Genomic DNA, 54,670 nt, shown 5'->3' with positions numbered 1-54,670 from the left:
CACATATTTTTTGAACGCGCCAGTTTATAGAGTATATCACGAGGCTTGTCGTATAAATAGCCGCCCACTACATAAGGAGCAGAGCGATCCACCAGGTCCCAGTTATTGATCCGATCATGGCGTTTTATATATAGGTCGAATAACGCTTTTCGTTTCTCTTCCGGTAATTTTTTCTGACGTGCCTGAAAGTCTAATATACTTACACCGCCTACGCGCACTTCATGTATAGCGTTCTCCAGGAGTTTTTCTACTTCGGTCAATTCCATTGCCATAAACTCCTTTGCCAAGGCAAACACCTCGCCCATACGGACACCCATAAATTTATCACCCTTGCTATACTCATCTTCCGATTTAAAGTACTTCAGTATTTTTCTCAACTCGTCATCAGACTGATGTTCCTTGAGACGCTCAATAAATTCTTTAGCAGTAACTTTGCGAGATGCAGTTTTTTTAGCAGTAACTTTTTTTGCTGTCTTAGCCATAGGCGTGGGGTTGGGTAAATATACTACCAGAAGACGGAAGTAAGAAGAGTCCGGAAGTTGGAAAGTCCGGAAGCAATGACACTAGGATATACATTTATTGGTACTTGGCGTAGCCTTACTCTTTCTTGTAACCAGAAGCTTGAAGCCAGCGGCCCTTCCTTTTTCGAAGCTCGAGATCAGCAGTCCATCCTCTCGCAGCTCGAGGCTCACTACTCATAGCCAATTTTGTTCTGTGGATTTTTTTTCGTAACTACAATATACTTTTCCTACCTCGCCATGCGCATAATAGACCTAAAAACTTCCGCTTATTTCTCGGGCATGATCATGATTGCAGGTGCTGCCCTGGTGCTGATGTCTGTAATTGTATTTTTTGTAAAGATGTGGCTGGCTGTTTTTCTTTTTGTGTGTGGTATAGTAATCTTCACAACTCACTACAGGCTTCGCGTAGATCTTGATAAGAAAGTATTCTTCGACTACGTATGGATATTGGGAATGAAAAGTGGCGAACGCGGAACGTTTGATACGATCGAATATATCTTCATCAAGAAAAGTAATGTGTCTCAAACCATGAATCACAGAGCCGGGACAACCGTACTTCGCAAGGAAGTTTTCGATGGCTATCTCAAATTCTCAGACGTAAACAAAATACACCTGGCTTCCCGCGACAGCAAGAAAGACCTTGTAAAACAACTACAACCACTCGCCATGCAACTCAACGTCCGCGTGATAGACCACACCGAAGGACAGCCGTTTGAAATACGTATGGTGTGAATGGAAATAGCTGCGAGCCATGAGCCTCGAGCTGCGAGAAAGGAAGAAGAGCGGCTGCTGGCCTCAGGCTGCTGGCTGCAGGAAAGAGTGCAGCAACGATATATATACCAACAAACGGACCTTCTACCTTCATTGCTTCCGGACTTTCCCACTTTTCTTATTCCTTACTCTTGTTCTCTTTCACCCTCTCCTTTACAATCTTCTTCACCAACGGTGTGGGTATTGGTTTCTCCGGGGTGAAGTGAATGGTGCGGCCTGAACTTTTGAATGGGGCTAATTCTTTGGCGAAAGTTTCTGCTATAGATTTACTCACAACTACCAGCGAAAGATGATTTTTAAACGCTGCGAAATGTACCAGCGGACCATTCTGTTTATAGGTTGGTATCTGGTAACTGATTACTTCTTCAGCGTTGGGGGCTGCTGCTTTAATAGCTTCGCGGATTTTTTCGAGTGCTTGCTGCTGATCTTCGGGAAGCGCCATCAGGTACTCGTCAACCGTTTTAGGTGTGGCAATGGAGGTGTCTTTTTTCATAGGTGAAGTGCGTTTAATCCTTTAGACAACAGACTATATATATACTTACCCGTTGTAAACAGCCTCCATGGTTTTTATATCCAGCTTTACCATTTTCATAACAGCATCCATAACACGTTTTGCGCGGGCAGGATTTTTAGCATCGAGAAGTTTGTCGAGATTGGCCGGAACGATCTGCCAGGATACACCGTATCTATCTTTCAACCAGCCGCATTGTTGTATAGTGCCACCAGCAGAAAGTTTGTCCCACATAGTGTCGAGCTCTGCCTGGTCATCGCATTGTACTACAAAAGATATAGCTTCGGTAAATTTAAAATGCGGTCCGCCATTCAGGGCAGTAAATTCTTCACCGTTCAACTCGAACGCAACGGTCATTACCGTACCGGCCGGTTGCATGCCGCCTTCGGGATAATAGGTGGTGCTGTTGATCTTCGAGTTCTTGAAGATCGAAGTATAATAGCGTGCTGCTTCTTCAGCCTCGCTGTTGAACCAGAGGAAGGGAACTATCTTTTTCATGTCGTTATAGTTTAGCTGTGAGTTTTGAGCCTCGCGTTACGAGAGAAAGCTACTGACTTCAAGCTGCTGGCTTCCGGACTTTTCCAGCTTTCGGACTTCCGGACTCTTTTACTCCGCTTGCAGTACAGTATGTATACTCTGTCCCTCTGTGATTTCTTCTTTGCGGACCTTTGTGTTTCTGGATTTTGTCTACACGAAGATACAGCTACCACCCTGAAGCCAGCAGGTGCAATAACGACATACTAAGGGTGAACTACGACAATCAGAAACGAATACCGGCATTGACACCGGCTACAACCTGGAAGGAACGAATAGCTTCCTGACTCACATAACCACCTTTAACAGATGTCTCTACGTATACGCCACCCAGGAAACAGTCAATCGTAATTTTATCGGCAATTACCCATTGATATCCACCGTGGAGACCGCCACCCAACTGATCGATGTGCGCACCAATCATCTGGTTGTTGTCGTATACTTTGTAATCGGAGTAGATCAGAAACGGTTCGGCATAAAGTCCGGCAGGAGGTACGCGTTTCTTTAAAATATAGTAGCGTAAGGCAGGCATAAACGATATACCCTTGAAATCGAATTCTTCATATTTAAAATTCGCATACTCAATGGTTCCGAGTATACTGCGCGGTGCCGTGCGGGCAAGCCGTTCGAAAGTAACGTTGTAGTAGCCTGCCATAAATCCGAGTACATCGGTTTTTACAACATTGCGCTTGCGTTCAACGTTAAGGCTATCCGCCTCACGAAGTTTAGCTTTATACTTATCTACACGGGGGCGTTCTCGCGGCTGGTCTTGTCCGTTAGCATGGTAACAGGTAAAGCCAGTGCACATCAAAACAACAAGCGTTGCACGAAGCAGTACAACGGAAACATAACTTTTGAAAACAGGCATACGTGGGGTAGTATCGCGCAATATAAGGAAATAGCTGCGAGCTTTGAGCTGCGAGTTGCGAAAAAGGCTGCAAGAGGAAAGGCTGCGAGCCATGAGCTGTGAGCTGCGAGAAAGGAAGAAGAGTGGCTGCTGGCCTCAGGCTACTGGTTACGGGAAAGAGTATAGCTACGATACCGCACCAATAAACGTAAATACTACCTTCATGCTTCCAGACTTCCCGGCTTTCAGACTTCCGGACTCTTGCTTCTTCCTACTGCGTTGCTAACTTGTATATACATTACAACCAACCAACTACAGTTACTCATGCTGAAGCACTACTGGATAACCGCCATCCGCAACCTGATGCGCAGTAAATTATTCACATCTATAAACGTTGTCGGACTCTCTGTAAGCATTGCACTTTTTATGGCGCTTACCGGGTACGTTGCGTATCAGTTCAGTTACGATACATTTTATAAGGATGCTGAACGTATTTACCGCATCGACTATTACGAGTACCAGCAGGGACAACCTGTATTGCAAAGCTCACGCACGCACGATCGCGCGGCACTGCTGGCGGGAGAATATTTACCACAGATCGAAGCGGTTACCAGGGTATATAATGAAAAGGCCTATGTGTTTACGGAAGATGTACGCATTGTAGACCAGGACATGCTTTTTGTAGACAGCTCGTTCTTTAAAGTGTTTGATGTAAAGATCATCAGCGGGTCGGCTGATAATTCGTTGATACCGCCCAAAGCGGTTATGATATCGCAGTCGCAGGCGAAAGTATATTTTGGTGATGCTGATCCGGTAGGTAAAACAATATATTTCAACGAACGACTGCCCTTTACCATTACCGGTGTGTTTGAAGATATACCCGCCAACAGTTCTATCGACTATGATTTCTTATTGTCATGGTCAACGATGCCATTCTACGGATGGGTATCAAAAGATGGCGACTTCAGTTTCCCGTGGACATTCACCTTCGTAAAACTTCGTGAGCATGCTACGGATATAGCAGCCATTAACAACGAGCTGAGTCGCATGGCTGCCGAACATATTCGTAGTTTAAAAGATCGGGGTCACACAGGCCGCTATGAGCTGCGTCCGTATCTTGATCTGCATACTTCTACAACACTGGCCGGAGAGATCAAGCCGGGTATAAATAAAACCGTGCTATATGCTTTGATCTCGCTGGCGGTATTTATACTCGTAGCGGCCTGGATCAACTATATCAATCTGTCGCTGGCACGATCGCTGGAGCGTGCGGATGAAATTGGTGTGCGAAAAGTTTTTGGTGCTTCCCGTCTCACCATCAGCGGACAATTTGTGCTGGAAGCGTGTATCCTATCCGTGGTAACATTTTGTATTGGCTTCGGGTTGTATCATTTGTTTACCGGTCCGCTCTCCCAACTGCTGTTTACGAATATAACCTTTGCATCCATCAGCGTTACTTCATGGTTGCTTTATGCCGCTGCATTTGTAGCCGGTACTACACTTATCGCTTTTTACCCCGCCAACTTTATTTCAAAGTATAAACCGGTTATGATTCTCAAGAACAAACTTGGCACTGGTAAAGGCAAGGCCAATGTACTTCACCAGGGGCTTATGGTGTTCCAGATGTTTCTGGCCGTAGCCATTGTAGGAATTACATTTATAGCCGGCAGACAAATTAAATTCATGCACGAGTTTGATTCCGGTTTCAGTGCCGGGCAAACCATCAGTCTGCGTGCACCGGCCTCTACTAATTCTGATTCATTACGCTATACACGCTTTACTTCGTTCCGAGAAGAAGTGCTGCAACTTGCAGCGTTCAAGTCGGGCAGTGCATCGATGAATATACCGGGGCAGGAGATCCGTTTTCACGATGAAGGTATACATGCCGTTGGTTCCGAGAATGAAAAGAAGCAATCGTTCTGGATCATGTGGGTGGATGAAGGGTACCAGGAAACATTCGGCATGACGTTGCTCGGTGGTCGTAACTTTAACAGCCAGGAATCCGGCAAAGGCAATGCATGTGTTATTAATGAGACAGCCGCACGGGCGTTGGGCTATAAAACACCAACCGATGCCGTGAACACAACTATACTCACCAGCGATAATAAACCTGTAACGATAGTAGGTGTATGGAAAGATTATCATCATGAATCCGTACGCAAGCCGGTGGAGCCTGTTATATTCTATCACCGACATCCGCATGAGTATGGATATTATTCATTCAATGTCCAATCGCGCGAAGGAAATTACCTGGCAGCGCTTGAAGAGATCTGGCGCAGGCATTATCCCAACGATCAGTTTATATACCACTTCATGGATCGCTTCTTCGAAGAGCAATACCGTGCTGATGAGCTGTTCGGAAAATTACTCAGCGTGTTCAGTATCATTTCCATTAGCGTGGCCAGTCTCGGGTTGTTTGGTATGGCATCGCTCGCCATGGTAAAGCGCACGAAAGAGATCGGAGTACGCAAAGTACTGGGAGCATCGGTAGTAAACATCGTTCTGTTGCTTTGCAAAAACTACATCAGGCTTATTGCTATAAGCTGCGTGTTTGCATTCCCGGTTATATATTATTTAACCAACCGCTGGCTGCAGGATTTTGCATATAAAATAACAATAAGCTGGTGGATGATTGTGCTGCCCGGTGCTATCGTGCTCACTGCAGCACTCCTTACCATCGCTACACAAACCATTCGCGCAGCTACGGCAAACCCGACACGCAGTTTAAAGGAGCAATAAGTTTTTCAGAGTATTAACAACTAAAAACATACTTGTACGTATGGGGTATGCCTGGCGGTGCAACGTGGCACGTCAGGCATATATATTTATACCGGGCTGGTACTCTATAGAAAGGTGCTTCGCTTTATTTCAATGTAATGACTGGGGATGCGCAGCAGATCACTTTTTTCCACCACCAGTGTCTCTATACCTAAATCAAATTGGCGGGCGTATGCATTGGTATTTGCTTCGGCCAGCAGGATGTTGTCCTCAAGCACTTCGTTGTCGTCATCAATCTCGGCCCAGACCATAATGGTTGCGGGAGCAAGCGCGAACGCGAGCGTATCCGGCAGCGCATTGCGTTCCATCACTTCGTGCAGGTATTTCAGGATAACATTTTTGATCAGCACCTGTGTGGCTTCCCTTCGTATATTCTTGAAGATCGTTCCATCATCAGCTGCAATTATATGTTGGTAAAGGGCCCTGGTATTTTCATCTTCCATAACCGACTGAAACTTCGGTTGATCTGTTCTCATACCCGAAATCAGATTTTCAAACCATGGCTCCTGTGCGGCAGGCAGGATGCTTCGGAATGTCTTTTCAATCATTTTCTGCATACACGGTGCTTTCTGTGTTTTCCCTTACATCACTGCCCCGGATAATTCTCATCATTTGAAGATGAGAAGTGCGCAGTAGCGATGGAGTTGTATTTTTTCCCGATGAACAAGTATACATCTAATTTCTGCGGATGAACCCGCGCTGTATTATTTTTGGCAAGGTTACAGTTTTATGCAGCAACAGGTTTATCATAACGAACGGGGTATGTCTTAACCTATAATTTTCAATACAGATGCCTGTTGCGTAGTAATCGCTGCAAACACATCAATAATCATACATCGTAAGGAGAGGCCGTTGGGTGTTACGGAAAATGTTAAGAAACTTGCATCCGATTCTAATCTACCTATGAGACGCTATCTGGCAGTTGCCCTCGTGGCAGCATGTTGTGTACTAACCAACGCGCAGGATTTTAACCATTATAAAACCCTGCTTCCGCAAGGACTCGTTCCCAAAGACTTCACTGAACTATCCGCAAGCAAGTTTGCTACAGAAGTTACAAACATGTCGGCCGCCAGGAACAAGCGCGACCGCAGAAACAAAAAGAAGTTTTACCTCGAAAGTACATTCAGCCTCGATGAGTTCCTCACCAGCGGTAACGTATTGTTCAACGATGACATAACACTATATACTGCCGATGTACTCGCAGAGATCCTTAAGCCCTATCCGGAATTACAAGGAAAGATTCGCGTATATACCGTGAAGTCTGCTATACCCAACGCCTTTACTACCAACAATGGAATTATATTCGTAAACCTCGGCCTGCTGGCGCGACTGGAGAGTGAAGCACAACTTGCCTTTGTACTGGCGCACGAAGTAGTGCACTACCAGAAGAAGCACGTTATTAACCGTTACGTTACCAATATAGATATAGACCGTTCCAAAGACTACCGTAAACTTTCGCGCGAAGCAAAAATGTTTGCCAAGAGTTCGTTCTCCAAAGAACTTGAAATGGAAGCCGACCTGGATGGAGCGGAGATCTACAACAAGTCGGTATATACCAAAGATTCTATCCAGAATGTATTTAACGTATTGAAGTATGCCGATCTGCCGTTGGGCTGGGTATATTTTAACAAGCGCTACTATGAATCCGGCAAGTATATATTTCCGGATACCCTTGTGGTGCGTAAGGTAGATCCGATACAAGCTATTGAAGATTACAACGACACGCTTTATTCGCACCCCAACATACGCAAGCGCAGAGAAGCCATAGCCGTAAAATTTCACAATGCCAAAGGCGGTAAACATTTCCGGTTGGCCAAGAGTATATTTGAGAAGAACCGCAAGCTGGCGCGTTTTGAACTCTGTCGTTTGTACCTGCTGGAGCATCGTTACCTTGATGCTATATTACTGGCCACCAGTTTGCAGGAAGAGGAGCCCACATCGGTATACCTGAAACAAATTATAGCCAAGGCATTGTACGGCCTGGCAAAAGATAAACTCAACGACCATTTTGATTTTAAAAAGAGCGAGTGGGCGGGCGACCCGCAGCGCCTCGGTATATTCTTCGAACGCCAGTCGTCTTATGAAGTAAGTGTACTTGCCATACGCCATCTCTATAAATGTCTGGAAGAAGAACCCAACAACAAAGAGATTGCCGTGATGCTGAACGATGTGATCCGCTCGCTCGATAAAGATGCGTACGACCTCGAAAAGAAATTCCTGCGCAATGCATCCGACAAGGAAATAGCAGACTTACGGTACCCCTACACGCAGCACGCCTTTACCGGATTTAAAAACAACGCTGCATTTTTTGAGATCCTCGACAAGCAGATAGCGCTTGCCGACAAAGAAGATAACGGAAATTCTTTCCGTAAGAAAAAGAAGCGGGCAAAAGACAAGAAGTTGCTGAATGTAGACAAGGTGGTAGTGGTAAACCCGATGTATAAAAAGATCGACACCCGCAAGCGCCAGAAGATGCGCCACATCGAGTCTGAAAAAGTGCTTACGCAGATCGATCAGAAAATATGGGATGCAGCCGGCAGACTGAATATGAAAGCCGACATCATCAACCCCAACAACCTTTCATCAGCCCGGGTAAATGTGATGCAAAGCAACAGCATCCTTAACGACTGGATCGATGAACAGATGCGTTTCGAAGACGCCCGCGTGAGTCCTATATATAACGAGATTATAGCATTGGCCGACACCTATAAAACCGATCACTTCGTATGGATGGGCGAATTTACCATGACGCGCAAGCGAAGAGGAAAAGGTTTCTTAATAGCAGGCGCGATCATTACTCCGGCCATGGCTCCGTTGTTTGCCACCATGGTAGCAACCCCGAAAGGTGCAACGCTATATTTCGCACTCACCTTTAATGTTCGCACGCAGGCGCTGGAGCTTGTTGACGTGCGCACCATGAACATGCGCGACACGAAGTCGCTGTTGCAATCGAATATATACTATACACTCTTTCAACTGAAAAAAGTAAAGCAATGAGAATTAGATATACCCTCGTGCTGCTGATCAACGTGTTTGCCGCTACAGCACAAGTACCCGGCTATATGGGTAAACGCTTTACGATCTTTGCCGATGCAAACCCGACACCGGCATTTTTTGTGATGAACATGAACAACACCGTGTTGGTAAACCCGGGTGGTGACGATGCGCGAACACAAAAAGTAAACCGCTTTGCATTCAATGTGCGGCCACAGGTTACGCTGGAGTATCTTATACACAAACGCGTTAGTCTGGGAGTGTCTTATAGCATGCCGATTGTAGGTACCACACGCGCATACTATACCAGTGCACCATCTGAATTTGATGACGTAGATTATAACACCGATGAGTATGATGTAGTAAAAGGACAAGCCCTCGGCCTGCACCTCAAGTTCTACGACTTCGCAGGATCAGCATCCGTACCGCCCATCGGCTACTACAGAACCATCAACATCTTTGTAACAAGAACAAATACGTACGACAACAAGAAATCAACAACCAAACAATTTCGTGATGATTTTATATATCCGGCTGTCTCATTCGGTGTTGGCAGACAAAGCATGCTTGCTAAAAACCTGCTGCTAAAAACCGGAGTGGAATTCGGATGGGCCTTTGTGCCAACAAACTTTCTGACGGAAGTGGAAGACGACTGGAACGTGCAGGAATACTCCGGCTATAGCGTACACCAGAGTCTGGCAGGGTATTACCTGTTCAACATCAATATTGGCCTGGGATATATACTCTTTTAATAACGACACATACGCATGAAGCGAAATATACTTTATACGTTTATAACAGCACTGTTGCTAACCTCGTGTTTAATGGAGCAGGAAAACCCCCTCATTGTTGCCACCTGCACAGACGGCATCCGCAACCAGGACGAAACCGACATCGACTGCGGTGGCCGCTGCCAGCAATGCGAGGTAAAGATACCCGTTGTGGCACCCTGCGCTACCTCTCTTTCCAAGAACATTGTGAGCCTGGATAATTCCAAAATTACGTTTACCAATGCAACCTTCAGCTGCTCCTCATATAGTAGTGAAAAATTTTTGATCGCCTACTATGCTAACTATAAAGAATTCAAGATTGAGCTTGAAGGTTCAATTCCCGACGAAGACAAAATATATAGCATTGGCCAATATATCGACTACGACAGTGACGCCACTGTAAAGTACTACGATGGCTGGACATACTATGTAGCAACAACCGGCGAACTCTACGTTACCATAGCAGAAAACGGAGATGTAAACATTGAGTTCTGTTCCGTAGGCCTGCGCGAAAATGCTTTCGGCTACGATGACATTATCACTTCGGGCAGAGTGGTCTGCGAATAACGTGCGCACGTGTTTAGGTGTTTCTTTGTGTTGAAGTGTTGACGTGTTGATGTGTTGAGGTACGTTGTGTATAGGTGTTTAGGTGTGTACGTGTTTAGGTTTCTTTGTGTTGATGTTGCAGGAATTGTTCTTCTGTATTTTATCTGCGTATATCTGCACAATCTGTGGGCTCCCAAATTCTGGCGTCAGCAAAACATCAACACCCCAACACATCAACACTTCAACACATAAAAAACTCTCACCCCCAGCAACGTAGCCCGCTCCTTAATACTCCCCGGAAAATCCTTCCGTACAACAGATATCCGTGGCTCGATCCACACCCGGCGGAAATATACACCGCTTACTATATCAAATGAATTAAACTGAAGTCTCAGTGTTTCGTCAGTGCCGTTGTTATGGTAGTGCAGCGACTTGCCAATATTATAAAACGTATACCCGCCACCGATATACACTATATCTCCAAACGTTTTGGTAATAAACACCGACTCATCCACATAAAACGTATGGTCGCGACTATCATCCGTATGGATCCTGTATACATCATACCGCAGCGTAGTGCCCGCGTGTAATCTTACAGACTTTGTTAACGCTATGCCCGGAGTAACCTGTATACCCGTGCCATTTACACCGGCACGATAATCATACGGGGCATTGGGGTGCAGCAGACTCGTGTGACGCTCCGCATCATGACGATAAAATATAGTGGTGCGCGCAGTTGCCCCGACTTCTATAAAGAAGCGACCCCTCGTTTCCTGTGCCTGTACAAGACTATGCGCACACAACGCTATATAAACAAACAACACGTGTTTCAAAATCGGTATATATTTACTCGGTACTAAATTGAACTTCAAAGCAATTATTCTGCACGCGATACCCACACGGATGCCGCTGATTATCGCATACCTTGCCATCACAACCATCCGTTGAATCCATAACGCCCGAGGCAAGTTCTGATTGTGACGACCTGTACATGATTGTTAATACGGTTTCCAGCATGCCCCAACTGCCATCGGCACGTATACCATACTGCGTATATACTACATCTTTAGCTTTCAGCCTGGCAGGCCAGTTGTCGAACTCGAAGAATACAAAGAACAACAGGTTGCCGCGTCTGCCCTGGTGGTTGGGTGGATTGGTGCCAGCCGTGCGCCACTCTTCAAAGAACATCTTGTTGAAATCGGCATAGCAATAGCCCGGGTTTGCTTTCTTGAGTAAACGATGGTCGCTGTTGCCGATCCACTGCGGATCAACACGCGAACCATTAAACGGATTGATCCTGCGTGGAAAGGTGCAATACGAGTTATCGGCTACATCGTTACTGCCCGAGAATATATTATCATAATCGCAGTTGAGTCTGAAGTTGCGCATCTTGCCATGCTCCCACGCTTGGTTGCTCGCACTGCAATACGGTAGCTGCAGGCAGGCAATGCGTTCAGCCGCGGGCGAGGGCTCCGGCTCCTGCGGCAGATATACTATATCGCCACCGTGATAACTCTCGCTGAGCGATACCACCCACACCTCGTTGTTGTGCGTATAGTCTTCATCTACACGAACGGTTTCGGGTTTGCCGAGTGAGTTAAGGCGCAAGCCGTCTTGCCACGTACGATTTTCATCTCCGTTATACCACACTATAGTAGGGTTACTGTTTAACAATCCTTTCGCTTTAAGTTCGGTATAGTTCGGTATATATAGCTGCGGGTATAAATTTACTTCGCCACTACTATCGGGTATACCCGTAAATGCTTCCAATGAAACGTTAAAAGCATCGGCATTCGTATAGGGCGATGCCGCTAATTGTTTATAGAGGCCGGGTATTTTTTCGTTCAGCGTGGTGAGCAGCGTGTTATAGTCGCCATCGAAACGTTTTTCCAGTTCACGGTATAGCTGCGTGCGGAAGGTACGATCGTCCGTTACACCGAGTATACCGTTGGCCAGCGTAGAGAGGTGGTTGTCCAGGTAAGCATACTGTTCGGCCAGTGTTATATGCTGCAGATTTTGCTTGTTAACGAGCAGTGCACGTTGCAGTGTGTTGTGCGTGAGTTCATCTTTACAGGCGCTGATAAAGATCAATAGCGTGCAGGCCAGTGTACACGCGCCCTTGCGAGTAAATTCCATGACTTAACAGGTTTAGTTGGTTTGGTAATAAATAAGTCGTGGAGGGTTTTTAAAGGCGAGGGACTTTTTTTGGCTTGGTTTAGGTATATAGGTATAGATTACGATGCCTGGGCATGCCACGAGTGGGCATGCTTGCCCGATGTTTCTAATAGTATAAAGAGGTTGTAAAGATCTTCGAGTGTGGCGTTGAAGTTCTCGGGGAGATCATCACACCGGGCTATCAGGTACTCGAAGAGAATACCCGTTAAATGTTGCCGCAGTTCGCTCGGGTTGGTTGCACCCAGAAATTGCAGAAACGCTTCTTCCAGCTCAGGTGGCAGGTGTTGAGGTGATTCGGTTTTTGTTTGCATATAACATATATAGGTTGAGATGAAAAATTACCAGCATCGTTCTGTTTACTCTTTACAAATGATTGAGTAATTTTAGATGCTTGCTGCACAAAGGTTGTTTTAGATATATAGGATAGCTACCACACGCAGCAATGAATAACCCGATAAACGGATAGTTTATCACCGAAAATGATAGAGGCGATGAATGAGAGCAAGATCATGCGAGTACTACGGGAGGTCAACGGCTATACACAGGAATATATAGCTTCCGAGCTGGGCATAAACCAGAACACCTACTCCAAGTTGGAATCCGGCCAAACACGACTCACGGTTGATCGCGTGAAGAAGTTGGCGGAGTTGTATAAGATCACCCCTGAATATTTTTTCTCGGACGAGTTACCGACTATAAACTATAACAGCGGCCCGAACAGCCATAGCAATAGCGGTGTTATTGGAAGCTACAATGATCGGGGAGATGATAAAGTCAAAGATCTGTTTCTACAACTATTGGGTGAGAAGGATAAAATTATTGAGGAGAAGAACGAAACGATATTGCTTCTTAAATCCGAATTATCCACCGCCCGAAAGGAACGCGACCGCCTGATAGAAATTTTGAATAAAATGCCGGAGAAGTTATAAATTGCAATACTTTATAAAGTCAGATATATGTCCAGAACCAAACTCAGTGCTTTACGAATTGCCAATAATTGGGAGATTGAAGATGTTGCCAACTCACTTGAAATTTCAGCCGATGAATATGCGAAAATTGAAAGTGGTAAGGCAAGACTCTCAATGGATATAGCGAGAAAGTTGTCCGAGTTATATAGAATTGATCCTGAGTATTTTTTCACTCATGAGGCTGTTGCTATACATAGGAATGAAGGACAGGGGAGCAATAGTAACAGCGGGTATATAAATACTTACAATAATAATGGCAATTTGACGGAGCTTTTTGAAAAACTCGTTCATGAACTCAAAAAGAGATAGTCAATCTTTAAATTGCCTATTTAGTAAGCACTTGCCAGCATAAAATTTTCGATGTCTGCGAATTCTTCGGTGCCACGATAAACTGTTATTTTGTTATTCGATGTAGGGACGAGTTTTTCTTTAAATAAATCCTCTTCGAGAAGAATAGAAGACGCCCCGCCGAAAGTGCTATTCACGAAAAGAGTGATCCCATTGTTGATACAAATTGTAGCTTCCTCAACAACTCCTGGCATTTTACCCAAGAAGTTGCTGATTTTACCTCCTAATACGATTCTTGCAGAAATATCATTGGCCATAGTTTCTCGCATTTTCGTTAGACTTCTAGACCAGATTTCTTTTGCCTCGGCATCTTTTGGGTCAAACAATTTATTTAGGTATTGGCGCTGTTCTTCACTTGCGCTTTCATATCGGACTTCGGTCCACTCGTCAAATTCGTTAGATGGATTGACTCGTATAATTTTTGCTACCCGTTTAATTTCAGCTTCTCTTGCTGCGGAGATTTTTGTATAAAGAGGAAAGGCAGAATAGTTAATTATTCGTGCACTAGGAGACCCTCCATATGTCATTGCCAATTGGAAAAGGATTTCAAGAAAATTGAATTGTGAATCATAATTGAGGTCTCCTCCATAGGCCAAGTTATATCCTTTACTAAGTAGATACCTTGCAATTTCCACCATTTCATTTTGTAAGTGAAGGCGACTCAATCCAAGCTTTTCCATTTCATCACTCTCTGAAATTGATATACCTATGGCTTTTCCATTTTCGACTATTTTTGCTCCCATTCTATACACATATAATTCTGATGGTGTAATGAATTTAATATCTGGATCCAATTCTTTTATTATTGATAATTCCTCTGTCCCAATGGGTGGATCGGGATATATAAAGAGATTGTTCAATCTATTTCTCTTTTTTAGTACGGTGACCAATTCAGGCGGATAAGCTGATATGGATGCTGATATATCAGCTATTCCAGCTTCTTTTGCAATGCATTCTATTAGTAGTTCTTGATATTTTAATCGAAGGGTTTCCTTCATTACTGCTGTGAGAAGAGTTGGTAGTACTGACTCATTAATGCAATCAAAGTGTATAGTTAATACATTTGCCATGTATGGGAAACTGCGTGATTCTCCATTTTTAAAGCAATTAAGCACAACTATTGGCCGGTTGTTTTCCTTAGCAAGTAGTATTTCACGTCTGCACCACTCGCGACTCGAGTAACTATCAGTATGGATTGCAATAAGAACAGTGTCTTGTATGTACTTTTCAATTTCTTTAGAAAAATCATATCCTATTGCTATATCATTTGCATCAAAAAAAGTCTGCAAAGACGAAGATAGATCAACGTAACTTTTAATTTGTTTCGCGATTTTAACGCCATCTCCTTTTGAGTGACTTATGAATAATCTTAAAGGGGGAGGCGAGCCCTCACGCGGAGCTGATTTTACATCATAGAGATGTCTAGTGGTCTCATGAGAAATCACATTTATTAAATAGTCCTTTTTGTTCTCATGTTCATATAGGCGGACAAAATTTAGGTAGTTAATATCTAACGAAAATGCAGATTTGTCAACTGCGACTGGTATAACTAAAGGGTGTTGAGACTTGCTACTTATAACTTCTTTTAAGTAATCAGAAAAATTATCTCCATACTTACCTCCTAAGACGAAGTTTTTGTCGATCAACGCAACTACTACAATAAATTTATATGTATCGTATGGAATAGGTATCAAGGGAACTTGATGTCTGAAGAATATAGGTATATTTATGCCCCTGGAAAGGGGGTCTTCTATCTTCCTATTAAACTCCGAAAAGATAAGATTTGAGTATTCTTGGCCGTCACTAAATTCGGGATGCCACAACACAATCATTGCGAGGGGAAGTTTCATTTGTTCTGGATTATTTACTAATGGTAGCTTTGGTCATACGATTTGTTTTAACAGAATAGTGTGATTCACTTTTGTCAAGTTCAAAAGGAAAACCTATCAGTTGATTAATTGAATGTTTATAGTTATTCTGTATCCAGGCAACGATTTTGCTTGCTGTTTCGAACCTATAAACTCTATGCCCAACGGCGTTTATGTATTGGATCTCCTCAAGCATTTCTGCGGGAATTGTAGGCGCCTCGGTTCCGAAGTAGTAGAACTGATTTGAGATAAGTACATTTTTTGATAAAGTATCTCGCTTTAGATTAAATTCATTCAAGGAGCCATCTGGCAAACTGTGGTGGGAATGGGCTTGATGCCATTGATTTGTTTGTTCGTCAAAGTGATATATATTGTCTCCTACAATAGTTACTTTACTTCCGTTTCTGACAGGACGTTTTGTTCTAAACCTTATATCATTCCAGTATTCGTTGAATGTAATTTTTTCACTGACTTTCATAGCATAAATGCACTTGCCTGTGGCCTTCAATCTTCTTCCCCCTACTCCAATTACCCAGTCGTCAATTGATGCAGTATTTCTGATTTTGGGTTTGCATGTTGCAAGTGTGCAATAGCTAAAAAAGGGGTTCGGAGCAAAACCGATATCTCTGTCAACGACATATATGTAAATTTTAGTCATAGCTAACAAATTCCAGTTGTTCCTCTATTTGGAGCATCCCTTGTTGTTCCATCGGGATTTTCAAAGTTATTCTCCCCCTCAAGGGCTCTCATTATACTTTCAGAATTCCACTTAACCAACGCGGCTCCATATTCTTCAAATGCTTTTGGAATATCCGCATTGCTCCCCCCACTTAAAAATACACCAACAATTCTCTTGCCTTGTTTGGCTGATTGTTCAAGTTCCCAATTCACCCATTCACGTTCATGAGTTTCTTTACCAATTAGCACTACTGTAGTGCCAGCCCAAGAAATTTTCATTCTTAGAAGGCGTCTAATTACGTCATCACTGACTCTTTTTTTGTCTATTCTTTCTTGGTTTTCAGGTTTTACCCTAATTGAACTATTTCTGATGTCATAACCTTTTTCTTGCATTAACCCAATGAATTTTGATACGTCAGCATCATCTTTATGATGATGGCTTATGAAAAGATGCTTGCGTTTGTTTTCAATTGACATAGTGGTTGTTTATCATTTATGTTCCATTTTGGCGGAAAGAAATACGATATAGCTCCCTTTGCTGTCGTAAATTTTTGCTTAATACGTGTCTTGCCTGATCTCTCATTAAGTGAAGGATTTGTTACTCTCAAATATTTGTCAACTTCACAAAATATATTTTGACAGTCAATTAAATGTAAATTCCTTCCCCATAGTTTAGGAAGATGTATTTCATAGTCAGCACATTCCTTTTCTTGGTTATCAGTGATCCATTTTATAACGTCTTCTAATGTATAGTCTCCAAGAGTATCAAAACATTTTAAGATGCCGTTTTTGGCTCCGGGGCCAGCCACTACAAAATCCATCTCGGAAAAATTTGTTAAGCTGCTATAGTTGATGTCAATAGTATATTGAAAAGCGAGGAAGCTGCCAAATGAAGGATATGATAGCATGATTTTATAAACATCAGCTAGGCTTTTAGATTGAACAACTCGTAGATATGTGTTATCATCTATTATTTTTTTTAACAGAGCTAAATGATTAGTATGTTTATATTTATACCCAAAGACATTTCCTGCTGATGGCATGATATACGCAGCCGAATAAATAGGCTTATTTTCGGCCATTCTCATTGTAAGTAATTCATCGTAACGTTTTATGGAAAAGTTAGAATAGGATATATCTTTTAGCTCTTTTTGTAGATAGCTATATGTTTCAATTTTGTTGAAAATCTTAAATAAGAGGGTTTTAAAAAAGACATCTTCAGGTGGTGCTCCACTATACTGTAGTCGTATCAGATACTGACTCACCCTATCAGTTGCTCTAAAAACATTTGTAAATCTATTCTGCCTAATGACAGGATCATCGGTCCAAGGACCTAACGGATCTCTAAGTCTATTTAAAAATACTTCGTTTCTCTTTTCCGCAAATTTCCAATATGTACTATATACTTTGGATTTTTTGGGAAGGGATAGTTTTTTAAAGTGTGTAACCATTCTTGTTTATATATTTCTTTAAGTGCCTATATATTCTAGTTTCCGTTCGGCCACAGAAACTAACACCTTTCCTCCTCTGTTCTCAACCAGCTTGTGAAATACTTTGTAAGATTCTATTATCGTTTTTTCCCAATGGTTAGCTGTTATAACGGAGACTTCCAAGTCTATTACAATCTGCTTCACGGTTCTTAGTAAATCGGTGTCTATTCGATCACTCTCCTTCAACATCTTGTTCCCTTTTGCGTAGTTAAAAATAATGAGAGTTACGGCTTCTTCTGCTACTTGTGGGCGGCCGCGATCTTCGCAATCCAATGTATGCGGATCACTTTTTCGCTTAAGTCCCATTAGATGACGCATTACCGGCGACCATCCTAAAAATGCTACATGACCTAAATGAAACACGTCATGATAACGATAGTCATTTGGTATTCGTGCGTTATCTGTTAATGGATCGCCTAATTTACCTTTTTCCCACGTCATTGAAACTTCAAGAAATGAACCATTCGTTTGCTCTTCGAATTGAACTATAAATGAATCTGGAAATCGCTGTTCATATTTATCATCTAGTCGCGGAATGTTGGAGAAATACGACCCCTCAAAACGATCTTTGGTTTTTTCTAAATTTATTTTTGCGACTTCATCAAGATCAAAATTATAGTGCGATGCGATTGCGGCTATATACCATAGGACATCACCAAGTTCCTCTTTCAATTGTGATTCAAAACTACCAAAGCCCTCTCCATCTCGAAGAAGCTTTTTAAGTAATGTAAGGACACTTCCTGTCTCGCCCGCAAGACCTAAATAACCAAGAAAGTAGTGTTCCTTATTTTTTAAGTTATAGCCTTGAACTGTTTTTTTCGATAGATCTTGATAATCTCTTAAAGTCATTGTTACAATGGTTTTGTAGTGAGAGTAGTTGTTTATAGTAGAGATTGACTAGAATTGCAATTGCACCACTAGTGTATCAAAGTATATACAATATCTGATTCCAGGTGGGCTTTGCTGATATTCAGGGTTGTGATTAACGTGCGAAGGAGAGAGGATTTTAATGGCACATCAATCGGGCAGGTCAAGGAATCCTCAACTAAAATATATATTTTATTCATAAAATCAAATAGGGCTATGTCTTTTCCTGAAACTATAGGATATAGCCCTATCGGGCAAAAATTGTTTCCGAATGGTATGTTTTTGTTTCCGAAGGCGTCAAAATAAGCAATTGGAATTTTCGTAGATATAGTATGGATGCTTATAAGTGCACCTTTGTCAGATAAATATATTCTAAAGTTGCTAGGACGTAGCAATGTTTTTACTAACTTAGTATCAGAGCCCATCTATTGCGTAAACAGCAAGAGATGGGCTTTTTTTATTTCGCCCGCCTCTTAATTATTTGTTTGTAATCATAAAAAAATCATCATGACAAAAAACTACCTACGAGCAATAGCTTTACCCATATTGGTACAGTTATTTTTTTTCACTGTGTTGAATGCGCAAGTCAACAATACACCAAATAGTAATACCCAGGGGAGTGGCACTCAGAATAGTAGTGGTGCGACAAACAGTGGTTCTCGCGCGGCAGATGACGATGGCGGCCTTAATACGAGAATATCATTTATGTTAGGCGCTGGGTTTTCCGGTATTTTGACCGATCTATATGAAGAGCCTGTTATCGACAAGGTTACCAACTTTGTTAAGATTCAAGATGCTACAGCTTTACGAACAAACTTGTCTTTGGGAATTATATACTCGCCATATATCTATGAAGTGAGCAGGCAGGTTAGACAATCAGATGGCTCATACCAAACCATGACTACTAATATTGCCTATGGTTGGTCTTATGCCTTATTTATCAATCCTGTTAACCTAACAGCGATAGCAAATGGTGGAAGCAGAAGTAACATAGATATAGGAATAGGGTGGGGGTATAGAACGTCTGGTGGATTTACTGCTTTATTGGTTGCTGAATTTTTTCCTGTTAAACAACCACGAGATTATTTTGTTGAGAAGTATAAAGGGAATGATCAGCCGTACACTATTAACAATGAAATCCAGACGTCAATAGATTTAAATGATAACAGTATATTTTATAATAAGGTTGCGTTTTCGGTTGGCTTCAAACTATGCTATACGTTTGATATAGTTAAACGGTTTGCTGACGCGGCTTCAAATTAATTTAATCATTGTATATATATTAAATCAGGCATGAATCTATGAGCTTTGATCCAGTAAACTTTTTTTTGAGTCTATTAAAGACTGCGCTTTGGTGTCTGTTAGCAATAGGTGTAATTATAATTGCATTCTATGGAATTATATTTCTTTTCTCTCTTATAAAACAGATATTCGATAGAAATGGAAAATGACTTAGTTGACAATTTAATAAGCGGGCTTATCAGCCGTGCTGACCGATTAAGTTTACTTTATCTGTCGGCTGCCGCATTAGCTTTATTAGTGGCAAGACTAAAATTCCAAGATGAAAATGGCAGATTTGAGTACAAAGGAGTATCATTTAAAATAACACAGTACTGGATAGTAGCTATAGCTTTCACAATAGTTCATATCTATTTTGCATATTTGTTTGTAAATGCCTGTGATAAGTTTGAACCCTTTGAAGATTCAGTTAAGAGAAAGGCCTTTGCAATGTTGACCTACTCAGATGCACCTTTTATTTTTCAAGACATGTCGTTAGTAAAGCCTACCGGAATAGAGAATGCCTATACCTTAGATTTTATGAGTCCAGCTGTAATTTTGTTGTTAGGGATTTTAACACTCATAGTATTAACAATAATCAAAATTAAGAATGTTAATTGGCAACAGAAAATTTTCTATTGGTTGATTGCATATGTAATCATGGTGGCAAATTTCTATACAGGTGGTTGGTGGATGATTGAATTATCGAAGTCCTTGGCTATAAAAGGAGGACATATTTAGCTTCCAACCTATCAGGGTCACCGGTTTCAAGGATTCCGGAACTCTGATGTACGGTAGTACAGACTATATGAAAATGAGCATTCATCGGTTGGCATATATTCTCTATTTTTTGCAGCTTGCACGTATCGATACTAACCCTTGCCCGTATGTTCAACCTTTCCTCCCCATCAGAGTCACCGGTCTCCGGGACTCTGATGTGCGTTATATACAGACCATATGAAAATGTAATATTCATCGGTTGGCATATATCTCTATTTTTTGCAGCTTGCAAGTATCGATACCAACCTTTGCCCGTATGTTCAACCTGTTCAACAAAAAGAAGAAGTATATTCAGTCTTGGGAATATGAACTTCTTCACGGAGTAGTAAGTGCTCTGCCAACTAAATACTCTTATCTAACAAAGCAAGTCGCTCCGGAGTCTCTGATAGACGTAGTAGATCATACTGCCCGGAAGAACGGCTGGAAAAAGACAAAGTATAGTCCGGCTGCATACCAGCAATACCTTAATGAGTCTCCGAAATTAAATGGTCTTCTTGTGGGTATCAAAGTTTTTGATTTAACCGATCAAAACTATAAAGAGGTGGAGCTTGATCTTTATGATGGTGCATTGCTAGGCTGCAGATATCCGGTCGGTAAATATGATCTCACCCGGATTGATGTTAGCGGTCTTCGTTTTAAACCACATCAATCAGAAGAAAACATCAAGTATAAAGCTGCATTGAAAGATTTGAAATGCACCCACCTCGATTTGGACAATGGATTTGAAATAGAGCTCTCAGGCAAAACATACTATACCATTAAAGACCTCGAAGATGGCAACTACCTCGCTATAAATACAAAAGGTAATGTATATGGCTTGTTTCACGATCCATTTATTGTCGAGCAAATCAGTAGCGATCTCGCTACATTTATAGCACAAATAGATAACGGCTCGTTCTCGATAGAAGAATATTACAATTCGAAGTTTGCATGAAAACCCTGGCAATCTTTCCATCGATAGCAGTCTTCCTTGCTATACTAACACTGTTCCGCTTAGGCGAGAGCAATAAGAATATAGTTGCTACTATTGTCAGTGCGCTTGTTGCCGGTCTTTTCTATCTTTACCATTGGTTTACGGTTATTTATTCCCTTGAGACTTTGATGTTTGTACTCTATGGTAATTTTATATCTGCGATTATAGTTATGCCTTGCCTTACTTATTTAGGATATAGTTCTCTTGCTAAAGTAACGGGTTTAAGTTTCTGGGTTAAATTAATTGGCGTAGCGGTGGCGGCTACACTTGTAACAGGTGCAGTATTTGCAACAACGATGTTTTTTTCGTTGATGAATAATCCAATGCATCCCATTCCAGTATAGCTTTGAGAATGAATAATCAGGAAAAATATATTCTGGATGCTCGACCAGAAATTCGGAGGAAACAAAAGTTTTTGTATCAACCTCAAACACTTTTACTTTTCGTAGCTGTGCTCGTGCTTATCACACAGCTTTTGGTTTGGGGCGATTCGATAATACTACACATTGGTGCATTTACAATATTTATTGGGAATGAGGAAATTTTATATTTAGTGCTTGCCTTCCTGGTACTCAGTTGGCTTTTATACTACTTTACAGTGGGTATACTACGCTCAGGAGTTCTGTCATGGCTTCATATTGGAATTACAGTTTTAGTTGTCCTGTTTTTTCTTTTAACACAATCGTGGTTTTTGAAATCTAGTGCAGTTCCCGGTGCGCAATCAGATATTATAAAAGCCTTGCTCAAGGGGCGTGCCCGCCACATGAACATAAACTCACTTTGGGGAATATTGCTTATTATAGGCCAGCTTGCCTATGTGGTTAACTTGATATCAGGGTATATTTATAAAAGAAGAAGGGTTTAAAAATTCCGTTTATTAGTTCGGGATTTCGTGGAAAGATCGCATACTATAGGAAATGCAGCTCGCTCGAAATGACGTTGTGTTGGCGGGTAAATAGTGATAACTTTGCAATCGCTTAACCTACACTGCTCCTTACGATGAACGAATTTGCCGAACGGTATAAAAAGACCAGTACGTCTGACCTGCTCAGGATCATCAACAATCCATCCGAGTATCAGCCCCTGGCGCTGGAAGCTGCCACAGCAGAAATTGCCAACCGCCAACTCACACCTGAACAACTCCGTGAAGCACAGGCAGAGCTTGAAGCTGATCAACTTCGTATAGAGCAAAGTCATGCTACGCAGCGCGCCATCGAGGAGAAGGTAACTGCATGGAGCGCTACGGTAACGGACGCTGTGAATCCCTATCAAACCGGCCCCATAACAACCGACCGACAGATACAAGCCATCAGTATATTCTTCCTGGTGCTCGCCCTATACTATATCTATACCCTGTATGACTTTGCCGGCTTCCTGTTGTTTGATGATGCTGCCGAGTTTGATCCTTCGCTGGTGCTATATTTCCTGCCATTGGTTGTTACTCCGTTGGCCGCATTCTTCTTCTGGCAAAGAAAGAAGATCGGCTGGATACTGGTAACGATATACCTCACATACGTTTCTGCTTCTGAAGTGCTTTTGTTCGTGCAGGCACTGAATATGCGCGAGTATATCGGGGGTATACTGTTCCCCAGTATTCCGCTGATACAATATATAGGCGCTGCAATAGTATATATATGGTGCTTGTGGATTGTCTGCAAGGCGAATATCCGTGAGCAATACGCTATTAATACGGAGGCCATGCTGAAGACACTAATCTTTACAACCACAGCGGTTGTGTTTTTAATGATCGGAATGATTTGGTAGTGTTTCACAAAGCTATACATCACAAATGAATCAAAAGTATAAAATACTCCTGTACGGCATGTTGGCCGTTACACTACTTGACGCCCTTGGCTCGTTGGCTTCACGGCAGTTAAATTTTGATTACTCCGCTTTAGGTTGGGTATCATTTGCTATCTATGGTACAACAGCTTTCATCGCCACCAGGCAATACGGACTGGCAACGGGTGTGTTGTTCGCGGCAATCCTCGGGTTCTTCGATGCATCCGTTGGTTGGGCTATATCTACACTTTTGAACGCTAACACGGCCGAGTTGGCTATAGAAATAACACCGCTCACATGGTTTGCCCTGGCATTGTTTAACACGGGGCTTGCTGCCTTCATAGGACTCGTAAGCGGACTGCTCGCGGTTGTCATAAAAGGAAAAGCGAATTGACACTCGGTATATACCTGTCGCTATACCAAAATTTTCTTCCGTTTTCTGCCAAAGTAGCATGCTATAGCGCACGGGTATAGGAAGGGTTTAGGATGGCCTTAGGAACACCTTACCTCGGCCTTACCGACTTTCCGGAAAAAGAGCTTAGAAATCAGAAGTTTCTTTGGCGGTATGTAACTTTTGCAGCTTGCGCATGGCTGCAGCTTAAGGCGTTGGAAAGTATAATGGTCGTAGTACAATGCTATACCACGACCATCATAACGTTATTGCAGGGTGTAGGTAATGGCTACAGCACGGGATATAAAATTCCAATTACTGTTCATGGGTATGGTTACGTTCTTAGGCACTGCGCTCAACGGAATCGATACACCATTTACGGTTGGGAAATCAGCGATCTGATTTGATGCGGGTGCTGTGATGGTTAACGTTCTTCCTTTTGTTCCGCCTTGCACCACTACTGTGGAGTTTGGATTTAATACTGGCATGTTTATCTCGATTTAAATTTGCTCCTACTTTATTTGGCTTTTCGGAATTAGCCCCCGTAAGAAAGACCCCTTACGGGCGGGTTCGTTTTTAGTGGTGTTCTGTCTCCACGTGTCAAAAGCTTTTGATGGAATAAAGGTCACGCAAAAGTGAGGTTGATGAACAGGGCATAAATGTGTGTTTTTATAAACAGGTATTTTTACCTGCTCCTGGCTTCGGCTAAAAGTAAATTTGTATTTCGCTATATAGTTTGTTTTACGGGTAAGAGCTTCGGAATTTTTTCGCGCGCAGCAAGTGTACTGCTATAGCAACCTGCAGCGCGCTGGAAGTAGGCGCGGTGAGAAGGTATTGGATTTTGCCTGATAAAAATGTATATTCGTTTCGTGAGCCCATCATATTCCTGTAAAGGAATTGGTGGGCTTTTTTGTTCTGACTGCTTACATCATTTATATTTCCATGAGTGAGATTCTTATTTTCATCGCATTCATCATCATATACATCCTCTACGTGTGGACTACCTATATCATTATGACGAAGTATCTCAATCGCCTTGATAAAGATCGCTTCATCGATAACGAGCTAATGGTTGTAGTCCCTAATTTATTTCTGTTCGCATTTCTTTTCACCATCGGCCGGTTCTTTAACCTATATATAGTTCTTATCAGTATACTGTTTTCTAATATAGGTATGCTGGTAGCGTTTATTATCTGGGGATTTCTGGGAAGTCCGAAAGTGCCCTATAAAGCAGTAGGCGGATGGGCTGGCTATGACTTCGGTATAAAGAATATAGCAGTGTCTATCATTTTTCAGGTTCTCTCTGCGTTGTGGCTTATTGCTTATCCGGTTGTTATCGGCATTCATTACTTCCATGCGGCATCGATAGAAGAGATCAGGCTGTTCAATCTTCAGGCTGCTACAGCCTTTATTTTAGGAGCGTATATACTTACGCTGCCTATTATTAACAGTATTCTCAGTTCACGATTTATAGATGAAGATTCGCGCGCGCGATTCCTCGTAGCACAGTTTGCCGGGTTAATACCCAATGCGTTATTCATTAGTCTTTTATTCTGGACTCTGAAACCTGTTAATAGCACGGAGTTATCGCTGGGAAACATCAGTGTTAGTTTTAACCCCGTGTTGTTTACTATACTGATGGTGTTTTTTATAGTCTTCTTCCTGTTGCCCTATTTCATCGGAACACAACAGGCCAAAAAATTAAGAAGTGAGTATGCCACGCTTAAAAACCAAATTCTGGACAACGTAATAGAAGCTATAGATCTGCCAACAGCAGAAGCCATTACGACCCGCGTAGAGCGAGCAGAAAATTTTATCAGTGCCAAGTATCAGCAACTGGCCGCCAATGATAAAGGCGTTGAGCAGGGCGTGCGCTATGACGATCCGAACGCAGTCCGCAATATATCCAGCCAGGAAGAATTCATATATAACTGCTATACCCTGGCGCGACCTTTTGATACCCGGTTTATCTATTATGATTTTCTGAATGACACTTACCAAAAAGTTGTGGAGTTAAAGAACCGCATCGCGAATGAGACAAACGCAGCAACGGTAAAGGAAGTGCTCGGAACGTATTCGGCATACTTTGCCCGCCGGAAAAAAGAATTGAACGAACATCACGATAAGCACGGAGATAAAAGTCCTGTTCTATGGCTCGGCATTGTAGCGATAGCATCTCCCATTGTAAGTCAGTTAGTAACGGAGTTCGGTAAGTATATAATTACCTTTCTGAAAGGCACCAGCCCATCCTGACAAATCCCTCCCATCAGAGCAGCCGGCCACCCGGCACTCTGGTGTTTTTTATGCGTATTGGAAATTGTAAGATTTGAAAATTACAAGATTACTGAATAAAGTTTCAAGGCGATATTGATTGTTATAGGCTGTGTTGTTATTTTGAACCTTGTAATTTTGTACTCCACCCGATGAATTCAAGTTCTTTCAGAATTAGTCCGATGTTAACCGAGCGTATTATACAGACATTGAGTATGCTCTTCGCTATGTATGCAGTGTATTGTTTGTATGCCTCATTTGCATCGATTTGGTATATAGTATTTGAAGCGCCCGAATTTGATTTTTACGAAACGATAAGTGTAGTTTCTTCTTGTGTTATTGTTCCAATCGCAGCATTCTTTTTTTGGAAGCGGAAGAAGATAGGTTGGATCCTGATAATATTCCAATCGGTAATGGGATTAGCTTTTTTGGCGGTTATACTTTTAGCACACGCCTATATAGAGGCCGATAGCTTCGTTCAGACCAGCTGGTCGCTTTCTGTCCATCCTGCTTTCATGGTTGCAGGCGCAGTCTTTCTATTAGTTATTTGTCTGAAACCCATTCGCGCGCATTACTTCATTAGTTTCCATGCGATGTTGCTTACTATAAGCAGTGCCGTTATCGTGGCAATTTTAGTGAGTATACCGCTGATGAACGATTTACGTGTATTCGAGATTTATAAAATGCGCGAAGGTTTGTAAAATTAAAGTTAATAGCCCTGTAGATATACTATAATATTTAAATATAGTAATCTTACAATCTTACAATCTTACAATCTTACAATCTTACAATCTCCCCCTCAACATACCGCGCAAGTTTCTCCAGTGTTGATATAGTTCCCGCTTCGTTGTCTTCCGGCTTGATGCCCTTCGGTATATTTTTGAAATGAAACGTTACTTCTGTTCCGTCCTGGTGTGGTTTGAATGTTACTTCCATAATCATCTCTCCTGCAAAATTGGGATCGTCTGATTCGAAGTTTACAGCCTCAACAATTTTCTTGTTGGGTATGATCTCGATATAGCGCGATGTGAATTTATCTTCTTTGTCAGCAGTCTTTCCTTTAAAGTTTACTTCGCTCTCCGGGTAAAACAACGACATGGTGTAGCCGCCACCCACGCGAAAATTAAAGTTATGCACCTTGCCAACCATATCGCTGGGCGCAAGCCACGTTTCTAAAGCCTTGGCATTGGAGAATGCTTCGAATACTTTCTCTGCTGTTGCATGGATGATTCTGGAATTTGTTGTTTGTGCCATAACGATGCTTCTTTTAAAACTGATTTGTAACGAGCATGGGGTGTTAAAAAATTATACCTCTTCGCCATTTTCGTCCCATCAGAGTCACCGGCTTCCGGGATATCATTAATGAAGATCGATTTATTATGTTTGTACGGCATTAACGACCGGACCAAATATAATGCATAGCACTTTTTTAACATACAACCTCAACGTTAACGAACCTTGTTTCGACTACCTCACCGATGTCTGCAAGATCAACAGTTCTGACTTGTTAAGTAAATATTCGTACGACCTGCTCAAGCACACAAGCCATCAACGACTCTCGTTCATTACAGATGAAATTCTGAAGACCAACCAAAATATACTGATTGGTTCTGCAGGCTATACGTTTAACGACTTTCTTAGCATTCATGCAGCACTGCGTAAGAGTAACCGCGCAGTAACGGCCATCTTTGTTCCTTCTGAAGACAGACTTGCCGCAGAATTAAAAGAAGGACAAGAGATATACCGGTTACACAATCGCTGGCTCGATTTCCCTCCGGGACACATTGAAGATGTACACGAAAAACGGTTGAAGATTATCAGTGAAATAGTCAGAGGCTTTACTTTTGAAGGTGTTAAGATTGTTACGAAATAAGAGGCTTTTCAGGGAGGTATGATGTGCTATACTATATCTTTACACCTTGCTTAGAGATACACACCATGAATGGTAATGAGATAATAAGTTACGCAGAACTAGCAACCTGGCTTGAATCGGCACACAGTGACGATGAATTTAAAGGTTGTGCAGAGTTGTTGACCCGCGCCATCAGCGATTGGCCAGCGACTGCTCCTATAGAACCAATTGACTTCCTTGAAGAATTGGAACACGCAATAGGCAAACCGTTGACACTTGAAAATATCAACGCCTATTTAAACGCGTTGGACTTCCGGACCGCGGGCGACTCTGCAAGAATGGAATCTGTAGCCTCGTTGCTCGACATGTTTGACGCCTATTTAGCCGAGCGAGAGATTACACTTGAGACAATACTCGCTAACCTGACCAAACATTGCAGAAGGAAAACCGGAGCTTAGTCAACGGTTTATTATTTGTTCTTTAGCCAGTTTACTTTACGAGGCCCTTCAGTATGAAGGATTGACCTAACAGATTCAATGAAAAGCGCTTTCAAAACAGCTGCGAAGATTTTTAAATATGCGTCCTGGTTGTTTGTAATTTTCTACTGCGGCTACATCATTTATGATGACCTTATTTTCATCAGACAAATATCCGGTTTTTCGGATTTCTTTTTTTTCCTTGGAATTCAGGCGCTATACCTCACAATATACTTCACCGTGTTTTCGGCTTACTATTGGCTTGTTGCCGTGTTCGTAGTTTTTATATACGTTAGGTTTTTTAAGACGAAAGCTGTCTAGGTGCATCAAGGGATATATATTCTGTCATGAGAAATCTTATCAAGTCGCTAACAATAAATCGCATATATACTTTTTTTGGTTCAAGAGAAGATCTAGATGCTTGTATCAAGCAGTCAGATATCAAGCACAATATTGTGAATGATGGCCTGGTAGAGTTTGCGGCATCTATATCATGGGGTACAGGAACTTATATGCCTCCCATAGGGGTGAAGGTCAGTGTCGTAAAAGTTGATCTGGACGAAATAAAAGTCATGATGAAAACTACAATACGGCCCGAACAGTATTTTATGGTGGCGATCGTTGCTATTGTCTTTGTAGCCAGTGTTTTTGAAGTAGATGACATGCCGGCAACTATATATGTGCTATTGGTTTGGATACTCTTTCATGTATGGTTTCATTTTGTCTTCCGAGTACAGGAAAATATTCTGGCAAAGAAAGTAGCGAAAGCGTTACGCTTGCGAACGCGTCAACTCTGATGATACGGTGAAATGAGGATGAAAAGTACAATCAATCTTAATAAAGCTGTTTTTAAGGGAAGAGCATATTTTGCATTTTTTAGTTTGGTGTTGGCAGCTCTTACATTAACGGTAGTTATTTCGGTTTTTTTACCGGGCGGACCAGATCGGACATTTATTTATGTATTATTTCTGGTTGGTATACCAGCGCTATACCTGATGGTGTCGTTGGCGTACTATAAATTCTGGCTGATGGAGGATCGCATCGTTATAAAGTATCCATTTCGATTCAGGAACAGATTCAGGACCATGCTGTTGTCGGATGTTGACCATATAGTATATATGAATAAACTGGGGCAAAACGAATTGGCAAGCAAGGTTATCATACACGCTAAACCGAATGCCACGTGGAAGCGATACGAACTGGGTTTTGATGATCGCAGGAATAAAAATGTGTTCGTATTTCTGAACATCATGTATACCCGTGGCTTTGAAATAGATATTTCAAAGTGCGTTCGTGAGTCTCTTGTTGAAGACCAGATAGCGTTGGGGATACAGAATGATGAGAAGTTAATGCGTGTGCATTATTGATAAAGGATACATCTACATGATCTGTGTTTTGCTCACAGCATGACAAATGGGACACTCGAATTCTCCCTTGATAATTTCTTCATTTGATAAACTAGCTTCCTGGTAGCAGCTTCTGCATCGAAAGCTGTCGCCACCAATTACCAAGGTCTTGGCCCAAAGGTCGCCCAGGCGTTGATGTTTCGGAGTGTTGGCGATAGCGACTAAACCAACAATTCCCATGTCGATCATATCCAGTATATGTCTTTTTAGAGCCTGTGTAAATGAAATGCGACCGCCATGCTCAGTGACAACGGTTAGTCCTATTAGAAGTTTTCCGAGCGTTTTTCCGGTGAGTCCTTCCGTTATCGGGAAGTATGCGAACCACAGAATCGGTATTACAAGTCCTTTTATACCTTGCACGGTATAGCCATCTTCAGTATGCTCGCCAAAGGTAGCCGCGTACGCGAACGAGAATACCATGAATATACCAAAGTCGATGATGGCGGCTATAGACCGCTTCGTTAGTTTACGTTCAGTTTGTATTGCCATAGACAGGGTTGAGATTAAGTTACAACGAATCTGAATTGATAAATAAAGAGCGTTTAATATATAGTATATATGTTTTATTCTTCTTTTATTTCTTCTTTCGTTCGGAATTCAACAAATTCTTTTGGAGTTTCACTGTAGTCTTCTTCTGTAAATACAACCCGAACAATGGTAAAGTCCGACTTGGAGGTCAGGAGATTTTTGGTCGCCTGTTCTGCTAGTTTTTTCAAATCCTGGAATGATGCCGATTCGAGATTGTAATGGTAAAATGTTATGTAAGCATAGTAGCCATCTTCGGAGCTCCAGCCGATAACGGGTTCGAGATCGTGATTGCTGAATGACGATTTTAACTCGTTTTGAATTTGTTTGAACTCTTCATATTTCTCTTTTACAACACAGGAGGTCAGGTTGGTTAACAGTATAAATGCAACAAACAGGTTTTTTGTAGACAACATAGCGTTTCAAATCATCGCGACAGTAATAATAACGAATAAATTCATACGAAGTTATACCCCCTCGGAGTCACCGGCCGCTGGGACTCTGATGTTTCGTGTCGCATACGTGTAATGGAGCTGACTCGTTTACCTGTGATGATATAGTGATCTCTTTTCCTTGTCTTCGTGGTTTCTTGCGGCAAGTGTGCATGCTATAGCTATAGTGGCTCGCTCGAAATAACGATATAGTGCGAAACGGCTTGGCGGTAAGAATGTAAAAGCAGAGTCGCCCGGTTCGGAGACTCTGCCTGTCAGTAGCTGTATATTAACCTTTGTGTATATATACCGATATGCCTATCGCACCATCGGTAAATACTTTTCACGATTTTCAACTATAACCCACAGGTCAATCGCAAAGAGTATAAGTGCTATCGGTAAACCAGATGGTACGAATATGATGTTTGTTAATACAATGCCAATCAGTACGGGAAAGATAACGATAGCACCCAATGCCCTTACTTTGGGTATTATAATAAGCACACCTCCCAGAACTTCTGCAAAGCCGATGAGAGGCATGAGCCATTTTATTTCCATGAAGGCACCCATTACACGCTGCAAGCTTTCCGGCATATCATCGGGCACGGGCATATAGTTGAAGAACTTATTGAGCCCTGCATTGATGAACATCAGTCCAAACAGGAGACATACAACAAATAGGATTTTGTTTTTCATAGCTTGTTTTTATTTAAATATACATTTGATTTCCGTCAGTTGAGATATTGAAATCTTCGAAACAAAATTAAAGCAACACCGCCAATGTATCGCTTGCCGAGTCCGGCAGTTTTAGGGGGTGTTTGCGACAAATGTTTAGCTGCAGGTCTATGCTTCTTTTTTAATGTTGACGTTGTTCCTTCCTTTAGTCAGAAAAATTATAGCTTGGTACGGTATGTGCTAAAACAACAGGCAAGAATCACAACGTCTTCAGCATGCGGTATATTCTTCCACTATTTTGTGGGCTCGTATTTCCTACTTGTGTATTTTGTCAGAATCAAATATCTGGTTTATTTGATCTGTCAAAAAAAGAAATATCTGAATTCTATATTGAAAAGGGTAGCCGCGGATGCTTTCATAGAGAAGAAGCTAAACGTAGTTATATCAGGAAGCAAGGTCAATTTGTATTCGATCAAAGCACCAGTAGCAATGACTTTTTACCAGGCGCTCCGGGTTACATTAAAAAGCAAACGATACATCAATTGGTATCTGCTATTGATAGTTCGCAGTCCAAATTGGTTTCAATAACAGATATGAATTTAACGCAGCAGGATATAGTTAACTTCAAGAAGTTTATTGATTCAGAAGAACAAAGAATTAAGAAACATGGAATCGATTTTTCTGATGATGAAAATTTATATTTCTTTCCTGAAGAAAATGCTGACTTTGCTTTCTATAAAAACGTTGCTGATTCTTTGATGACTTTGCCTACAGAAATAATTAATCAGGCTTTCCGGAGTGCCTCCGATGTACAGAGTACTACAACGAAGTGGCGAAAAATCACTTTTGTTTTTGAAGATAAGACTAAGCTGGTTGTTGAAAACTCTGACTATATCCCCAACTATCTATATGTACCGTGGATAGTAAATTATGAAGGAGTGGAATTCAAATCAAACTCGATTGTATTCGGAAAGTTACTGCACCAGCTTACGGGAAATGATTTTTTTGGCAACACGGACGAGAAGAACTATGCAATTTTCAAAATAGCGGAATATGTATACCGTGCTCAGTTTAAGACTAAATAGCTTTCTATTTTGATTCTCACAACGGTACTATAAAATGTTTCGTATACATTAACGCCAACGATCTGGCAGCTTGCAGCCAGCAACTCGCAGCTCTCTTCAAAACACGGAAATGCCCGTCTTCGTAGTAAACAATTCCAGCGCTTTCATTCCCACAACCGAGTTGCCTTTGTCGTTAAGTTCGGGGCTCCACACGGCTATAGCAAGTTTGCCCGGTATAACAGCTGCTATACCACCGCCCACTCCGCTTTTGCCGGGTAGTCCTACGCGGAAGGCAAATTCACCGGCTTCGTCATAGAAGCCGCAGGTCATCATCACAGCACTCAGGCGTTTCGATTGACTCACAGTAAGTATACGCTCATTGGCTATGGGAGACTCGCCATGATTGGAGAAATATAGCATGGTGCGCGCCAGGTCAATACAACTCATAGACACAGCGCAGTGATGGAAGTATACATCCAATACGTTGTCTATATCGTTATGAATGTTGTTATGACTCTTCAGGAAATTTACCAGCGCAGCATTGCGAAAGCCTTGTTCTTTTTCGGACTGCGCCACTTCAGCATTATAGTCAACGGAAGCATTACCCGAAGTCTTGCGAAGAAAATTTAAGACACTTTTATAAGCACACTCCTGGTCAGAGATAAGCATATCGGTAATTACCAGCGCGCCCGCATTGATAAACGGATTACGCGGTATACCTTTTTCATATTCAAGCTGAACGAGTGAATTAAAGGCTGTGCCGGAAGGTTCTTTCCCTACACGTTTCCATAGCGATTCGCCATGTTTGGCAAACACCATCGTAAGTGTAAACACTTTCGATATACTCTGGATGGAAAACGGTTCGTTGGCATCACCAATCGAAACAATTTCTCCGTTCGGAGTGGCAATAGCAATGCCAAACTTGTTAGGGTCAACACGCTGCAGGGCCGGTATATAGTTGGCAACTTTACCCGTGCCAAAGAGCGGTTGTACTTCCTGCTGAATTTCTTCCAGCACAGCCTGGTAATTCATATAGCTAAGCGACTATAAAGACAAGTTTATTTCTTGGCTTCTTTCGCCCACATGTCGCGAAGTGTAACTGTTCTGTTAAAGATCAGTTTGCCCGGAGTGGAGTCCGGATCGAGACAGAAATATCCTTTACGCAAGAACTGATAGCGATCTTCAATTTTAGCCTGAAGTATAGCAGGCTCGGCATATACTGCCGGCAATACCTGTAACGAATCAGGATTGATATAATCTTTGAAATCACCTTCAGCCTGACTCAGGTCTTCCACTTTAAAAAGTCTGTCGTATAGTCTTGTCTCAATGGCAACAGCGTGTTGTACACTCACCCAGTGAAGTGTTCCCTTCACGTTAATGCCCGAAGTATCAGAACCACTGCGGCTTTCTGGTATATAGGTGCAATGAAGTTCCTTTACATTTCCGTTGGCGTCCTTGATCACGTTCTCACACTTGATGATGTACGCGCTCTTTAAGCGAACCATTTGTCCGGGAGCAAGACGGAAATATTTCTTCGGAGGATTCTCCATGAAATCTTCTGCTTCAATATATATCTCGCGACTGAACGGTATCTCGCGACTACCTGCATTCGGATCTTCCGGATTTTCTTCACCGTGCAGCATTTCGGTTTTGCCTTCCGGGTAGTTGGTAATAACAACTTTCACGGGTTCAAACACCACCATTCTGCGCAGCGATATTTTGTTCAGATGTTCGCGTACACAAAACTCAAGTAACCCAACATCAATCAGGTTCTCACGTTTGGCAACACCAATCTTCTCGCAAAACTCACGAATACTTTCCGGAGTATAGCCACGTCTGCGCACAGCCGAAAGTGTAGGCATACGCGGATCGTCCCATCCGGCTACATACTTTTCATTTACCAGTTGCAGCAGCTTGCGCTTGCTCATTACCGTATAGGTCATGTTAAGGCGCGCAAATTCGTACTGATGCGAAGGGTATATATCGAGGTTCTTAATAAACCAATCGTAGAGTTCGCGATGCGGAATAAACTCGAGTGTACAAACACTGTGCGTGATGTTCTCGATCGCATCACTTTGTCCGTGAGCGAAGTCGTACATCGGGTATATACACCAGGCATCACCGGTACGATGATGATGTGCATGCTTGATTCGATAGATGATCGGATCGCGCATGTGCATGTTGATGTGCCCCATGTCTACTTTAGCACGAAGAACCTTTTCGCCATCGCGATACTTTCCTTCTTTCATTTCCAGGAACAATTTCTTGTTCTCTTCGATGGTCCGGTTTCTGAACGGACTGTCCTTGCCGGGTTGTGTAGGCGTACCCTTTTGAGCAGCGATCTCTTCGCTGGTGCTGTCGTCAACATACGCAAGCCCTTTATCGATAAGCTTAAGTGCAAACTCATAAAGCTGGCTGAAGTAGTCGGAGGCATACAGTTCATTCTCCCATTGGAAGCCAAGCCACTTAACATCGTTCTTGATGCTTTCAACATACTCTGTTTCTTCAGTTACAGGGTTGGTGTCATCAAAACGCAGGTTGGTATAGCCGCCATATTTATTTGCCAGTCCGAAATTGAGGCAGATACTTTTGGCGTGGCCCATGTGGAGATAACCGTTGGGTTCCGGTGGAAAACGAGTGATAATTTTTTTGTATTTACCAGCTTGTAAATCGTTTTCGATAATCTCTTCTAGAAAATTTAAGCTCTTTTCTTCAGTCATTGTCGTAATAAAAGCAAAGCCCAAGGTAGAAAGTCTTGTCATCTTTTGAAAAATTACAGGATAAAAAACCGATGGCCGGCCTTTATCCGGGGGCACTTCTTTATTATTGCAGCCGAGGTTTGCCCCGGGTGCAATACATCTTCAACATGCTGTAGCGGTAGCGTTGTATGGATGTATAGAACCTGACTGCCTCCTGCACTCCGACCAACCTATGCTGAAATTTACCTTTACTAAAACCGGAAAACCGACCGGTGCATTCCTGGGCGACTCTTATAGGGTAGAATATAATCTTAGCCTGCCCAATGGAACCAGTGGCAAGGTTTCGTACAGGGATTTTAATGCAACGATTAACATTGAAGACAGAGTAATTCTTATTAAACCGGTAATGAATGGAATCACGGTTACACGCTACCAGATTTGGGAAGGCGATGTTTGTATCGGACATATAAAACGATCCCCATGGTGGAATGCCGGGTTTAAGATTGTATTGAATTCAGGTGTGATATTTAAAGCAAAAAGGGTGTATAAAAATTTTTGGGACAGCCTGTTTAATTCAAATGACTATCTGATTTTCCTGAGCAGCGAAAACAATTTCGTTAAATATACTTTTAGGGCAAGCGAGCATTTTTCAAAAAGCTTTTGGAGTAATGAATACCGCGCATTGGAAGGGCATGTTGAAAGCACAATCGACAATATGTTAATTCCGGCCATCGGTTTTGTTTTGATTGAACTTATGCTGATAGATGCTGCGTCATGATATATTGCTATCTTGAGATCGTACGGGAATATCTATACTTCAACCAAAATAGAAATGATTCTGCTCCACGGTGGCTTTACGCCTGAATTGATAAACGGACTTGTAGGTGGTTTTGTCGGGGCCCTGTTGGTGCTTATCGGAGTACTCGTTTATGCGTTCAGGAGTAAATATTACCAGCAGGAAATTCGTGATCGCGATACGGGTCATAAACTTTTTGCAAAGCTTATCGTTATTTCCTTCGCAGCGTTTCTTTCGTTCGTTTCCTTTTTTGTTTTTACATTTTTGGTAGCGTGGATTACCTCACTGTTGCGATAGATTATTCATCTCGTTTATGGATGTAGAAGATATAGTGCCGGACTTTACCTTTGCAGCGGCCGGAAGACTGCGACTCGTGTTGTTTTATATCGGATTCTGGATTGCATTTGTTTATGCTGTTATAGCTACATACGATGCGGCCACAACAAATTGGATGACGACAGAAGCACAGTTTGTAAAATGCAGAAATGTATTTGATCGAACCAGGAACGGCAACGAAGAATATTACTACACCCTGGACTATAGCTTTGTAGCAAATGGTAAAACGTATATAGCTACATACGACAACGCTTTCAGTTCAGAAGAACTGGCAGAGACAACACGCGCGAGTCAAATAAAGGCCGCCAGTCCCATCACGATTTGGTATAAGGAGTCAGACCCGTCAACCACCGAATTGATTTACAGAGCAAGTGAATGGAAGATGTTACTGATGTTGTCGATCGTACTGCTATTTATAATTGCATGGATGACCCGTGTATTGGTGCGGAGCTACAAAGAGTATATCATCGCTAAAGCCTGACAACATATTATTTATAAAACATAACCGGAGTCAATTCCGCATCATTACCGAGAAATTTCTTCACCCGCGCAATACTGCTGCTTAAGTCTTGGTTTGATATTTCTATTGCGAGATTATTCTTGATGTCTACGAATTTACAGGCGGCAATTTCTTTGTCCGTATGTGCATCCTTCATTTGATAGTTGCCTGATGATACATTGAACGCAGTACCTTTAATCGTTTTGAATTTTTTCGAGTCGTTCATAAAGTCCAGGGTATATTCGAAGGATTTTGGATTGATGGTCTTTACCTCGATGCTGCAGATTAATTTCATACTGTCAGTCTGTTCAGATCCGACAAAGAGACTTTTTTCCTGTCGCAGAACCAAAGGCATGTGCATAGAGTCGATGGCTTCTTCTGCTGCGTTGGTCGAGTCCAGTATAGCCAGTTGTTCATCAAGAATGTCGAACTTTCTTTCAACCTTTTGTTTTAAGGTGAAGATATAGTAACCAACTGCGATGGCACTCAGGCAGGCAGCACCAATGATCAGGATTTTTTTCATAGGGTTAAAAGGTCGGCGAACAAAGGATGAATATATAGTAAATTACGGTAAGTGCAATGTTTCTGCTATAGATCCGCAAATTGTATAACGGCGAAAGATTTAGCGTAGCTTCTTTTCCATGTAAACGGCTCCATCTATAGGATTGAACCGATACGGTTGAATGTCGTAGAACCCAACGGAGCGATAGAGATTTATAGCGGGTGTCATCGAAGGTAGCGTGTCCAATCGGATAAAGTTATATCCAAGTTCGATAGCCGTCTCCAGTGCGATGTTCAATAATTTAATGCCGATTTTATACCGCCTGTATTCGGGGCGTACATACATGCGCTTCAGCTCTGCTATACCAGACGCATTTTCGCGTATGCCAACACACCCAACGGGTATCTCATCTTTATAGGCAAGCACAACAGCTCCTTTTGGGGCGCTATACTGCGCTTCGAGTGTGTTGAGTTCCGCTGCAAAATTCTGAAAGCTCAGGTCGATGTTCAGCGAAGCGGCATACTGCTGAAAGAGATTGCGCGCATCATCGAACTCGGCAGTTGTGTGCGCAATACAAAAACGTATTGTTTCGGTTTGAGGATATTCCATAGAAGTTCTTTTTGTGTGAGCGCTTTATGATAGTACCAGTTCATACCGTTGTTCTGTCAACGTCTTGCCGAAAGTGGTTGATTCAACTTCTTCGGTGAGTATAAATCCATGTTTCTTATAGAGCGCTGCGGCTGCCTGCTGTTCATGGGTAGTCCATAAGTAACACGACTTGTAATTCTTTTCTTTGAGAAAGTCCATATATAGCTGCATCAGTTTCCCTCCTAAACCAATGCCGCGATAGTTGCGCTCCAGGTAAAAATAGCGCAGTTGTGCTGCGTGATTTTCGCGGTGCATCAGCAATACAAAACCCATTATGGTAGTATTATGTTCGCAGACCCACACGCGGTCAAGCGTAGCATCATAGTTCTTGTAGAATTCATATATACCGGCACTTAGATACGCTTCAAACGAAACACCAAAGTTGTACTCTTCACTATATAGTTTCCCTTGCCGGTAAATTATATAGCCAAGGTCGCCCGGTACCAGGTGGGTTCGTATGGTTATGTCGTTAATTGTCATGCGAGGCTATTTTTTGGTGAGCAGGTTTTTGATACCATTCTGTAGTCTTACCAGTTCGAGCCGCTCTTCGGTCGTCAGATGTTCGATGAGTGTAGCAATAGCTTCCGAAGATCGCCTGTTCAATTCTGAAAACAGTTGCTTCCCTTTTTCAGAGAGCTCCAGCGCATAGATCCGCTTGTCTTCTTTCGACTGCTTTTTCAACACAATTTTATGCTTGACAAGCTTTGCGATAAGCCGACTCAGGTAACCTTCATCCACTTGCAAAATACCGGTAAGCTGCCGGGCTGTTATACCCGGGGAGTAATAAGCCTCATACATTACACGCACTTCCGTAAGTGAGTAATCGCTTTGCAATATATGGTTGTTGGTTACACCAATAACGGCAGTATAGAACCGGTTGAATTCCCGAATCTTTTCAATGACTTCTTTTGCCATAGACAAAGATAATAAATACTTGCTTTAGGCAAGTATTTTGATTTTAAATTTTTGTGCCCTCTAATTGACGATATCGAGAACAATTTTTTATGAAGGGGCTTTGGCGGAATCAAAGTCAATAGGTATACTGCATGGAAACTTTAACCTTGTAAAACAGCATACCCATGTCGAAATATGTAATTCACAAAAAAGCCTTCTTTTATACGGATGAATCGTTTGAAGTAGCGGAAGGAGAGAGGGGTTCCGTAGTAGGTGTATATACCTCACTGGAGGAAGCGAAGACCGCGAAAGAGCGGGCTGATATTGAGTCTATACTTGGCCTGCGCGGCTGGAATGCCATTGAGTTCTTCTTTGATAAGGATATCGATGCCATTATCGACAAATTAAGACCTATCTACGAAGAGGAGTTTGGAATCGTATTGCAGGATGATTACGATTTTAATTTCCCGGAGTCGATGACAGCGGAACACGCTGCTACCTTTCGTGAAATTATGCAGCTCTCGTTTCACGACATCGTGCTATACGAAGATCATGAATCGCTTCCCGGACCAGTAAATCTGGAAGAGCAAGACCTCGGTGAATTTTAATATATGAATGCTGTTGTTCATTCGCAGATTTCTGTAAAACGCAGAGGCGGAGTCATTGAAGACTATCTGCCGATTCATGACTTCATGGATAGCACCAAGGAGTTGTGCAGTGATAACCGTCACCGGATTCTCCATACGCTCTGGGGAATCCGCAGGGTGATCGTTCCTATATTTGGTCATACCATTATCAATAGCGATGGTAAAGCCGTGAATGTAAAAGATCTTTGCGAGCAGGATCATATTTTGCCAGACTATCAGAATAAGTTTATTCCCACACTTGCAGACTTTGCCAATGCCATAAAAGCAGAGCCTGTAAATAATCTGGACTTTGAAGCATTTGCGAAAGTATATAAGCAAGATGCAGCGCTATCGGAGTTGCTGCTATCACCATTGAACAATACAGGTATAAAAGCATCTTTGCTTATTACGCATAACTCCTGGTTCATCAACGATATAGTACCGCGCATTCTGAAACATAAACCGGAAATAAAAGACTTCACCATAAAACCGAGTGACCTGTTTGATAATATGTCGTTCAGATTATGGATGGACAACGGTAGCGACTACCCTGCGAGCAGCAAGCTTACTGCAAGTGCTATTGTAGGGTGATGAAAGGGCTGCATGCTTCTGGTTGCAGGCTACAGTTGAAATACAGTCGCTGTCGTATTCTAGTAGATCCTCCAGTCGTTATATTCAGACTCAAGTCGTGGTATGTAACAAGACTGTTGCTCATTTTCGTGAGACACAAATATTTTTACTAAATCGCCCGATTTCAATGTATTAACAACAGCATAATCGTTGGTTGTAGATTTTCCAATTACCTTTTGTCCACGGCTGGTTTCGTATTTGTAATGGAGAATCATGGAGGGCGCCAACCCGGAGAAGATTGAACCTGCTTTGGAAATCAATGCAATCAGTTCCGCTTCTTTTACTCTACCATGTTTGTATAGCTTCAATGCTTTTCGTACGTAAAGGAGTAAGATAATCCACACGATAATGCCGGGTACCAGTAATGGCATAACGATCAGATATACCATATTCAACGGAAACTTGAAGGGTTCGAGTCCGGTAATGATCGACTCGCTTTCTATATATTTAATTTCAATCTGATCACCTGTATTGAGATTGCTCACCTTACGGGATTCGAGTGTACGGAATGTAGCGTTAATTGTGCTGTCGTTAGTAGTGTAGCTATAGTATATAACGATGGGATGTTGATCGTTAACCGCAACATTGGTCTGCTCTTCTATACCGGTGACTTTCGCAGAAGTAACTTTTCCGTGTCGGTTGATTTTTTCATAATCTACTTCGTTGAAATCAGCATCTGTCAAAGAAATGATCAATGTGAATAGCGTGATCATAAAGATGGGTAAACCCGTTAGTAAAGATCCGACAAGCAACAAGCCTGGTTTTTGTTTCAACAGCCTGAATATAGTTGCTGTCTTAACTTCTCTTGATTGATAGTTCATTTCAATTCAGTTTGATTTCTTAATAGTATAGTTGGCGGCCACTCGTTCTGCCAGCGCTTCTATATCAGTTCGCCTGGCAAGCAATTCAAGCCATGCAGCCGGTATATTTTCGTAACCATATAGCAGCCCTGCCAGCCCTCCCGTTACAGCTCCGGTTGTGTCGGTGTCTTCTCCAAGATTTACGGCTTTTAATACGGCATCTTTATACGAGTCCGTTGTAAGCAAACACCAGATGCTTGCCTGTAGAGTATGCAACACATAGCCACTGCTATAAATATCTTCCTCCGACAATTCGTATATGTCTGACTTTAATAAACGATCAAACCGACTTATTTCTTTTGAATTGATAGACAGTGAATGAAGATACTCTGGTACATCAGTTTTGAGTTGCTTATAGATTGAGAATTTGTCTGTCTTGTTCAGCAAAAGCCTGGCAAATTCAAGATAGTAGAAGCAGGACATAACGGAACGTATATGCGCGTGTGTGATAGATGAGATCAGTTTAGTCAGCTGATAGCGTTCCTTAATTGATTTATCCTGTATATAAAAAACCAATGGAAGAATTCTCATGAGTGAGCCGTTTCCATTTTCATCTTCATGCAAGCCACCGGCAAGCTCAGGTGATGTGCCTGCTGCTATTCTGTTTATAGCGGCCCGTGTAGTGATGCCAACATCGAATACAACTCCGTGTGCAGTCCAGTAATTATGACGGAGCCAATTAATGAAATTTTCACCGACAATGTTGATATCGAATTCCTTTGCTAATGCTTCCGCCAGGCAAAACGTAAGCGAACTATCATCCGACCAGGTACCTGCCGGAACATTATAAGTTCCATAACCACGCATATCCGTAACGGGGTTTTTCTGTATAGCCGATCGATCCCTGAATTCAACAGGAACACCAAGGGCATCGCCAATCGCCAGGCCTAGCAATGCGCCTTTTATTGCGTTCAACATATTTTGGCCATTACTTGCTTCACACACCGCTGGTGATTCATTTTATCGGTATATATTTTAAGTCCCTTGCCTTGACTATTGATAGCTGGTAGCTACCAGCTATCAATAGTCAAAGTGATGTAAAGTTAATGTAGCGATGCATTAGCGGTGAGATTTTTCCTGGCATCTTCAATATATTGATCGATGCATGCAGTTTCAGGATAAAGATCTTTCGCTTTATTAAATAATCGGAGCGCCTCACCGTACTCTTCTTTGTAAAGATAATATATACCTAGATTTCGATAGCCATACGAATTTTCCGGATCTAATTGTAGGGAATGTGTGACATCTGATAATCCATCTTCAAGGTTTCCTGCATTGATCTTGCAAAATCCTCTGTTATTATATGCATACGCAAAGCCGTTGTCTAATTCAATGGCTTTATCAAATAAAGGAATAGCTTCGTCAAATTTATCCAGTAAAATTAGAGCATAGCCTTTATTATTAAGTGAGCTTGAATGATTGGGGTTTATGGTCAATGCACGATCGTAAGCTTCTATACCTTTTTCAGGAAGTCCTAACCCGGTATAGCATATCGCTAAATTAAACCAATCATCGTCTGTGAGGATATGGTACTTCATTAATCTTTCATAAACCTGATGCGCCATTTTGTAGTCATGTGTTTGAAGATATGATGTAATGGCAGCGCGATATGTGTTACGGTCTCTTAAGCCACGGTTCAACATAAAGTCAAATAAGGAGGCGGCCTGTTGATATTGTTTTTGATTATAGTGGCCTAACGCTTCTTCATACTTTTTTGAAAAACGTATATAGTTGAATAACAACTTTACATAGAATCCATCACGGTATGTGATATGGCCATTTTGCAGAACAACAGGAGCTTCGTTAGGTATGAGATTAAAAATCAGATCGAAGACTGCAGAACCCAGGAATATGATTAGGAATAATTTAAGAAAGCCATGCAGTTCGAAAGTGAAAGCAAAATAACAGGAAACACTGGCAATGATGAAAGATGCTATAGGGCCTGAAATGGTGTATAGAATTTGTGAGTAAATGGATGACGTTGCTGAAGGTGAGCATAAGCCCGTGTTCCAGGAAAAAGGGTTATACTTAAAATACACTTCTAACAACCCAATGCGGAAATGGACGGTGCCATTGGAATCTCCATAGGATCCTGCATAGACGGTTACCTTTTGCCGGGTTAAAAATAGGGCGGGTACAGCGTGCCCAAGTTCGTGAAGCAAAACCGTTAGGGGGCGAGCTACTAGTACGAGTCCAAAAGACAGTAGCATAAAGAGTGCAAAATATAACATCACCTCCATGGAAGATAGGATTTGCTGCCAGCCTGCTGACGAATAACGGCTGGCAAAAATGTGGGGATAGATGTCGTTAGGATGCGAATGGTAATCTCTCGACTTGAAACATTTTTAACTTTACTTGTAACTCGTGCCTCGCAGCTCAAAACTCGCAGCTACTTTCTACTGTTCCGCCTCTTTGCTCTTTTCTTCCTTTCTATAATCCAGGTATGCGCCTGGCTTTTTGTTGATCTTGTCACCAAGCGTGCAGATCTTGACCAGGTTTCGATTGACAGCAAAAGCAGTATCCATACCGTTGAGTGTATACTTTACGCGGATGAGACTATCGGATGTGCAGTATCCTTCTTTCAATACAATCGGTTTGCCCGGGTCTGTTGATCCTTCCAGGGTAAAGGTCTCATTAAATTTGCCATCATCGAGATTGAGAACGATGGTAGATTTTTTCGCGAGGTATACTACCTGAAATGTTACAGGATTGTTACAACGGTTGCAACCTGCTAAAAAAAAACAGAGCAACATAGCTACAAAAAGGCTGCGGGCAGTGCGTGTAAAATTCATGGTTAAAAGCGTTCACACGATATGATTTCGTGGTGGTGCGAAGGTATAAAATTTTCAGACAAGAAGTGTTCCGCAGACTGACGCTATGGTACAGCTTACGATATATATCCGAGGAGCAACGCACGCAGTGGTTTCAATACACCTTCCATGAAAGCGGGATGAAACAACAGGTGAATTGGAAGTATGAGCCAGCCCAGCACCCATAGGTGAGACAGGATTTTGCTCGCCAGTATTTTCTGAACAAATGCGCTTTTTTCTTCGGTATACATCAATATGCCGTGTAAAGCAAAGTATAGCATGGGCAAACCATAACCGGCTTTTACGGGCAGCGATATAGCAATCTCGTGGAGCACACCCGAAAGCAGAAAGGATATTATCATCGCGGCAGTCTTTCCGATTTTAAATTTGAGCGGACGATAGGCGATCAGCGTTGTCATTTCAGAAAAAGCCATATTCCACCGTTTGCCCCAGAATTCATTCAGCGAACGGGATTTATAGGGAGATCGAAATAATTCCTTAACGTTTACTCCCCACCATCGCCAATATGCAGTTGATAGATTGAGTATACCAAAGTGCAGGATAAAGCTGATGCCGACAAGCAATGCCAAATCAGCGATTATCATTATAGATGTGTTTGTCGTTTCTATTACCGCTGAAAGGTAAACAAGTACCATTCCCAATGCGATGCGTGAAATACCGCGCATAGCAATGGTAGCATAGGGCAGCCGTTGTGAGGGTGCCGGAAATGTCTCGAACAATGCTGGCCGCATACCAAACCAACCCAGTGCAAAGGCTGACCATTGCAATGAATTCAGCCTCATCTTTCCGGGGTAACTTTCAACAGCAACAATAATTTTCATTGACAAAAGCTGCAGCGATACAATGGAGACCATGCGAACCAGGGCCGATGCATCAGCTGTAATAAGAGAAGCAAAGATTACTGTAGCGATACATATAATCCAAGCGATCCATCGTGCGGTTGACTTGTTTGGAATAAAAGGTAATGTATACCCTGCCAGTAACAAAAATAGTCCGAAGGAAAGGAGATATAGGAGAGTCAGATCCACGCGTTATTATATAGAAATGCCAGAAGATATACTGCTGTAAAAAAGACAAACAGAAGAACAAGTGCTGTTTCACCGAGTGTATAGATTGCGCCTTTGGGTGCGTTTGTTCTGTCGAAGTAAAAGAACTGAATGCCAATGCGTGTAAGCCAGTATATACTGATGAAGAGCGTAATGCTTTTGGCGAGAAACGAACCACTGAGTAATTCATTCGTACCGGCTAATGAGACAATACCGAAGCAAAAGTTAATAACCAGTATATAGGCAGCGTATGTCCAGAACATTTGCCGGAGAAGCGGTTGCAACGCTTTCAGGTGTTGCTTCCATTGCAATACTTTCGGAATGAGCAGACTGCCCACGCATAAAACAATATGTCCTATACCCGCCAGTAGAATCAGTATTCTTAGTAAATCAACATTCATTGCAGGTTGTAAATATATTCAGTAAATCAAATTTCCGCTGCTGAACTTTTGAATGTTTCTCGTGCCCTGGTGCAGGAATTACCAAAAATGAAAATTGTCGCCCGGGCAGGCGACAATCCTCTTATTTTATAAATACTTTTATCAAAGGCCTAATGTCCTCGCTCAATTTTAATTTCCTGCTTCTCTTCGCGCTTGGGTAATCGCTTCTTCATCAATAGAATCTGCCCCAAATGACTCGACTGATGTTCCATTACATGGAACCAGCAAAAATGGTTGTTGATGTCCGACCCTGGCCGTACTTGAGCCAGCCATTCATCGTTACGCTTGCTGAGTTCGGCAATGGTTTTCTTGCGAACATCCCTATATATAGCCAGATAATATTCGACATCATGGCCTTTGAATTTTTGTCTCGCTTCTTCACCGAGGTTCAAGGCTACTTCCCATTTCTGTTTTTCTTCTTCGTTAAACTCACGGTTTTCAAAAGTATATACCTGGTAATATGCTTCGGCTGCAGCCAGGTGCATGATGAGTGCACCGATGGTATTGGCTTTATCATCCATTAAGTGATCGGTCTCCTGCAGGTTCAGTAATTTTACACTGTTCTCTACACGTGTACTCAGGTTGTTTAACATTGTTACGAGCGTACCGATCTGCGGAGAGAAGCCTTCTACCGGCCCGATGAGATAGGTTGTATCACGCTTGATTCCTTTACCTTCAATTACCAGGGCGCTTTTGCCGTTGGTTGCATCATTCGCGGAAGAGAACGTGAACTCTTTAATGCGCACCGGGGCCAGCGGATTCGTACCTTCATTCCATTCCGGTATAACATTTTTTACAACAGGCATTTCGAAGCTCCCATTTTTTATAGGTGCCTTTTGAAGTTTACCGGCATCGTTCTGCACGTAGAATTCGAAGTTGTCGAAGTAGAACTTTCCGTTGTTCATGCATAAACCACCGAAGTTTATCTTGTCGGCATTGGCGTCCATTTCACCTTCAATGGTGTAGGTCTGCCACGCGTTGGAGCGAATAGGCTTATCTCCCATATTTTCGAAGAAACCGGCCTCACCATTTTTATTGTCAACGCGAACCCATATACCAGCCCAGGCAGTTGAGTCTGCTATAATAGCTTTGGCGGAAGCTGTCACTTTAAATTTTACTTTCTTCTTCAGAAAAGAAGCGTCAACGGTTTGAACAAAGGATGTCCAGTTGCGTGATACTTCTTTCGTCTGCGCGTACACATTCATGCTGGCAACAACAGCAATCGCTACTAAGATTTTTTTCATGGGTTTGGGTGGGATAATTATTCGTGAAAACATTTTACGTATCAGAATCGGCAACAATAAAATTCAGATCAACCGGACGCGGGCGTTACGTGGTTATATACATATATAATTGCGCTGAAAAATTACCGATTACCCGCGACTTATCCAATTTGAAAGTCGTAACGATTTCTGTGTCGCTTTTGTCAGCTGTGTGTTTGAATGGATGTTCTGATACGCACAAAGTTGTTCGTTTATGGGATGCACGTTTGTATACTATTGATTTGTATATGCCTTTGAACGTTGCTACGTTATTTTCATAATTGGCATTAATTTAGGGTTGCGTTAGTTTCAATCCAGGCTTATGGTACGAAATTATATCCGTGTTGCATACCGGAGTCTATTCAAGAACAGGGTATTCTCGTTCCTCAATATTCTCGGACTTGCCATTGGCATGGCTGCTTTTCTTTTTATTATTCACTACGTTCGTTTCGAGCGCAACTATGAGAGTTTTCATGAGAACGCTGATAACATCTACCGCGTTACGCTCGATCTTTACAATGGTAATGAATTCATTGTAACAGACTGCGAAACGTATGCACCTCTTGGACCTATATTGAAGTCGAAACATCCTGAAGTGACAGACTATGTCAGAATGTATCACAACGATGGTTTGCAGGATGTAGAAGTTGACAACCGCAGGTTCCTGGAAGAAGGAATATACTTTGCCGATGCATCGGTATTTACTGTGTTTACCTTACAGACATTTCAGGGTAATCCTGAAACAGCCTTGGTAGAGCCATTTAAGATCGCACTATCGGAATCAACGGCCAAAAAATATTTTGGCAAGACAGATATAGTGGGTGAGTCCGTAAAGCTATTGAACCAGGTATACCAGGTTTCGGCTGTATTTGCTGATCTGCCTCCCAATACCCATCTCAAGTATAATGCTTTGCTTTCGCATGCGACCCTGGCTAAACTATATAATTGGTATAGTGAGACGGATGGCTGGGGCGGAAACAACGAGTATACCTATTTGCAGATGGCACCCGGTACAGACCTTGCCGCATTTAACCGAAAACTTACAGATCTTTCTATATTACTAAAGGAACAAATTGGCAGCGAGCGCTTTGTTGCCGAACCGATTAAAGATATACATCTGCTGTCGAATAAATCATTTGAGCCCGAAGTTAATGGTAACGCCAAGGTTGTATACGTACTGTTTATCATTGCTGTCTTCATCATTGTTATAGCCTGGGTGAATTATGTGAATCTTTCTACTGCGCGTGCCATTGAACGTGCGCGCGAAGTAGGCATCCGTAAGGTAATGGGATCTTTACGCCTGCAACTTGTCCTTCAGTTCCTGGCAGAGTCATTCATGATTAATGTACTCGCAGCGGTTATCACCTTTACTATATTTCACACCGGGCTCCCATTCTTCCGTCAGTTAACCGGGCAGCCGTTACCGCTTGACTTTGCTAATGACACTGTGTTCTGGTATATATTTTCCGGCCTCATATTGACAGGATCTTTACTCTCTGGTTTATACCCTGCATTTGTATTGTCTTCCTTTCAGCCTTCTGTGGTGCTTAAGGGGAAACTCAGAACATCATCACACGGACAGCATTTGCGAAAAGCACTCGTTATTTTTCAGTTCGCGGCAACCGTTATACTGATGGCCGGCATGTGTGCGGTATATCTGCAAATAAACTATATGCGCAATTATGATCTCGGATTGAACCTGGATCAAACCCTGGTTCTTCGTGCCAACCAGGAAGAGTCAATAGATTCGATTGCCCGCCTGAAGCAACAAGCTTTCAAAAATGAGTTACTGAAAAGTGCATACGTAAGTAAAGTAGGCTTGTCGGGAACAGTACCGGGTTTGAGTTCACATGAGATGGGTACAACTTCCAATGTAAAACGTGTAGGTCAGGATGATGCGGATGGAAGCTATAATTATCACCTTACATCGATCGATGCCGACTTTATTCCGACACTGGGTATGGAATTTATAGCGGGTCGTAATTTTGTTGCCGGTGCTCCTAATGATGACCAGGTTATTATCAACGAAGAAGCTGTAACGCGTCTTGGCTTTGCAAGTCCAGAAGAAGCAGTAGGCTCGAAAATAACGTATCACACACGATGGAAGGGCGAGCCGGCAACGATCATTGGTGTACTGAAAAAATACTATCAGCAATCACCGAAGGAGCAACAGATTCCGATATTACTACGCTATCGCGACAGTGCTGATTACTTATCCGTCAAGCTTTCTGCGGATGATATGCATGAAGCCGTAGCCGAGGTAAAACAGATCTGGAATAAAGTATATCCGAATGCCGTCTTTCATTATTTCTTTCTCGATGAAAAATACAATCAGCAATACCAGGCTGATATGCGCTTCGGTGAGGTGATTGCAACATTCTCTACACTTGCCATTATTATAGCATGCTTGGGACTGTTCGGACTCTCTGCATTTACCATCGTGCAGCGCACCAAAGAGATTGGTATTCGTAAAGTGTTGGGTGCATCGGTTCTGCAGATTGTACACCTGTTGTCCAAAGACTTTGTTAAGGTGGTGTTGATCGCAGCGCTCATCGCAATGCCCATGGCGTATATAGGTATAGAGCAGTGGCTTTCCGGTTATGCTGTCCGCATCAGTCTGAGTGTTTGGCTGTTTGTGTTGCCGGTAGTAATTATACTGGTGATTGCTTTGTGCACGGTAAGTTTTCAGACGATTAAAACAGCACTGTCAAATCCATCCAATGCATTGAAGCAGGAGTGAGTATATATCAGATTGGAATAGTCGGATATTTATAGTAGATTCAAAAAAATAACCCCTATACGTATGGAATTATCCACAGTAGAATACATCATTATTCTTTGCCTGTCAATTGACCTTCCGTTATAACACTAACTAAAGTGCAAACTATGACAGCTATAAAGTATAGTATCATTCTTGCACTTGTTGTAAGTTTAAATACAACGGTGTTGGCACAACAAAATCCGGTACAACGACCAGCAGCTCAAGACCAGGGCGCTTCTTTTAATGCTACTCTGAATTTCAATCCTCTTTATAAAATCGATAGCGTTGAAGTGAGTCGTGAAGCATTTGAACGCGCGGTGGCATTGAGAGACATCGGGTCCATCCTGGTTTCGAAAGATCCAAACGCTACAGCTCTCTATGGTGGTAAAGCGCGCAACGGTGTTGTGATTGTAATCACCAGAGAAAGACCCTCTTTCGCTGAGGAGTTTCTAAGCAGAAAGAAGCGCATATATCCCTCCATCAACTAATCTTTATGTGATGACAAAACAAAGAGCCGGCATCGATCTGATGCCGGCTCTGCTAGTATATACCTGCTTAAAGATATACCCTGTCAGGTAGTGATAGTTACAAGATTACTTGCGTCCATAAACGGAAGTCAGGTAGTCACGCAGAGTAGCAGGCTTGCGGCTCAGAAGTTTTTCGAGGTCGGTGCCTGCGGTTTCAAATTCACCTTGTTTGATTGCCTCGCTGAACCCGGCAAATATGTCAATATATGCTGCAGGTACACCGGCTTGTGTTAAAGCGCTGGTATACTCCGCTATGGTAGGACTTGTATAGGCGATTGGTTTCCCCGTAACTTCCTGTAGAATCGTGGCAGCATCCTGCAGGGTATAGCTTTCTGTATTACCGATGGTATATATTTTATTCTCGTGCCCGTATCCCATCAGAATGTTGGCCGCAGCTTCGGCCATGTCGTTACGTGTGGCAAAGGTAACTTTACCATTTCCAGCCGGAAGAAAAATGCCCGTTTGCAGCACTTGTTCACCGAAGAACATGGGCAATACATCCGAGTATAAACCGTTCAGCAAGAGAGTATACGGTATACCACTCTCCTTAATCAGATTCTCTGTTTCAATATGCGACTTGCCCACACTGGCAATGGGCGATGTATCTGTTTCGTTTTTACGCGCAAAGCTGGTATATATAATGTGCTTTACACCGGCCTCACGAGCAGCCTTTACCGCATGTTGCTGTTGTTTCAGTCTGTCCTGAAGATCGTTACTCGATACCAGTAACAATTTATCAATTCCTGTAAAAGCAGATTTTAAGGACGCATAGTCGTTATAGTCGCCTTTTCTGATTTGTATACCTTTTGCTTTTAGTTCTATAGCTTTTGCATCATCGCGTACCAGTGCCGCGATTGAATTGGCATTGACACCTTTTTCCAGCAAATGATCGATCGTTGCTTTCCCGAAATGTCCTGTGGATCCTGTTATTAAGATCATAATTGATTTGAATTTGTTTTGCTCAAAATTATCTACCTTTGCTATACATTAGTAACCACTATACCAAAGTATAGCACTATACAGAAGTATAGTACGATTGAAATGACGTATGGGAAGATTATCAGAACTGGATAAAGTAAAGAGCTGCCCGAGTACGTATGTACTGGCAATCAACGATACCATGAATGTTCTAAATGGGAAATGGAAGTTACCCATTATGGCCGCACTGGGATTTGGGAAGAAACGCTTTCGCGAACTGGAGCGCGACATTCCCAACATAACACCACGAATGTTGTCGAAGGAGTTGAAAGACCTCGAAGCCAACGGTGTACTAAAGAGAATTGTGCACGATAGTATGCCGGTGGTTGTGGAGTATGAGTTAACACCGTCCGGTTATTCGCTGGAGACTGTGCTCGATTCCATGATTGAATGGGGGCTTCATCATCGCAAGACTTTTATAGGCAAGCACTAAGCGATATATACCATTTTATTGTCACGCCAGATTTCAGAAAACACCAAATGTCTGTACAGATCCACGTCCCCGATCACATTTTATATGAAGATGACTATATATTGGTGATAAATAAACCAAATGGTCTGATGGTAGAGCCTGATCGTAACAATCACCCTAATCTGCTACACCAGGTACGTCAATACATTAAGGCCTCTGCACCTGATGACCAGGAAGTATATGCGCAACATATACACCGGCTGGATCGCCCCGTGAGTGGCATCGTATTGTTTGCAATACAACGCAGTGTATTGAAGAATCTGAGTGAGCAGTTTGCCGAACGAAAAGTAAAAAAGTACTATCAGGCACTTACTGACCATGCGCCACAACAGCACACCGGAACATTGCTTCATTGGCATCGAAAGGAGAAAAAGAAAGCCGTGATCGCGGAGCAGGAATTCCCTTATGCAGAAGAAGCAAGATTGACGTATCACGTAAAACCTTTAGCTGCAGATCGTTTCCTCTGGGACATTGAATTATATACCGGTAAATATCACCAGATCCGCGGACAGCTCGCATATATAGATTGTCCCATCATAGGCGATGCCACCTATACGTCCGGAGTTCCCTATAAGCCTGACGCCATTGCTCTGCACGCCAGCAAACTCATATTCAGTCATCCTATTACCAACCAGGAGCTGATCATAGAAGCCCCAACACCTTTTATATAAGACGTAAGCATTAGGGCACGGGTATACTTTCGGTCAACATCGTTTCGCCTGCTTTGTTATAGTATGTGCATGTCAGCGCTATAGCATCAACAGTCCATTTCTCCACACCGGCATCTGCGGCTTGTTTGCAGAAGGTAAGGTAGTCAGTTCCTCCCTGCTGATGTACGACTAAATCTCGTTTGAGTACCACTGTGGAGCTGACGGATGCTATCGGCATGGCTATATATTTAGGATTGCTGGTAATTGTGAAATTATCAGATCCGAAATATTGCGTGTGTCCATCGGTAACATAATTTTCATAAGACACAACGCCTAATTTTTTCAGGTCTTGTATATACCGCGGGAAATCGCCTCCGCTCTTTACTTTCGCGTGGGCTTCTTTAATACTTTGAAGAGTGAACATAGCTTTTTGTGTTTAACTGCAGGCAAAGGTCTATGTTCCTCCGGTGGCGCAATTGTAAAAAATCGTTTATGTGGTTTCCGTGGAAAAATATTGCGAAGGATTTTCGCCTGTGAAGGATTTGAATTCTTTTATAAAGTGAGCCTGGTCATAAAAGCCGGCTTCATACCCAAGTTCGGTGAATGATTTACCGGGTGTAAAATTTTTAAGGACATGCTTTAGCCGGACAATGGCAGCGAATTTTTTGGCGGAAGTGCCAACGGTTTGTCTGAATCGTTTTTCCAATGGACTTTGACTGGTGTGAAGTTGTTCGGCAAGTGTACCGATGCGGATGTTGCCTTTGTGTTGATGGATCAATGCTAATGCAGCTGCAACGAGTTTGTCAGGTGCTTCAACCGTCATGCGTGAGATCAGAAATAGTTCCACGATCGTGATCTTGTCCTGATCAGTTCGCGCTTCACCGAGTTGTTCTTCGAGTACAAGTAATTCCGCGCGAAGTATAAAATTTTCCAGCGATATACTCTCCTGAAACAATTCGTGCAGCGGTTGCTTAAAAAATGCTCTTGCTCCCGTTTCTCTGAAATATACTAGCACACTGCCAATGCTGCCGGAATTTTTAAAGATTTTATACCGGTCGGTCAAACCGGTTACTCCTGCCGTTGCGAGTTTACTCTCCCGGCTATTCTCGACAACGGATAATCGCCCTTTATATTGAAACCCGATAACGATGTTTGTATCCGGCAATACTTTATACGATCGCTCTTCGTCAGCTTCCTGAATAGCAAATGTCTTTACGAGGGGTTTAAGTATATCGCACGGTATAAAAACCTCAAAACGCATAGCTACATAAAGAATATATATACTTTTTAAATCGTGCTGCCTACGTACACACCCAAACACGTACCCGCGTAAACATGTAACTCTCTAAGCAAACGATGATGCCAGCCTGAAGATTGACAACATGGACTGTCCCTTTTCAGTAATTGTATATTCGATGTGCAAAGGTTTTTCCTGTACCACTTTCTTGCTGAGTACCTGTGCATCTTCAAGTTCACGCAGAGCGGCTGATACAGATTGTTTGTTCGAACCGGGGAGCTGGCGAAGCAGACTATTGAAACGAAGTGTGCCTTTGGACGCCAGATATAGGATCTGCGGTTTCCATTTTCCTGAAATAAGTTTCAGAATGGGTTCTGCCGGACACTCCATATAGTTCGGAAGATCGTGGTGAAGGGTAGTCACTTCTTTCTGACCACATGCATTGTAAACCATAAACAAGCCTCGTTTTTCTGTACAAGTTATCCTTTTACAAAAAGGTTCAAAAAAAATAATTTGATTTTGATGGTGTGAACGTGGTTTTAAGCAGTCATGTTTCTTTGACTAATTGACTATACGGTGTCGTGTATTTGAATTTTGTGCCTGCAAAAAAAATACGCAACACTATGAATCAAACAAGCAGCCCGGATCTTTTCAGTCCGGTAACGAAATACGGAATAGAATTCAGCAATGCCATTGTGATGGCGCCTATGACGCGTTCGCGTGCACTGGGATCTGTGCCCAACGATCTGATGGCAACATACTATCAGCAACGTGCTGGTGCAGGACTCATTATTACCGAGGGAAATTCGCCATCACCTAATGGTATAGGGTATGCGCGTACTCCTGGTATATATTCAGATGAACAGATTGAAGGCTGGAAAAAAGTGACGAATGCTGTGCACGCTAAAGGCGGAAAAATCTTTAGTCAGCTTATGCATGTGGGAAGAGTTTCGCACTCGGCAAATATGCCTGCTGGTGCAAAGATACTCGCACCTTCTGCTATACAGGCGGCCGGTGATATGTGGACAGACTCGCAAGGTTTACAGCTTAAAGAAAAACCACAGGCTATGACAAGTGCTGATATAAAAGCGACAATCGCAGAGTTTGCCCGTGCTGCTATACATGCTGTTGAGGCTGGCTTTGATGGCGTTGAACTGCATGGTGCAAATGGGTATTTACTTGAGCAGTTTTTGAATCCACATACAAACCAACGCACCGATACGTATGGTGGTTCTGTTGAAAATCGAAGTCGCTTTGCGTTGGAAGTAACAGAAGCTGTCGCAAATGCTATCGGAAAAAATAAAGTAGGAATGAGACTTTCTCCCTATAATGTTTTCAATGACATGGGGCTGTATCCTGAAATAGCAGAGACATATGCGTACCTGGCGGAAGAGCTATCGAAACAG

At 42.4% G+C, this 54,670-nt stretch carries 66 protein-coding genes (2 of these 66 only partly in view); 31 read left to right on the top strand and 35 right to left on the bottom strand.

Annotated elements, in window-relative coordinates; translation table 11 throughout:
• A protein-coding gene (locus tag ACFQ21_RS12095; RefSeq protein ID WP_377579325.1) for a DNA alkylation repair protein crosses the window boundary here: on the bottom strand, positions 1-482 show its 5' portion. Its footprint begins 268 nt before the window's first position; only the first 482 of its 750 coding nucleotides appear in the window; its start codon is at positions 480-482; its stop codon lies beyond the left edge, outside the window.
• Between the two features lie 276 nt (positions 483-758).
• Here ACFQ21_RS12095 and ACFQ21_RS12090 point away from each other — a divergent pair, with 276 nt between their 5' ends.
• Entirely contained in the window at positions 759-1,253 is a 495-nt protein-coding gene (locus tag ACFQ21_RS12090; protein WP_377579323.1) for a hypothetical protein, read from the top strand.
• Positions 1,254-1,410: 157 nt separating this feature from the next.
• Here the strand turns inward: ACFQ21_RS12090 and ACFQ21_RS12085 are convergent, their stop codons facing one another.
• From ACFQ21_RS12085 to ACFQ21_RS12075, 3 genes are all read right to left on the bottom strand, one after another.
• A complete protein-coding gene (locus ACFQ21_RS12085) occupies positions 1,411-1,785 on the bottom strand; it encodes an iron chaperone (protein WP_377579321.1) in 375 nt (124 codons plus the stop codon).
• Positions 1,786-1,830: 45 nt separating this feature from the next.
• A complete protein-coding gene (locus tag ACFQ21_RS12080) occupies positions 1,831-2,301 on the bottom strand; it encodes a VOC family protein (RefSeq protein ID WP_377579319.1) in 471 nt (156 codons plus the stop codon).
• A gap of 262 nt (positions 2,302-2,563) precedes the next feature.
• Positions 2,564-3,205 carry a DUF3575 domain-containing protein gene (locus ACFQ21_RS12075; protein WP_377579317.1) on the bottom strand — a complete coding sequence of 214 codons (642 nt, stop codon included), beginning with the start codon at positions 3,203-3,205 and terminating at the stop codon, positions 2,564-2,566.
• Positions 3,206-3,508: 303 nt separating this feature from the next.
• On the opposite strand from ACFQ21_RS12075, the gene ACFQ21_RS12070 reads away from it, so the two are divergent.
• The gene (locus ACFQ21_RS12070) at positions 3,509-5,923 is read left to right on the top strand and encodes an ABC transporter permease (protein ID WP_377579315.1); all 2,415 of its coding nucleotides are present in this window, start codon (positions 3,509-3,511) and stop codon (positions 5,921-5,923) included.
• A 104-nt stretch (positions 5,924-6,027) separates the two neighbouring features.
• Here the strand turns inward: ACFQ21_RS12070 and ACFQ21_RS12065 are convergent, their stop codons facing one another.
• Positions 6,028-6,519 carry a hypothetical protein gene (locus tag ACFQ21_RS12065; RefSeq protein WP_377579313.1) on the bottom strand — a complete coding sequence of 164 codons (492 nt, stop codon included), beginning with the start codon at positions 6,517-6,519 and terminating at the stop codon, positions 6,028-6,030.
• A 346-nt stretch (positions 6,520-6,865) separates the two neighbouring features.
• On the opposite strand from ACFQ21_RS12065, the gene ACFQ21_RS12060 reads away from it, so the two are divergent.
• From ACFQ21_RS12060 to ACFQ21_RS12050, 3 genes are read left to right on the top strand one after another with little or no spacing between them, the layout of a single operon-like run.
• Complete coding sequence (locus ACFQ21_RS12060) at positions 6,866-8,959, top strand: M48 family metallopeptidase (RefSeq protein WP_377579311.1); 2,094 nt, start codon at positions 6,866-6,868, stop codon at positions 8,957-8,959.
• Positions 8,956-9,708: a hypothetical protein gene (locus ACFQ21_RS12055; RefSeq protein WP_377579309.1), complete on the top strand. Its 753-nt coding sequence runs from the start codon at positions 8,956-8,958 to the stop codon at positions 9,706-9,708. Before ACFQ21_RS12060 ends, ACFQ21_RS12055 begins: the two co-directional genes overlap by 4 nt.
• A 15-nt stretch (positions 9,709-9,723) precedes the next feature.
• A complete protein-coding gene (locus ACFQ21_RS12050) occupies positions 9,724-10,293 on the top strand; it encodes a hypothetical protein (RefSeq protein WP_377579307.1) in 570 nt (189 codons plus the stop codon).
• 212 nt (positions 10,294-10,505) lie between these two features.
• Here the strand turns inward: ACFQ21_RS12050 and ACFQ21_RS12045 are convergent, their stop codons facing one another.
• The 3 genes from ACFQ21_RS12045 to ACFQ21_RS12035 form a co-directional block, all read right to left on the bottom strand.
• The gene (locus tag ACFQ21_RS12045) at positions 10,506-11,105 is read right to left on the bottom strand and encodes a hypothetical protein (RefSeq protein ID WP_377579305.1); all 600 of its coding nucleotides are present in this window, start codon (positions 11,103-11,105) and stop codon (positions 10,506-10,508) included.
• A gap of 13 nt (positions 11,106-11,118) precedes the next feature.
• Positions 11,119-12,408 (bottom strand): hypothetical protein, encoded by a 1,290-nt coding sequence (locus ACFQ21_RS12040; RefSeq protein WP_377579303.1) that lies wholly within the window; start codon positions 12,406-12,408, stop codon positions 11,119-11,121.
• Between the two features lie 98 nt (positions 12,409-12,506).
• Positions 12,507-12,758 carry a hypothetical protein gene (locus tag ACFQ21_RS12035; RefSeq protein WP_377579301.1) on the bottom strand — a complete coding sequence of 84 codons (252 nt, stop codon included), beginning with the start codon at positions 12,756-12,758 and terminating at the stop codon, positions 12,507-12,509.
• Positions 12,759-12,956: 198 nt separating this feature from the next.
• Here ACFQ21_RS12035 and ACFQ21_RS12030 point away from each other — a divergent pair, with 198 nt between their 5' ends.
• Positions 12,957-13,376, top strand: coding sequence for a helix-turn-helix domain-containing protein (locus tag ACFQ21_RS12030; RefSeq protein ID WP_377579299.1), 420 nt, complete (start codon positions 12,957-12,959; stop codon positions 13,374-13,376).
• 27 nt (positions 13,377-13,403) lie between these two features.
• Positions 13,404-13,724, top strand: coding sequence for a helix-turn-helix domain-containing protein (locus tag ACFQ21_RS12025; RefSeq protein ID WP_377579297.1), 321 nt, complete (start codon positions 13,404-13,406; stop codon positions 13,722-13,724).
• A gap of 20 nt (positions 13,725-13,744) precedes the next feature.
• Here the strand turns inward: ACFQ21_RS12025 and ACFQ21_RS12020 are convergent, their stop codons facing one another.
• The 5 genes from ACFQ21_RS12020 to ACFQ21_RS12000 are packed head-to-tail and all read right to left on the bottom strand — an operon-like array spanning position 13,745 to position 18,648.
• Entirely contained in the window at positions 13,745-15,613 is a 1,869-nt protein-coding gene (locus tag ACFQ21_RS12020) for a TIR domain-containing protein (RefSeq protein WP_377579295.1), read from the bottom strand.
• A 10-nt stretch (positions 15,614-15,623) separates the two neighbouring features.
• Positions 15,624-16,289, bottom strand: coding sequence for an Nmad2 family putative nucleotide modification protein (locus tag ACFQ21_RS12015; protein WP_377579293.1), 666 nt, complete (start codon positions 16,287-16,289; stop codon positions 15,624-15,626).
• A 2-nt stretch (positions 16,290-16,291) separates the two neighbouring features.
• On the bottom strand, positions 16,292-16,786 hold the full coding sequence (locus ACFQ21_RS12010) for a TIR domain-containing protein (protein WP_377579291.1): 495 nt from the start codon (positions 16,784-16,786) through the stop codon (positions 16,292-16,294).
• Positions 16,750-17,760, bottom strand: coding sequence for a nucleotide kinase domain-containing protein (locus ACFQ21_RS12005; RefSeq protein WP_377579289.1), 1,011 nt, complete (start codon positions 17,758-17,760; stop codon positions 16,750-16,752). The genes ACFQ21_RS12010 and ACFQ21_RS12005 overlap by 37 nt, the downstream gene beginning before the upstream one ends.
• 18 nt (positions 17,761-17,778) lie before the next feature.
• On the bottom strand, positions 17,779-18,648 hold the full coding sequence (locus ACFQ21_RS12000; protein ID WP_377579287.1) for a nucleoside triphosphate pyrophosphohydrolase family protein: 870 nt from the start codon (positions 18,646-18,648) through the stop codon (positions 17,779-17,781).
• Positions 18,649-19,173: 525 nt separating this feature from the next.
• Here ACFQ21_RS12000 and ACFQ21_RS11995 point away from each other — a divergent pair.
• The 7 genes from ACFQ21_RS11995 (at position 19,174) to ACFQ21_RS11965 (ending at position 23,873) form a co-directional block, all read left to right on the top strand.
• Complete coding sequence (locus tag ACFQ21_RS11995) at positions 19,174-19,929, top strand: hypothetical protein (protein ID WP_377579285.1); 756 nt, start codon at positions 19,174-19,176, stop codon at positions 19,927-19,929.
• Between the two features lie 177 nt (positions 19,930-20,106).
• On the top strand, positions 20,107-20,685 hold the full coding sequence (locus ACFQ21_RS11990) for a hypothetical protein (RefSeq protein WP_377579283.1): 579 nt from the start codon (positions 20,107-20,109) through the stop codon (positions 20,683-20,685).
• 295 nt (positions 20,686-20,980) lie between these two features.
• Positions 20,981-21,658, top strand: coding sequence for a hypothetical protein (locus tag ACFQ21_RS11985; RefSeq protein ID WP_377579281.1), 678 nt, complete (start codon positions 20,981-20,983; stop codon positions 21,656-21,658).
• Positions 21,655-22,041, top strand: coding sequence for a hypothetical protein (locus ACFQ21_RS11980; protein WP_377579279.1), 387 nt, complete (start codon positions 21,655-21,657; stop codon positions 22,039-22,041). Before ACFQ21_RS11985 ends, ACFQ21_RS11980 begins: the two co-directional genes overlap by 4 nt.
• Positions 22,042-22,049: 8 nt before the next feature.
• Entirely contained in the window at positions 22,050-22,562 is a 513-nt protein-coding gene (locus ACFQ21_RS11975; protein ID WP_377579277.1) for a hypothetical protein, read from the top strand.
• Positions 22,563-22,696: 134 nt separating this feature from the next.
• Entirely contained in the window at positions 22,697-23,461 is a 765-nt protein-coding gene (locus tag ACFQ21_RS11970) for a hypothetical protein (protein WP_377579275.1), read from the top strand.
• Positions 23,462-23,486: 25 nt separating this feature from the next.
• Positions 23,487-23,873, top strand: coding sequence for a hypothetical protein (locus ACFQ21_RS11965; RefSeq protein ID WP_377579273.1), 387 nt, complete (start codon positions 23,487-23,489; stop codon positions 23,871-23,873).
• A gap of 263 nt (positions 23,874-24,136) precedes the next feature.
• On the opposite strand, the gene ACFQ21_RS11960 is transcribed toward ACFQ21_RS11965, so the two are convergent.
• Entirely contained in the window at positions 24,137-24,358 is a 222-nt protein-coding gene (locus tag ACFQ21_RS11960) for a hypothetical protein (protein WP_377579271.1), read from the bottom strand.
• Positions 24,359-24,812: 454 nt separating this feature from the next.
• On the opposite strand from ACFQ21_RS11960, the gene ACFQ21_RS11955 reads away from it, so the two are divergent.
• A complete protein-coding gene (locus ACFQ21_RS11955; protein WP_377579269.1) occupies positions 24,813-26,123 on the top strand; it encodes a hypothetical protein in 1,311 nt (436 codons plus the stop codon).
• 431 nt (positions 26,124-26,554) lie between these two features.
• Entirely contained in the window at positions 26,555-26,842 is a 288-nt protein-coding gene (locus ACFQ21_RS11950) for a hypothetical protein (RefSeq protein ID WP_377579267.1), read from the top strand.
• Positions 26,843-26,918: 76 nt separating this feature from the next.
• Here the strand turns inward: ACFQ21_RS11950 and ACFQ21_RS11945 are convergent, their stop codons facing one another.
• Positions 26,919-27,395 (bottom strand): SRPBCC family protein, encoded by a 477-nt coding sequence (locus ACFQ21_RS11945; protein ID WP_377579265.1) that lies wholly within the window; start codon positions 27,393-27,395, stop codon positions 26,919-26,921.
• A gap of 160 nt (positions 27,396-27,555) precedes the next feature.
• On the opposite strand from ACFQ21_RS11945, the gene ACFQ21_RS11940 reads away from it, so the two are divergent.
• From ACFQ21_RS11940 to ACFQ21_RS11925, 4 genes are all read left to right on the top strand, one after another.
• Positions 27,556-28,014, top strand: coding sequence for a hypothetical protein (locus tag ACFQ21_RS11940; RefSeq protein ID WP_377579263.1), 459 nt, complete (start codon positions 27,556-27,558; stop codon positions 28,012-28,014).
• A 65-nt stretch (positions 28,015-28,079) separates the two neighbouring features.
• A complete protein-coding gene (locus ACFQ21_RS11935; protein ID WP_377579261.1) occupies positions 28,080-28,451 on the top strand; it encodes a hypothetical protein in 372 nt (123 codons plus the stop codon).
• Between the two features lie 365 nt (positions 28,452-28,816).
• Positions 28,817-29,266: a hypothetical protein gene (locus tag ACFQ21_RS11930; RefSeq protein WP_377579259.1), complete on the top strand. Its 450-nt coding sequence runs from the start codon at positions 28,817-28,819 to the stop codon at positions 29,264-29,266.
• 18 nt (positions 29,267-29,284) lie between these two features.
• The gene (locus ACFQ21_RS11925; protein ID WP_377579257.1) at positions 29,285-29,836 is read left to right on the top strand and encodes a hypothetical protein; all 552 of its coding nucleotides are present in this window, start codon (positions 29,285-29,287) and stop codon (positions 29,834-29,836) included.
• A 12-nt stretch (positions 29,837-29,848) separates the two neighbouring features.
• On the opposite strand, the gene ACFQ21_RS11920 is transcribed toward ACFQ21_RS11925, so the two are convergent.
• From ACFQ21_RS11920 to ACFQ21_RS11910, 3 genes are all read right to left on the bottom strand, one after another.
• Entirely contained in the window at positions 29,849-30,364 is a 516-nt protein-coding gene (locus ACFQ21_RS11920) for an RDD family protein (protein WP_377579255.1), read from the bottom strand.
• 74 nt (positions 30,365-30,438) lie between these two features.
• Complete coding sequence (locus ACFQ21_RS11915) at positions 30,439-30,816, bottom strand: hypothetical protein (protein ID WP_377579253.1); 378 nt, start codon at positions 30,814-30,816, stop codon at positions 30,439-30,441.
• Positions 30,817-31,149: 333 nt separating this feature from the next.
• Positions 31,150-31,527 (bottom strand): DoxX family membrane protein, encoded by a 378-nt coding sequence (locus tag ACFQ21_RS11910; protein WP_377579251.1) that lies wholly within the window; start codon positions 31,525-31,527, stop codon positions 31,150-31,152.
• 254 nt (positions 31,528-31,781) lie between these two features.
• Between ACFQ21_RS11910 and ACFQ21_RS11905 the strand changes: the two genes are divergently transcribed.
• Positions 31,782-32,591 (top strand): hypothetical protein, encoded by an 810-nt coding sequence (locus tag ACFQ21_RS11905; RefSeq protein ID WP_377579249.1) that lies wholly within the window; start codon positions 31,782-31,784, stop codon positions 32,589-32,591.
• Between the two features lie 96 nt (positions 32,592-32,687).
• Here ACFQ21_RS11905 and ACFQ21_RS11900 read toward each other — a convergent pair whose 3' ends face one another.
• Both ACFQ21_RS11900 and ACFQ21_RS11895 read right to left on the bottom strand, forming a co-directional pair.
• On the bottom strand, positions 32,688-33,602 hold the full coding sequence (locus tag ACFQ21_RS11900) for a glutaminase (RefSeq protein ID WP_377579247.1): 915 nt from the start codon (positions 33,600-33,602) through the stop codon (positions 32,688-32,690).
• 26 nt (positions 33,603-33,628) lie between these two features.
• Positions 33,629-35,332, bottom strand: a complete 1,704-nt coding sequence (locus ACFQ21_RS11895; protein ID WP_377579245.1) for a glutamine--tRNA ligase/YqeY domain fusion protein — start codon at positions 35,330-35,332, stop codon at positions 33,629-33,631.
• A 169-nt stretch (positions 35,333-35,501) separates the two neighbouring features.
• Here ACFQ21_RS11895 and ACFQ21_RS11890 point away from each other — a divergent pair, with 169 nt between their 5' ends.
• From ACFQ21_RS11890 to ACFQ21_RS11880, 3 genes are read left to right on the top strand one after another with little or no spacing between them, the layout of a single operon-like run.
• The gene (locus tag ACFQ21_RS11890; protein ID WP_377579243.1) at positions 35,502-36,047 is read left to right on the top strand and encodes a hypothetical protein; all 546 of its coding nucleotides are present in this window, start codon (positions 35,502-35,504) and stop codon (positions 36,045-36,047) included.
• A 54-nt stretch (positions 36,048-36,101) separates the two neighbouring features.
• A complete protein-coding gene (locus ACFQ21_RS11885) occupies positions 36,102-36,362 on the top strand; it encodes a hypothetical protein (protein WP_377579241.1) in 261 nt (86 codons plus the stop codon).
• A 16-nt stretch (positions 36,363-36,378) separates the two neighbouring features.
• A complete protein-coding gene (locus tag ACFQ21_RS11880) occupies positions 36,379-36,882 on the top strand; it encodes a DUF3592 domain-containing protein (RefSeq protein ID WP_377579239.1) in 504 nt (167 codons plus the stop codon).
• 7 nt (positions 36,883-36,889) lie between these two features.
• On the opposite strand, the gene ACFQ21_RS11875 is transcribed toward ACFQ21_RS11880, so the two are convergent.
• The 4 genes from ACFQ21_RS11875 to ACFQ21_RS11860 all read right to left on the bottom strand — a co-directional run bounded on the left by ACFQ21_RS11875 (position 36,890) and on the right by ACFQ21_RS11860 (position 38,965).
• Positions 36,890-37,423, bottom strand: a complete 534-nt coding sequence (locus tag ACFQ21_RS11875) for a hypothetical protein (RefSeq protein WP_377579237.1) — start codon at positions 37,421-37,423, stop codon at positions 36,890-36,892.
• Between the two features lie 99 nt (positions 37,424-37,522).
• Positions 37,523-38,011: a GNAT family N-acetyltransferase gene (locus tag ACFQ21_RS11870; RefSeq protein ID WP_377579235.1), complete on the bottom strand. Its 489-nt coding sequence runs from the start codon at positions 38,009-38,011 to the stop codon at positions 37,523-37,525.
• Between the two features lie 24 nt (positions 38,012-38,035).
• Entirely contained in the window at positions 38,036-38,530 is a 495-nt protein-coding gene (locus ACFQ21_RS11865; RefSeq protein ID WP_377579233.1) for a GNAT family N-acetyltransferase, read from the bottom strand.
• 6 nt (positions 38,531-38,536) lie between these two features.
• Complete coding sequence (locus ACFQ21_RS11860) at positions 38,537-38,965, bottom strand: MarR family winged helix-turn-helix transcriptional regulator (RefSeq protein ID WP_377579231.1); 429 nt, start codon at positions 38,963-38,965, stop codon at positions 38,537-38,539.
• A 164-nt stretch (positions 38,966-39,129) separates the two neighbouring features.
• Between ACFQ21_RS11860 and ACFQ21_RS11855 the strand changes: the two genes are divergently transcribed.
• Together ACFQ21_RS11855 and ACFQ21_RS11850 are read left to right on the top strand one after the other, a co-directional pair.
• Entirely contained in the window at positions 39,130-39,552 is a 423-nt protein-coding gene (locus ACFQ21_RS11855; protein WP_377579229.1) for a hypothetical protein, read from the top strand.
• A 3-nt stretch (positions 39,553-39,555) separates the two neighbouring features.
• Complete coding sequence (locus tag ACFQ21_RS11850) at positions 39,556-40,161, top strand: DUF6915 family protein (RefSeq protein WP_377579227.1); 606 nt, start codon at positions 39,556-39,558, stop codon at positions 40,159-40,161.
• Between the two features lie 59 nt (positions 40,162-40,220).
• Here ACFQ21_RS11850 and ACFQ21_RS11845 read toward each other — a convergent pair whose 3' ends face one another.
• The 7 genes from ACFQ21_RS11845 to ACFQ21_RS11815 form a co-directional block, all read right to left on the bottom strand.
• Positions 40,221-41,021: a hypothetical protein gene (locus tag ACFQ21_RS11845; protein WP_377579225.1), complete on the bottom strand. Its 801-nt coding sequence runs from the start codon at positions 41,019-41,021 to the stop codon at positions 40,221-40,223.
• A 6-nt stretch (positions 41,022-41,027) separates the two neighbouring features.
• Positions 41,028-41,978 (bottom strand): ADP-ribosylglycohydrolase family protein, encoded by a 951-nt coding sequence (locus ACFQ21_RS11840; RefSeq protein WP_377579223.1) that lies wholly within the window; start codon positions 41,976-41,978, stop codon positions 41,028-41,030.
• Positions 41,979-42,103: 125 nt separating this feature from the next.
• Positions 42,104-43,300 carry a tetratricopeptide repeat protein gene (locus ACFQ21_RS11835; protein WP_377579221.1) on the bottom strand — a complete coding sequence of 399 codons (1,197 nt, stop codon included), beginning with the start codon at positions 43,298-43,300 and terminating at the stop codon, positions 42,104-42,106.
• 156 nt (positions 43,301-43,456) lie between these two features.
• Positions 43,457-43,852, bottom strand: coding sequence for a hypothetical protein (locus tag ACFQ21_RS11830; protein WP_377579219.1), 396 nt, complete (start codon positions 43,850-43,852; stop codon positions 43,457-43,459).
• A 95-nt stretch (positions 43,853-43,947) separates the two neighbouring features.
• A complete protein-coding gene (locus tag ACFQ21_RS11825) occupies positions 43,948-44,919 on the bottom strand; it encodes a wax synthase family protein (RefSeq protein WP_377579217.1) in 972 nt (323 codons plus the stop codon).
• Entirely contained in the window at positions 44,910-45,338 is a 429-nt protein-coding gene (locus tag ACFQ21_RS11820; RefSeq protein ID WP_377579215.1) for a hypothetical protein, read from the bottom strand. The genes ACFQ21_RS11825 and ACFQ21_RS11820 overlap by 10 nt, the downstream gene beginning before the upstream one ends.
• A gap of 149 nt (positions 45,339-45,487) precedes the next feature.
• Complete coding sequence (locus ACFQ21_RS11815) at positions 45,488-46,621, bottom strand: mycothiol transferase (RefSeq protein WP_377579213.1); 1,134 nt, start codon at positions 46,619-46,621, stop codon at positions 45,488-45,490.
• A gap of 340 nt (positions 46,622-46,961) precedes the next feature.
• On the opposite strand from ACFQ21_RS11815, the gene ACFQ21_RS11810 reads away from it, so the two are divergent.
• Both ACFQ21_RS11810 and ACFQ21_RS11805 read left to right on the top strand, forming a co-directional pair.
• Positions 46,962-49,379 carry an ABC transporter permease gene (locus ACFQ21_RS11810; RefSeq protein WP_377579211.1) on the top strand — a complete coding sequence of 806 codons (2,418 nt, stop codon included), beginning with the start codon at positions 46,962-46,964 and terminating at the stop codon, positions 49,377-49,379.
• A 146-nt stretch (positions 49,380-49,525) separates the two neighbouring features.
• Positions 49,526-49,888, top strand: coding sequence for a hypothetical protein (locus ACFQ21_RS11805; protein WP_377579209.1), 363 nt, complete (start codon positions 49,526-49,528; stop codon positions 49,886-49,888).
• Between the two features lie 105 nt (positions 49,889-49,993).
• Here ACFQ21_RS11805 and ACFQ21_RS11800 read toward each other — a convergent pair whose 3' ends face one another.
• Positions 49,994-50,866 carry an SDR family oxidoreductase gene (locus ACFQ21_RS11800; RefSeq protein ID WP_377579207.1) on the bottom strand — a complete coding sequence of 291 codons (873 nt, stop codon included), beginning with the start codon at positions 50,864-50,866 and terminating at the stop codon, positions 49,994-49,996.
• A gap of 109 nt (positions 50,867-50,975) precedes the next feature.
• On the opposite strand from ACFQ21_RS11800, the gene ACFQ21_RS11795 reads away from it, so the two are divergent.
• Positions 50,976-51,338 (top strand): winged helix-turn-helix transcriptional regulator, encoded by a 363-nt coding sequence (locus ACFQ21_RS11795; protein WP_377579205.1) that lies wholly within the window; start codon positions 50,976-50,978, stop codon positions 51,336-51,338.
• Between the two features lie 47 nt (positions 51,339-51,385).
• Entirely contained in the window at positions 51,386-52,048 is a 663-nt protein-coding gene (locus tag ACFQ21_RS11790; RefSeq protein WP_377579203.1) for an RluA family pseudouridine synthase, read from the top strand.
• A 10-nt stretch (positions 52,049-52,058) separates the two neighbouring features.
• On the opposite strand, the gene ACFQ21_RS11785 is transcribed toward ACFQ21_RS11790, so the two are convergent.
• The 3 genes from ACFQ21_RS11785 to ACFQ21_RS11775 form a co-directional block, all read right to left on the bottom strand.
• The gene (locus ACFQ21_RS11785; protein ID WP_377579201.1) at positions 52,059-52,451 is read right to left on the bottom strand and encodes a DUF1398 domain-containing protein; all 393 of its coding nucleotides are present in this window, start codon (positions 52,449-52,451) and stop codon (positions 52,059-52,061) included.
• Between the two features lie 66 nt (positions 52,452-52,517).
• On the bottom strand, positions 52,518-53,288 hold the full coding sequence (locus tag ACFQ21_RS11780) for a helix-turn-helix domain-containing protein (RefSeq protein WP_377579199.1): 771 nt from the start codon (positions 53,286-53,288) through the stop codon (positions 52,518-52,520).
• An 84-nt stretch (positions 53,289-53,372) separates the two neighbouring features.
• The gene (locus tag ACFQ21_RS11775; RefSeq protein ID WP_377579197.1) at positions 53,373-53,717 is read right to left on the bottom strand and encodes a winged helix-turn-helix transcriptional regulator; all 345 of its coding nucleotides are present in this window, start codon (positions 53,715-53,717) and stop codon (positions 53,373-53,375) included.
• Positions 53,718-53,887: 170 nt separating this feature from the next.
• Here ACFQ21_RS11775 and ACFQ21_RS11770 point away from each other — a divergent pair, with 170 nt between their 5' ends.
• Positions 53,888-54,670, top strand: the 5' portion of a protein-coding gene (locus ACFQ21_RS11770; protein WP_377579195.1) for an alkene reductase. 303 nt of this gene lie beyond the right edge of the window; 783 of the gene's 1,086 nt are visible here — the first part of the coding sequence; the start codon lies at positions 53,888-53,890; its stop codon lies off the right edge, out of view.

It is taken from the genome of Ohtaekwangia kribbensis (assembly GCF_042676245.1).
Classification (GTDB): Bacteria; Bacteroidota; Bacteroidia; order Cytophagales; family Cyclobacteriaceae; genus Ohtaekwangia; species Ohtaekwangia kribbensis.
This window is presented reverse-complemented; position numbering and strand designations above follow the sequence as displayed.

What these genes read in the sequence shown, in the direction of transcription:
- ACFQ21_RS11790 (WP_377579203.1), top strand. Translation starts at nt 51,386, where the DNA reads ATGTCTGTACAGATCCACGTCCCCGATCACATTTTATATGAAGATGAC.
- ACFQ21_RS12005 (WP_377579289.1), bottom strand. Translation starts at nt 17,760, where the DNA reads ATGGTTACACACTTTAAAAAACTATCCCTTCCCAAAAAATCCAAAGTA.
- ACFQ21_RS12065 (WP_377579313.1), bottom strand. Translation starts at nt 6,519, where the DNA reads ATGCAGAAAATGATTGAAAAGACATTCCGAAGCATCCTGCCTGCCGCA.
- ACFQ21_RS12080 (WP_377579319.1), bottom strand. Translation starts at nt 2,301, where the DNA reads ATGAAAAAGATAGTTCCCTTCCTCTGGTTCAACAGCGAGGCTGAAGAA.
- ACFQ21_RS12075 (WP_377579317.1), bottom strand. Translation starts at nt 3,205, where the DNA reads ATGCCTGTTTTCAAAAGTTATGTTTCCGTTGTACTGCTTCGTGCAACG.
- ACFQ21_RS11830 (WP_377579219.1), bottom strand. Translation starts at nt 43,852, where the DNA reads ATGAATTTTACACGCACTGCCCGCAGCCTTTTTGTAGCTATGTTGCTC.
- ACFQ21_RS11875 (WP_377579237.1), bottom strand. Translation starts at nt 37,423, where the DNA reads ATGAAAAAAATCCTGATCATTGGTGCTGCCTGCCTGAGTGCCATCGCA.
- ACFQ21_RS12035 (WP_377579301.1), bottom strand. Translation starts at nt 12,758, where the DNA reads ATGCAAACAAAAACCGAATCACCTCAACACCTGCCACCTGAGCTGGAA.
- ACFQ21_RS11860 (WP_377579231.1), bottom strand. Translation starts at nt 38,965, where the DNA reads ATGGCAAAAGAAGTCATTGAAAAGATTCGGGAATTCAACCGGTTCTAT.
- ACFQ21_RS12050 (WP_377579307.1), top strand. Translation starts at nt 9,724, where the DNA reads ATGAAGCGAAATATACTTTATACGTTTATAACAGCACTGTTGCTAACC.
- ACFQ21_RS12000 (WP_377579287.1), bottom strand. Translation starts at nt 18,648, where the DNA reads ATGACTTTAAGAGATTATCAAGATCTATCGAAAAAAACAGTTCAAGGC.
- ACFQ21_RS11900 (WP_377579247.1), bottom strand. Translation starts at nt 33,602, where the DNA reads ATGAATTACCAGGCTGTGCTGGAAGAAATTCAGCAGGAAGTACAACCG.
- ACFQ21_RS11910 (WP_377579251.1), bottom strand. Translation starts at nt 31,527, where the DNA reads ATGAAAAACAAAATCCTATTTGTTGTATGTCTCCTGTTTGGACTGATG.
- ACFQ21_RS11980 (WP_377579279.1), top strand. Translation starts at nt 21,655, where the DNA reads ATGAAAACCCTGGCAATCTTTCCATCGATAGCAGTCTTCCTTGCTATA.
- ACFQ21_RS11800 (WP_377579207.1), bottom strand. Translation starts at nt 50,866, where the DNA reads ATGATCTTAATAACAGGATCCACAGGACATTTCGGGAAAGCAACGATC.
- ACFQ21_RS11780 (WP_377579199.1), bottom strand. Translation starts at nt 53,288, where the DNA reads ATGCGTTTTGAGGTTTTTATACCGTGCGATATACTTAAACCCCTCGTA.
- ACFQ21_RS11775 (WP_377579197.1), bottom strand. Translation starts at nt 53,717, where the DNA reads ATGGTTTACAATGCATGTGGTCAGAAAGAAGTGACTACCCTTCACCAC.
- ACFQ21_RS11870 (WP_377579235.1), bottom strand. Translation starts at nt 38,011, where the DNA reads ATGGAATATCCTCAAACCGAAACAATACGTTTTTGTATTGCGCACACA.
- ACFQ21_RS11920 (WP_377579255.1), bottom strand. Translation starts at nt 30,364, where the DNA reads ATGGCAATACAAACTGAACGTAAACTAACGAAGCGGTCTATAGCCGCC.
- ACFQ21_RS12090 (WP_377579323.1), top strand. Translation starts at nt 759, where the DNA reads ATGCGCATAATAGACCTAAAAACTTCCGCTTATTTCTCGGGCATGATC.
- ACFQ21_RS11985 (WP_377579281.1), top strand. Translation starts at nt 20,981, where the DNA reads ATGTTCAACCTGTTCAACAAAAAGAAGAAGTATATTCAGTCTTGGGAA.
- ACFQ21_RS11820 (WP_377579215.1), bottom strand. Translation starts at nt 45,338, where the DNA reads ATGAATGTTGATTTACTAAGAATACTGATTCTACTGGCGGGTATAGGA.
- ACFQ21_RS11970 (WP_377579275.1), top strand. Translation starts at nt 22,697, where the DNA reads ATGAACGAATTTGCCGAACGGTATAAAAAGACCAGTACGTCTGACCTG.
- ACFQ21_RS11815 (WP_377579213.1), bottom strand. Translation starts at nt 46,621, where the DNA reads ATGAAAAAAATCTTAGTAGCGATTGCTGTTGTTGCCAGCATGAATGTG.
- ACFQ21_RS12055 (WP_377579309.1), top strand. Translation starts at nt 8,956, where the DNA reads ATGAGAATTAGATATACCCTCGTGCTGCTGATCAACGTGTTTGCCGCT.
- ACFQ21_RS11990 (WP_377579283.1), top strand. Translation starts at nt 20,107, where the DNA reads ATGGAAAATGACTTAGTTGACAATTTAATAAGCGGGCTTATCAGCCGT.
- ACFQ21_RS11930 (WP_377579259.1), top strand. Translation starts at nt 28,817, where the DNA reads ATGAGAAATCTTATCAAGTCGCTAACAATAAATCGCATATATACTTTT.
- ACFQ21_RS12010 (WP_377579291.1), bottom strand. Translation starts at nt 16,786, where the DNA reads ATGTCAATTGAAAACAAACGCAAGCATCTTTTCATAAGCCATCATCAT.
- ACFQ21_RS11960 (WP_377579271.1), bottom strand. Translation starts at nt 24,358, where the DNA reads ATGCCAGTATTAAATCCAAACTCCACAGTAGTGGTGCAAGGCGGAACA.
- ACFQ21_RS11845 (WP_377579225.1), bottom strand. Translation starts at nt 41,021, where the DNA reads ATGAACTATCAATCAAGAGAAGTTAAGACAGCAACTATATTCAGGCTG.
- ACFQ21_RS12040 (WP_377579303.1), bottom strand. Translation starts at nt 12,408, where the DNA reads ATGGAATTTACTCGCAAGGGCGCGTGTACACTGGCCTGCACGCTATTG.
- ACFQ21_RS11810 (WP_377579211.1), top strand. Translation starts at nt 46,962, where the DNA reads ATGGTACGAAATTATATCCGTGTTGCATACCGGAGTCTATTCAAGAAC.
- ACFQ21_RS11880 (WP_377579239.1), top strand. Translation starts at nt 36,379, where the DNA reads ATGGATGTAGAAGATATAGTGCCGGACTTTACCTTTGCAGCGGCCGGA.
- ACFQ21_RS11805 (WP_377579209.1), top strand. Translation starts at nt 49,526, where the DNA reads ATGACAGCTATAAAGTATAGTATCATTCTTGCACTTGTTGTAAGTTTA.
- ACFQ21_RS11905 (WP_377579249.1), top strand. Translation starts at nt 31,782, where the DNA reads ATGCGGTATATTCTTCCACTATTTTGTGGGCTCGTATTTCCTACTTGT.
- ACFQ21_RS11940 (WP_377579263.1), top strand. Translation starts at nt 27,556, where the DNA reads ATGCATAGCACTTTTTTAACATACAACCTCAACGTTAACGAACCTTGT.
- ACFQ21_RS11840 (WP_377579223.1), bottom strand. Translation starts at nt 41,978, where the DNA reads ATGTTGAACGCAATAAAAGGCGCATTGCTAGGCCTGGCGATTGGCGAT.
- ACFQ21_RS12070 (WP_377579315.1), top strand. Translation starts at nt 3,509, where the DNA reads ATGCTGAAGCACTACTGGATAACCGCCATCCGCAACCTGATGCGCAGT.
- ACFQ21_RS11965 (WP_377579273.1), top strand. Translation starts at nt 23,487, where the DNA reads ATGAATCAAAAGTATAAAATACTCCTGTACGGCATGTTGGCCGTTACA.
- ACFQ21_RS12020 (WP_377579295.1), bottom strand. Translation starts at nt 15,613, where the DNA reads ATGAAACTTCCCCTCGCAATGATTGTGTTGTGGCATCCCGAATTTAGT.
- ACFQ21_RS12025 (WP_377579297.1), top strand. Translation starts at nt 13,404, where the DNA reads ATGTCCAGAACCAAACTCAGTGCTTTACGAATTGCCAATAATTGGGAG.
- ACFQ21_RS11950 (WP_377579267.1), top strand. Translation starts at nt 26,555, where the DNA reads ATGGGATTAGCTTTTTTGGCGGTTATACTTTTAGCACACGCCTATATA.
- ACFQ21_RS11885 (WP_377579241.1), top strand. Translation starts at nt 36,102, where the DNA reads ATGATTCTGCTCCACGGTGGCTTTACGCCTGAATTGATAAACGGACTT.
- ACFQ21_RS11785 (WP_377579201.1), bottom strand. Translation starts at nt 52,451, where the DNA reads ATGTTCACTCTTCAAAGTATTAAAGAAGCCCACGCGAAAGTAAAGAGC.
- ACFQ21_RS11795 (WP_377579205.1), top strand. Translation starts at nt 50,976, where the DNA reads ATGGGAAGATTATCAGAACTGGATAAAGTAAAGAGCTGCCCGAGTACG.
- ACFQ21_RS11955 (WP_377579269.1), top strand. Translation starts at nt 24,813, where the DNA reads ATGAGTGAGATTCTTATTTTCATCGCATTCATCATCATATACATCCTC.
- ACFQ21_RS11895 (WP_377579245.1), bottom strand. Translation starts at nt 35,332, where the DNA reads ATGACAAGACTTTCTACCTTGGGCTTTGCTTTTATTACGACAATGACT.
- ACFQ21_RS11925 (WP_377579257.1), top strand. Translation starts at nt 29,285, where the DNA reads ATGAAAAGTACAATCAATCTTAATAAAGCTGTTTTTAAGGGAAGAGCA.
- ACFQ21_RS11915 (WP_377579253.1), bottom strand. Translation starts at nt 30,816, where the DNA reads ATGTTGTCTACAAAAAACCTGTTTGTTGCATTTATACTGTTAACCAAC.
- ACFQ21_RS11835 (WP_377579221.1), bottom strand. Translation starts at nt 43,300, where the DNA reads ATGGAGGTGATGTTATATTTTGCACTCTTTATGCTACTGTCTTTTGGA.
- ACFQ21_RS12085 (WP_377579321.1), bottom strand. Translation starts at nt 1,785, where the DNA reads ATGAAAAAAGACACCTCCATTGCCACACCTAAAACGGTTGACGAGTAC.
- ACFQ21_RS12015 (WP_377579293.1), bottom strand. Translation starts at nt 16,289, where the DNA reads ATGACTAAAATTTACATATATGTCGTTGACAGAGATATCGGTTTTGCT.
- ACFQ21_RS11850 (WP_377579227.1), top strand. Translation starts at nt 39,556, where the DNA reads ATGAATGCTGTTGTTCATTCGCAGATTTCTGTAAAACGCAGAGGCGGA.
- ACFQ21_RS11975 (WP_377579277.1), top strand. Translation starts at nt 22,050, where the DNA reads ATGAATAATCAGGAAAAATATATTCTGGATGCTCGACCAGAAATTCGG.
- ACFQ21_RS11855 (WP_377579229.1), top strand. Translation starts at nt 39,130, where the DNA reads ATGTCGAAATATGTAATTCACAAAAAAGCCTTCTTTTATACGGATGAA.
- ACFQ21_RS11865 (WP_377579233.1), bottom strand. Translation starts at nt 38,530, where the DNA reads ATGACAATTAACGACATAACCATACGAACCCACCTGGTACCGGGCGAC.
- ACFQ21_RS12060 (WP_377579311.1), top strand. Translation starts at nt 6,866, where the DNA reads ATGAGACGCTATCTGGCAGTTGCCCTCGTGGCAGCATGTTGTGTACTA.
- ACFQ21_RS11935 (WP_377579261.1), top strand. Translation starts at nt 28,080, where the DNA reads ATGAATGGTAATGAGATAATAAGTTACGCAGAACTAGCAACCTGGCTT.
- ACFQ21_RS11890 (WP_377579243.1), top strand. Translation starts at nt 35,502, where the DNA reads ATGCTGAAATTTACCTTTACTAAAACCGGAAAACCGACCGGTGCATTC.
- ACFQ21_RS12030 (WP_377579299.1), top strand. Translation starts at nt 12,957, where the DNA reads ATGCGAGTACTACGGGAGGTCAACGGCTATACACAGGAATATATAGCT.
- ACFQ21_RS11995 (WP_377579285.1), top strand. Translation starts at nt 19,174, where the DNA reads ATGACAAAAAACTACCTACGAGCAATAGCTTTACCCATATTGGTACAG.
- ACFQ21_RS11945 (WP_377579265.1), bottom strand. Translation starts at nt 27,395, where the DNA reads ATGGCACAAACAACAAATTCCAGAATCATCCATGCAACAGCAGAGAAA.